Here is a 57,127-nt window from a genome sequence, read left to right on the forward strand (position 1 = left end):
CGCCAGCAGCGCGGGATCGAAATGCGTGCCGCTGTCGCGCTGCATGGTGGCGATCGCGTCCGACACCGTCCAGGCGGGCTTGTACGGGCGCTCGCTGGTGAGCGCGTCGAAGACGTCGGCGATGGCGACGATGCGGCCCTCATGCGGGATTTCCTCGCCTTTCAAGCCTTGCGGATAGCCGCTGCCATCCCATTTCTCGTGGTGCGTCAGGGCGATGGTGCGCGCCATTTTCAGCAGGCCGCCCGCGTGCTCGCCGATGATGGCCGCGCCGATTTCCGCGTGGCTGCGCATGACGTTCCATTCGTCCGCATCGAGCTTGCCCGGCTTTTGCAGGATGGCGTCGGGGATGCCGATCTTGCCCACGTCATGCATCGGTGCCGCGTTCAATAAATCTTCCGCCCTGGCCGCGCTGTAGCCGGCCGCCAGCGCCAGCTGGCGCGCGTAATAGCTCATGCGGATGACGTGCATGCCCGTCTCGTTGTCCTTGTATTCGGCCGCCTGGCCCAGGGTCTGGATCACCTGCAGGCGCGAGCGGCGCAATTCCTCGGCATCCACCAGCGACAAATGCGTGCGCACGCGGGCGCGCACGATGGGCGGGCTGACGGGTTTCGTGATGTAGTCGACGGCGCCCGCGTCAAAACCGTCCGCCTCGTCCTTCACATCGCACAGGGCGGTGACGAAAATGACGGGAATCGCGGCAGTGACCGGCATGGCTTTCAGCTGGCGGCACACTTCATAGCCCGTCATGGCCGGCATCATGATGTCGAGCAGGATCAGTTCGACGGGGTTGTTCTGCGCCAGTTCCAGCGCCTTCTCGCCATCCTTGGCGTACAGCAGGCGGTAATCGTCCTGCAGGATCTGGCGCAGCACCTGCAGATTCGTCGCTTCGTCGTCGACCAGCAGCAGGATCGGTTTGTCTTCTTGTAAGGTCATCGTCAGTCCAATATCAGGAAAGGTCGGCAGGCGTTGGCGCCTCGAGCCACGCCAGCAGCTGGCGCAGCACGCCCACGGCACGCGCAAATTCAAAGTCGTCGATGGCGCTGGCCAGCGCCTGCAGGCGCTGCTGCTGGCCGTGCGGCGCCAGCATGGCGGCGATCTGCGCCATCAGGGCGTCGTCCAGCTGCCCGCCCTCCAGGCTGGCGATGGCTTGCCGCAGCAAGGCGCCCACGGCCGATGCATCGAGGGGCGCGCTGGCGGCCGGCGCTTCCATGGCCACGGCCGGCATCCCCATTTCTTCCAGTTCGCCGGCCAGCGCCATGAAGGCGGCGGCCAGCTGCACCAGCAATTCGGTGGCCGGCAGCTGGCGCGCGATCGCCTGCTCGATGCGGCCCAGCAGGCTTTCCACCTGCACCAGGCACAGGTTGCCCGCCGCGCCCTTGATACGGTGCAGCAGGTGGCCGGCCACGCTGCTGCCGCCGCGCTCCAGCTCCGCCGCCAGCATGGCGGCGCAGTCGCCATTGGCCTGCACGAAGCGGCCGATCGCCCGCTGCAGGGCTTCGCGGCCGCCCCACAGGGCGATGCCGCGCTGCCAGTCGACCTGCCCGGCGGCCGCACGCGCCGCCGCGCCGGCCGCCGGCGGCGGCATGGCCACGGCGATATCGAGCAGGCGGGCGATTTCCGCCGTCAGCTTGTGCATTTCCAGCGGTTTCGAGGCGAAGCCGTTCATGCCGGCCGTCTGCGCGGCGCGGCGGTCCTGTTCCAGCACGCTGGCCGTCAGGGCGATGATGGGCGTCGCCTTCAAGCCCTGCTCGCGCTCGAACACGCGGATCAGGCGCGTCGCTTCCAGGCCATCCATGCGCGGCATCTGCACGTCCATCAGGACGATGTCAAAGCTGCCCTTGCTGAACTCGCGCACGGCGCTCTCGCCGTCGCTGGCGGCGATCACCTGGTGGCCGGCCGCGCCCAGGCTGATCAGCAGCAGCTCCACGTTCTGCGGCACGTCGTCGGCGGCCAGGATGCGCAGCGGCGGCAAGGCCACCACGGGCTGCTCGCTGCGGCGCGACACGGCCTTGCCCGGCGCCAGCGGCAGCAGCACGTGGAACACGCTGCCCACGCCCAGGGTGCTCTCCACCGTGATGGTGCCACCCATCAGCTCGACCAGCTGCAGCGAAATCGTCGTACCCAGGCCCGTGCCGCCAAAGCGGCGGCTCATCGAGGAATCGGCTTGCGTAAACGGCGCAAAGATCTTGTCCAGGCGGTCGGCGGGGATGCCGATGCCCGTGTCGTGCACGGCGATGTGCACCTGCTCGCCCTGCATGTCGACGGCCACGCGCACATGGCCCACTTCCGTGAACTTGACGGCGTTGCCGATCAGATTCGTCAGCACCTGCTGCACCCGGCGCGCGTCGCCGAGGAAGAACTGGCCCATGCCGGGATCGACATCGACATGCAGCACCAGGTCGCGCGCGTGCGCCGTGATGCGCAGGGACGCGGCCACGTGGTCGACCAGGTCGGGCAGCGAAAAGTCCACCAGTTCCAGCTCGGTGGCGCCTTTTTCCAGTTTGGCCGTGTCGAGGATGTCGTTGAGCAGCTCGAGCAGCGAACGGGCCGACTGGCGCACCGTGCCCAGGTGACGGCGCTGCAGGCTGTCCAGGGCGGTCCCCAGCAGCACTTCCGTAAAACCGATGATGGCGTTCATCGGCGTGCGGATTTCATGGCTCATGTTGGCCAGAAAGCTGGTCTTCGATTCGGCGGCCAGCTCGGCGCGGTCTTTCGCCGCGCGCAGGTTTTCCTGCATGGCGCGCCGTTCGCTCACGTCGGTGGCCAGCTTGACCACCTTGAACGGCTTGCCGTCCGTGTTGAAGATCGGGTTGTACGAAGCCTGTATCCACACTTCCCGGCCATCCTTGCCGATGCGCTTGTATTCGCCCGTATTGAATTCGCCGCCCGCCAGGTGCTGCCAGAACGCGATGTAGTCGGGCGAAGTCACGTGGGCAGGTTCGCAGAAGATGCTGTGGTGCAGGCCCAGCACGTCGTCGAGCCGGTAGCCGACCAGGTCGAGGAAATTCTGGTTGGCCGCCAGGATGCGCCCCTGCAGATCGAACTCCGCGACCGCCGTCGCGCGCGAGATGGCCGTCACCTTGCCTTCGTATTCGGCGTTGCGCAATTCGCTTTCCGTGATGTCGAGGATGACGCCGTCGATCCAGCGCACCACGCCGTCGTTGTCGAGCACGGGGCCGCTGCTTTCGCGCACCCAGCGCTCGCGCCCGTCGCGGTGGATCATGCGATAGACGTTCTCGAAATCGCGTTTTTCGCCGGCCGCCTGCACACAGGTGTCGTTGACGCGCTGGCGGTCGTCCGGATGCACGAGGTCGAACAGCCTGACCCGCCCTTCGGCGAAGTCCTGCGGCATCCAGCCCGTCAGGTTGAAGACGGCATCGCTGATGAAGATCATCTTCCATTCGGGCGCGAAGCTGCAGTGGAAGGACACGCCGGGGATGTTGCGGATCAGGGTGCGGTACTGGCGCTCGCTGTCCTTCAGCGCCTGCTCCATGCTGCGCGAAGAACGCATGTCCGTGACGAAGGCCACGAACAGGGGCTGCGCCGGCATGTCGATCTTGCCGATCGCCACGCGCATGGGCAGTACGGCGCCATCCTTGTGGCAGCCATCGAGTTCGCGTCCGCTGTCGAGGATGCGCGAAGCGCCCGTTTCCAGGTAGTCGCGCAGATAGCCCTCGTATTCAGCCGCGTCGGCCGGCTGCAGCAGCACGCTGGCGTCGCGCCCCACGATGTCCGCTTCGCGCCAGCCGAACAGGCTTTCCGCGGCGGGATTGAAGGAGCGCACCTTGCCCTGGCCGTCGATGGTGATCAGGCCATCGGCCGCCGTGTCGACGATGGCGCGCAGGCGCGATTCGCTGACGCTGGCGTGGCGCAGCAGCTGGCGGTAGCGCAGCAAGCCGTTCGCGGCCGCCACGAAGACGGTCAGGGTGATGGTGATCAGGGCCACGGCCAGCGCCACGAACGAGGCTTGCACGGTGATCGTGTTCTCGCCTGCCGTGGGCGTGCCGGAAAAGCGTGCCGCCAGCATGCCCGTGTAATGCATGCCGGAAATAGCCAGGCCCATCACCACACTGCTGAGCAGCAAGGACGCCAGCGGACTGAGGCGCTGGCGCATGGCGCTCAGGCCGAAGCGCACCCACAGCGCCAGCATGGCCATGGTAACGGCCACCAGCAGCGACAGCGCGAACAGCCACGGCTCGTAGTGCAGGGTCAGCGAGGTCTGCATGGCGGCCATGCCGCTGTAATGCATGGAACCGATGCCCACGCCGACGAGCACGCCGCCCACCACCAGCTGGCGCCAGTTGATGCTCGGACGCGCCAGCAAGTGCAGCGCCACCCACGACGCCGCCACGCCGGGCAGCATGGACAGCAGGGTCAGGCCGGGCTCGAAGGAGACGCGCGTGCAGATGTCGAAAGCCAGCATGCCGATGAAGTGCATCGACCAGATGCCGCCGCCCAGCGCGATGGCGCCCGTGACGATGGCCGTCTGGCGCTGGAAGCCGCGCTCGCTGCTGCGCGCCATGCCGGCGATCTGCAGGGCCATGAACGAGGCAAAGATGGCGATGCCGATGGAAAACAGCACCAGCCAGGCATTGTGCGTGCCGTAGATGTACGGCAAGGTATCGTTCGATACGGCAAAGATGGAACTCAGCATACTGTCGTGAACTAAATAGAGTGAAACGTGACGTCGCAAAACATGACGGCGCACCGCGCGCCGGCGCCCGGCTTTTTAGTAAAGCGGCAACACAGCGAAAATGACAACGGTAACAGTCGACCAGGGCAAGACTCGGTCATCACGCCCGCGCCTGCCGCGCGGGGGAAAGGTGCTTTTTACAGAGGGAAAAAGCGGAATGCGTACGAACTCTGGCGCGGATGGCTGGCCGCCAGCGTGACGATGATTTTTTAAAGAGCCATGAGTATAGTTGCTTTGCGAAAATATTCATAGGACTTCAGCAATACAGTTATCAAAAATGATAGTTATTGCGGCGGCGATGCGACACTGGCCCGTCTGCGCCTACCCCTGCGGCCAGCGCGCGCGGATGGCCGCGGATTCCTGGCTGATCGGCCCAGCCGTCTCGCGGACAGGGATACCGGCCAGTCTACAGCGGCGGCTCAGTTCTTCCTTGATCTGGCACAGCGTCCAGCGCTGCGGCACGGGCAAGTTCAGGCCCACCACGCGGATCAGCGGACAGTCCGCGAGAGTCGTGTAGAGCAGCAGCTCCACGCGCGCCAGCGGTGCCGGGGTCCGATAGACCTGCAATGCGCCCGCATACGTGACCACGTCCAGCCGCTGCAGCTGCGCCAACTCCAGCTGCACGCTTTTATCCCAGCCGGGCAGGCGCCGCGCATGGCGCCGCAGCAACAGGCCCGCATCGCCAAGTTCCACATGAAAGAGCAAAGCGCGTCCGGGAAACAGCACCAGGCCCGCGATCCAGGCGGCCAGAGCAAGCGGACCGAACAACACTGCCTCGCCCGCGTACGGCACGTCGCGCCAGACGGCTTGCCCGACAAAGGCGAGGATCAGCGCGCAGCCGGCCAGCAGCACGCTGCGCGACAGCACGGGACGCATGTCCGCCATCAGCGCCGCCTGGGCCGCGGCATCGTCGGCCGCCGCAAAGCATATCCATTCCGCGCGCGCCGGCTTCAGCCTGGGTCCCAGCTCCCCGCTCAAGCGGTCGGCGCCAGCATGCCGCGGAACCACGCCAGCTGTTCGCGCGTCAGGTAGTTGGCGCCATCGCCATGCAGGAGGACGATCTCGACCTCGGCGGGAATCGAGGCGATCAGTTGCGCCCCCGTGACGGGAATCTTGGGAAAATTGATGCCGGCCAAAAAGGCCGGATCTTCCGCCACCGTCACGCACTGGCGCTCGGGATTCGGCGACGGCACGAGGAACAGGTCGATCTGCTCGCTTTGCCCGCCGATAACGACGTGCAATTGCGCGGCCAGCAGTTCGGGCAGGATCAGCTCGATGTTGTTTTCGGCGCGCGATTGCTGGAAAGCGCTTTTCAGGGGCGTGAGGACGTGTGTGGCGGTCATGGGAACAGTAAAAAATGGGGACGGCGGCAGTGTAGCAGAGGCGCCCGGCCGGGCGCGCTCTGCTGGCGCCACGGCTACAGCTTGTAGTTCAGGGACAGCAGCACGCTGCGCGGCGCGCCGTAGCGCTCCAGCCCGCCCGACCACGCATAGCCGAGGCCCTGGTAGTAGCGGCGGTCGAGCACGTTGTCGACGCTGAGGCGCAGCTGCAGCTGCTCGCTCAGGCGGTAGCCGGCCGTCAGGCCGACGATGGCGTAAGCGCCCTGCTGCGTCAGGTAAGCCGTGTCGCGGCGGTAGATCTTGTCCTGCGCGTACACGGAGGCACCCAGGCTCCACCGCGCCAGACTGCCGCGCAGCTGCACAGTCGTGTACAGCTTGAACAATTGCTTCGGTTCATCCGTGGCGATGCGCTGGCCGATATTCGCCGCCACGCTGTCTTTCGTGTACTTGGCCAGCACATAGGTGTAGCCGCCCGCGATCTGCCAGCCCGGCAATGGCGAGCCCGACAATTGCAGATCGATGCCTTCGCTCCGCACCTGCCCGGCCGCGCGGGCGCAGTAGATGGCGCCGCCCGTCGGACAATTGACTTCATCGGCCATGGCGCGGTTGTTTTGCTTGATGCGGAACAAGGCGCCGCTGGCGTTGAGCCTGCCGCCGAAATACTCGCCCTTGACGCCCGCTTCCAGATTGGTGCCGCTCAACGGCGGCAAGGTATTGCCGCCCACGTCGAGCACGCTTTGCGGCTGGAATATCTGCGTGCCGCTCGCATACACGGAGTGATGTTGATCCACATCATAGACGAGGCCCGCGTACGGCGTAAACTTCGCGTTTTCCGTCAGGTCGCGGCGCCAGACTGGGTTGGTCGAATACCAGCCCGTCACGTCCTGCGTATACCAGCCGAAGCGACCGCCCAGCACCAGGCGCAGCGGATCGGCCAAGCTGAAGTTGCCGGCCGCATAAATCCCCTTTTCGTCCGTCCTGCGGCCCCAGTTGTACGGCTCGAACGGCGCGCCGTTCATGCGGTAGGCATGGGGATTCCACTGGCGGATGTCGATCACGCGCGCGGCCGCCCCTTCCCAGCTCTGGCCCGCGTCCGAATCGTCGTGGCGGTAGCTGGCGCCGACGATGACGTCGTGCCGGCGGCCGAACCAGGTGACGGGGCCGCTCAGGCGCCAGTCGGCCACCACCTGATCCGTGTTGTACTTCCAGCCCGTTTCCGACTGGCTGAAACGATAGAGCTCGCCATCGATGCGGCTATTGGTGGTGTTGCACGTGCTGGACGAGGCATCGATGCGCGTGATGGCAAAGCGGCTGCGCCAACCCTGCTCCAGCCTGGTTTCCAGGTCGGCGAAGACGACGTTGTTGTCGCGTTTCTGGAAGGAATCGGCATTATTCAGGAAGGTCGAGCGGGGCAAGTCCATGTGACGGCCATCGGCAAACGTCGGCAAGCCGACGAACACGCCATCGGTGCGGCTGTGCTGGCGCGAAAAACCGACGCCGGCCGTGGTCGACGGCGTCAGGTCCGCCTCGACGATCGCATACACGGTGCCGTTGCTGTTGCTGACCACGTCGACAAAGCTGTCGCTGTCGCGCCAGCCGGCCGCCACCCTGCCGCGCACGCTGCCCGTGTCATTCAGGGCATTGCTGGCGTCCACCGTCCATTGCCGGTCCTTCCAGCTGCCCAGGTGAGCGGACGCATTCAGCAAGGGCGTGGCCGTGGGGCGCTTGCGTATCATGTTGATGCTGCCCGACGGCGCGCCCGCCCCTTCCATCAAACCCGTGGCACCGCGCACCACTTCCACCCGGTCGTACATCAGCATGTCGGCGGAAACATTACGCTCGTTAAAACCCGTGACATCGAGCGGCAAGCCGTCGACATTGACGTGGCTCAAGGCAAAACCGCGCGCAAAATATGTGGTTTCCTGGTCGGACACACCCTGCGTCTTGCCATACAGGCCAGGCGTGGCGCGCGCGACATCCTGCAAGGTGGTCAAATCGAAATCTTCCATCTGCTGGCGCGAAATCACGCTGACCGTTTGCGGCGTGTGGCGCTGCGACAGGTTCAGCCCCGTGGCCGTCGACATGGCGCGCGCCGTATATAAGCCCGTGCCTTCCGTGGCGCGGTCCGCCTCGGCGCTGACGACCACGGCCGGCATGCTGGCCAGGCCGCCCTCGGCCGTGCTGTTATTGATCTTGCGCAACAGGTAATTGCCGCTGCCGCCGTCCACCACGTCCAGGCCGCTGCCTTGCAGCAACGTCTGCAAGCCGGCAGCGACGCCATAACGGCCCCGCAAGCCCGGCGTCGCCAGGCCGTCCAGCGCCACGCCCTGCGTGGACAGGTTGATGCCGGCGGCGATGGCAAACGAGGCCAGCGCATCGCGCAGGCTGCCGGCGGGAATGCCGTAGTCGCGCAGGCTGGCGGCCGGGCTGGCCTCGGCCGCCAGCGCCATGTGCGGCAAAGTGGCGCCGGCCGCGCCCACGGCCAGGAGCAGGACCAGCGCGGCGCGCACGGCGCCGGTGGTGGGATGGAGCGTCATGCGTGCTGCTGTCAAGCTACGGTGCTGCAAAGCCATGTAAACCCTTTCGATGGTTCAGATTGTTCGTCCTCTACCTTGTATGACGAAGCAATCCGCAAAAAGGGACATGCAGGAACAGGCTGGCGGCAAATTTTGCGTCAGGCCGCCTCGACACTGATCCAGTAGCGCGTGCGGCGCACCAGCCGGATCGGCAAGGCGCGCTGCAGCAAGAGCAGGATGTTGTCCGGGTCGTTCAGCTGGAAGATGCCATCGACGGGCATGGCCGCGAGCGCCGGATCGCAGCGCAGCACGCCATAGCGGTAGCGCGCCACCTGTTCCAGCACCTCGCCCAGCGGCATGCGCTCGGCGATCAGCGCGCCACGCAGCCAGGCGTCGCCATGCGGCGCCAGCGGCGTCAAGGCAGAAACGGCACGGTCATCGAAACTGCCTTGCCGGCCCGCATCGACCCTGCGCAAGGCGTCGGGCGCTTGCGATGGCCGGATCTCGACGGCACCCTCGCTGACGCTCACCCGCGTGCGCGGTGCCAGCACGCTGCCGCCCTGGCGCACGCTGAAGTGCGTACCCAGCGCGCGCACGACGCCATTGCTGCTGCGCACCAGGAACGGGCGCGCCGGCACGGCCTGGTCGTGCGCTGTGGCAACGTGGATTTCCCCGGCATGCAAGGCCACCAGGCGCGCCGCGCCGTCAAAGCGCAAGTCGATGGCCGTGTCCGTATTGAGCACCAGTTGCGTACCATCGGGCAAGTTCATATGGCCGATTTCCCCCCTGGCCGTGCAGATGGCCGCGCGCCACGCCTGCCAGGGCGCCGACTCGCTGGCCAGCCATAGCACCGGCCCGGCCGCGATCAGCCCCGCCAAGCCGTAGAGCACGGCACGCCTGTGCGGCGACTGCGGCGGCGCATCCGCCGTCTGGCGCAGCGCGGGCGGCACGCTGGCCAGGGTGCCGCATACCAGCTCGGCCCGTTTCCACGCCGCCTCATGCGCGGGATCGCTGGCGCGCCAGGCCTGGAAGGCTTGCTGTTCGTCAAGGTTCAAGGGTCCCCCGTGCAGGCGCACCAGCCATTGCGCCGCCGCCCGCGCCGCGCGGGGATTGATGGCAACCGTGCTGGCGTTCACAGGATCAAGAGGATGCAGCGCTCGAACGCCTGCACCATGTAACGCTTGATGCTGCGCTCGCTCACGGCCAGGCACCGGGCGATTTCCCCATAGCCGAGGCCATCGACATGCGCCAGCAGGAAGGCGTTGCGCACCAGCGGCGGCAAGCCGTCGAGCATGGCATCGATGCGCTGCAAGGCTTCCAGTACCAGCAAACGCTCTTCCGGCGACTGCATCAGCAATTCAGGCTGCTGCGCCAGGGTTTCCAGCCACGCCTGCTCCAGCGACAGGCGCCGGTAATGGTCGATCAGCAGGCGCTGCGCCACGGTCGTCAGGTAGGCGCGCGGTTCGCGCAGGCTCTGCCGGCCCTCGGGCGGCGCCGTCAGCAGGCGCACGAAGGTATCCTGCGCCAGGTCGGCCGCATGGTCGGCGCACTGCAGCTTGGCGCGCAGCCAGCGCATCAGCCAGCCGTGGTGGCTGCTGTAAATGACGGCGATCGATTCGCTGGACTGCGCAATGTTCACGACGGACTCCTGCGCTGCAAGCGGCAAGGTGGAGGGTTGGCGATAGAGGGGCGACAGCATCACCAAACTGAGAATAATTCTCATTATCGCAAACAGTGCCGCCCCGCGTCAACGCCGGCGCCTGCCCGCGCCTGGAAACTGTTGTTTCAGGCTGTGTAGCGCGGCTGTCGCGCACCCGTCATGCAATGCGGCACGCCGACAATCCAAGGACGGCCGGCGGCTTACGCCAGCGCGGGTTTCCCGGGCTTTGCGGCCAGCACGAAGGGAATGGCCAGCGGCCCCAGAAACACCACCAGGATGGCCCTGGCGGCGGTGGTTTTCAAGTAGCGGCGTTTGGCAATGAAGAGGCAAACGAAGGCCGACAGCGATCAGATCAGGGCCGGCAGGCAGGTAGTCATCATGCACTCCGGACACGCCTTGCAAGGCAGAAAAGCCATGCTGACACGGAAATGCGGGTGCCGCAATGGCAGATTGCGCATCTGCCCCGCGGTTGGCCGGTGTGGACGGCTCTTTCAGGCATTCTTAAGACTGCCGCGACGGTTGCCGGCTTGCGCGCGCAGCGCCAAGCCGGCTTACGCCGTTTCCAACGATGCCACGATCAATGCTGGCCGATCTTCATGATTTTCAAGGCATTCGTGCCGCCGACCTTGCCCATCGGTTCGCCCCAGGTCAGCACGACGGTGTCGCCCTTGGCCACGACTTTATGTTCCAGCAGCAAGTCTTCCGCCTGCTGCAAGACCTTGTCGCGGTCCGTGCCGGACGTCAGTTCCAGGGTGCTGACGTTGCGGTACAGGGCCAGCTTGCGGCGCGTGCCCACGCTGGGGGTCAGCGCGACGATGGGGATATCGATGTTGCAACGGCTCATCCACAGGGCCGTGGAGCCCGATTCCGTCAGTGTGGCGATCGCTTTCACGCGCAGGTGGTGGGCCGTAAACAGCGCGCCGTAGGCGATCGACTGGTCGATGCGCGAAAACGTGGCGTTGAGGAAATCGGCGTCCAGCTTGCAGGTATCCCACTTTTCCGCATCCAGGCAGATGGCGGCCATCGCTTCCACCGTTTCGATCGGGTAGCGGCCCGAGGCCGTTTCCGCCGACGTCATGACGGCGTCCGTACCGTCGAGCACGGCATTGGCCACGTCGGACACTTCCGCGCGGGTCGGCACGGCGTTGACGATCATCGATTCCATCATCTGCGTGGCAGTAATGGCCAGTTTATTCGACGCGCGCGCCATCTTGATCATGCGCTTTTGCAGTGCCGGCACGGCCGCATTGCCCACTTCCACGGCCAGGTCGCCGCGCGCCACCATGATGCCGTCGGAAGCGTCGAGGATTTCCTGCAGCGCGGGAATGGCTTCCGCCCGTTCGATCTTGGCGATCATCATCGGCTTGTGGTCCCACGCTTCGCCGGCGATATTGGCCAGCTGGCGCGCCATGACCATGTCGGTGGCGTTTTTCGGGAACGAGACGGCCACGTAATCGGCCTGGAAGCTCATCGCCGTTTTCACGTCTTCCATGTCTTTCGCCGTCAGGGCCGGGGCCGACAAGCCGCCGCCCTGGCGGTTGATGCCCTTGTTGTTCGACAATTCACCGCCGATTTTCACCGTCGTATGGATTTCGCTGCCGACAACTTTGTCGACCGTCAAGACGATCAGGCCATCGTTGAGCAACAATACGTCGGCGGCGCGCAAATCGCGCGGCAATTCCTTGTAGTCGAGGCCGCAGCGCTCGATGTTGCCCAGTTCGCCGTTTTCGCCCCATTTCGCGTCGAGGATGAAGGAAGCGCCGTTTTCCAGGAAAATCTTGCCTTCTTCAAACTTGCCGACACGAATCTTCGGACCTTGCAAGTCGGCCATGATGGCCACTTCGCGGCCGCACAGGGCAGCCGCTTCGCGCACCATGCGGGCGCGGTCGATATGGTCTTGCGCCTTGCCATGCGAGAAGTTCAGGCGCACGACGTCGACGCCGGCCTTGAACATGCGGACCAGGGTATCGATATCGTTCGAAGCGGGGCCGATGGTGGAAACGATCTTGGTGGCGCGTTGCTGTACTTGCATGGTCATGGTGTGCTGCTTTCTATAATGAGTTGCTACAAGGGCCAGCCTTGTGGGCCGGCCGTCCTGGTGCGCTGGATCAGCGGTGGTTCTTGTTACTTGGCCGCCATCAGGGCGACCGTGGTGTCGAGCATGCGGTTCGAGAAACCCCACTCGTTGTCGTACCACGACGACACTTTCACGAGGCGGCCCGAAACCTTGGTCAGGGTCGCATCGAAGTTCGACGAGGCCGGGTTGTGGTTGAAGTCGATGGAAACCAGCGGTTCCGTCTGGTAAGTGAGGATGCCTTTCAGCGCGCCTTCCGACGCCGTTTTCAGCAAGGCATTGACTTCTTCGACGCTGGTATCACGCTTGGCGATGAAGGACAGGTCGACCAGCGAGACGTTGATGGTCGGCACGCGCACGGCAAAACCATCGAGCTTGCCATTCAGTTCCGGCAAGACCAGGCCGACGGCGGCCGCCGCGCCCGTCTTGGTGGGGATCATCGAATGCGTGGCCGAACGGGCGCGGCGCAAGTCTTCATGCATCACATCGGACAGCACCTGGTCGTTCGTGTAGGCATGCACGGTGGTCATCAGGCCCGATTCGATGCCGATGGCGTCGTTGAGCGGCTTGACTAAGGGTGCGAGGCAGTTCGTCGTGCACGAGGCATTCGAGATGACCGTGTCCGTGGCTTTCAGCACGTGCTGGTTGACGCCGAACACGATGGTGGCGTCCACGTCCTTGCCGCCCGGCGCGGAAATGATGACTTTCTTTGCCCCGCCCTTCAAATGGGCCGAGGCTTTTTCCTTGGTGGTGAAGAAACCCGTGCATTCGAGCACCACGTCAACGCCCAACTCTCCCCATGGAATCAGGGCCGGGTCGCGCTGCGCGAAGACGCGGATGCGGTCGCCGTTGACGAGCATGTTCTCGCCATCGATGGTGACGACGCCGGGAAACTTGCCGTGCACCGTGTCGTAGCGCGTCAAATGCGCATTCGACTTGGCATCGCCCAGGTCGTTGATGGCGACGATCTCGATATCCTGCTGCTTGCCGCCTTCATAAAACGCGCGCAAGACATTGCGGCCGATGCGGCCATAGCCATTGATGGCAACTTTGATGGTCATGCTGTCTCCTTGATCTTGTTTGAATGAATCAATTAACCGCTATTGCGAAGTCCTGCGGCGATGCCGTTGATCGACAAATGAATGCCCGTGCGCGCCGCCGCATCCTGTTTACCCTCGCGGAAGCGTTTCAACAGCTCCACCTGCACGTGGTTGAGCGGATCGATGTACGGGAAACGGTTGCGTATCGAGCGCTGCATCAGCGGATTGGCTTGCTGCAACTCTTCCTGGCCCGTGATCAGCTTCAAGGCGGCCAAGGTGGCCGCGTATTCGGCGCGGATGCGCGTAAAGATGGCGTCGCGCAAGGCCTTGTCCTTGACGAGTTCCGCATACTTGCCGGCGATGGCGATGTCGCTCTTGGCCAGGACCATATCCATGTTCGACAGCAAGGACGTGAAGAAGGGCCAATCCGTGTACATGCCGCGCAGCACGTCGGCCCCATCGGCGGGATGGGCGGCCAGGTAGGCTTGCACGGCGGAACCGAAACCGAACCAGCCCGGCAGCATCAAGCGGCATTGGGCCCAGCTCAACACCCAGGGAATGGCGCGCAAATCCTCGATCGAGGTCGATTTCTTGCGCGAGGCGGGACGGCTGCCGATATTCAGGGCGGCAATTTCCGCGATCACCGTCGATTCCCAGAAGTACTGTTCGAAGCCGTCCGTGCCGTAGACGAGGTCGCGGTAGGCGTTCAGGGCCGTACCGGACAGTTCTTCCATGGCGGCCAAATGGCCCGCGCCGGCCGAAGCCTTCGGCTGCAGCTGCGCCTGCGGCAGCAGGGTCGACTGGATGGTGGCGGCCACCAGCACTTCCAGGTTGCGGCGCCCTACTTCCGGGTTCGCATACTTGGCCGTGATGACTTCGCCCTGCTCCGTCAGCCGGATCTGCCCCTGCACGGCGCCGGCCGGCTGGGCCAGGATGGCTTCATAGCTGGGTCCGCCGCCGCGGCCCACGGAACCTCCGCGGCCGTGGAACAATCGCAGCTTGATCTGATATTCCTTGAACACGGTCACCAGCTCGATTTCGGCCTTGTAGAGTTCCCAGCCGGAGGTCAGAAAGCCGCCGTCCTTGTTGCTGTCGGAATAACCAAGCATGACTTCCTGCTGGTCCGCGCGCGAGGCCAGCAAGTCCCGGTAGAACGGCAAGCCAAACGCGCGCGCCATGATGGCGGGGCCGGCGCGCAAGTCGTCGATGGTTTCGAACAGGGGAATGATGTTGACGTCCACTTCGCGGCTGTCCTGGCGCAGCAAGCCCACTTCTTTCAGCAGCAAGGCCACTTCCAGCAAGTCCGATACGCTGGCCGCCTTGGAAATGATGCAGTTCGGCACCGATTCCTTGCCGTATTTGACGTGGGCTGCGCGCACGGCACGGAAAATGTCGAGTTCGGACGTCGTTTCTTCCGAGTACTGCGCATACGGCGACGTCAGCAGGCGCGGCGACTCCAGCTCGGCCAGCAGCACGGCGATACGCTGCTCTTCATCAAGGTCCAGGTAGACCAGGCCCGGCTGGGCGCCGGCGAACAGTTCGCCCACGACGCGCTCGTGCACGTCGGAATTCTGGCGCAAATCGAGCGGCGCCAGCGAAAAGCCGAAGACCTTGACGGCGCGGCGCAGCTGGCGCAGCCGGCCCCGCGCCAGCGCGCGCAAGCCATTGCTGACGAGCGAATGCTGGACCACGTCCAGGTCGGCCAGCAGCTCGGCCGCTGCCGCGTAAGGCTGCACGCCATCGGCTTGCCTGCCCTTGCCAGACAGCACCACGCGCGTGGCATCGAGGCGCGCGTGGATGCCATGCAGGGCGCGGCGGTACGGTTCGTCGACCCGGTGCGGCGAGGCATCGGCCGAGCGCTCGGCCAGCGCGCGCAGCGGCTCGCTGCAGGCGTTCAGGATTTGCGCCAGCGACAGTTGCGAAGCGAGCTTGCGCAATTCGCCGAGGTAAAAGTCGAGCACCTTGTCGGCCTGCGTCTGCAGGGTGCTGCGCAGGATGTCGGCCGTGACGAAGGGGTTGCCGTCGCGGTCGCCGCCGATCCAGCTGCCGACTTTCATGAAATTGGGCAATTCCGCATCTTCCCAGCGGGCATCGCGCTGGGCCAACATCGTTTCCAGCGAGGAATACAATTTCGGCAATTCGCGCAGGATCGTGTGGTCGTAGAACGACAGGCCATTGGCCACTTCATCCATGACGGACAGCTTGCTGGTGCGCAACAGACGGGTTTGCCACAGGGTGACAATACCGCGGCCCAGCGCTTCTTCGTTCTGTTCCGCTTCTTCCGGCGTCATTTGCACGCGGTCGCGCTCGCTCAACAGGCGCGCGATAGCCATCTGGCAATTCTGGATGCTCTTGCGCTGCACTTCCGTCGGATGCGCCGTGAACACGGGGCTGACGAACGCATCTTCAAAGAAAGTTTCCAGCGCATCGGCCTTGCCCGCGTCAAACACGTTGCCGACGGCATGGCTGAGACTACCCTGGCGCGGCCGCGAACCGGCGATCAGATGGGCGCGCGTGCGGCGGATGTGGTGTTGATCTTCCGCAATGTTGGCCAGCAGTGAGAAATAGCTGAAAGCGCGCGTCAATTGCGTGGTTTCTTCCTGCGACAGCGCTTGCAGCGCATCGGACAGCTGCGCGCGCGCCGCTTCATCATTGTCGCGACGGAAACGGATGGCCAACTGGCGCACATGTTCGATGCGCTCGAAGGCGGGGTCGCCCAGATGGTTGCGGATGGCGTCGCCCAGCAGACGGCCCAGCTGGCGGATATCGCTGCTCAGCAGCTCGTCTTTCACTTCATTCATTTGCATGGTATTCATTTCCTGGGGCGGCCACGGCGGCACCGCACAGATTGCGTAGTACGCGCTCCCCGGCCGGGAAACGCCCATCATCCGATTTTTGTAGTAAATTTACCTTATTGCTTCACCATCCTCTTGATTTTCATCAATAAAATCCATGCTTAAAGGGTCGACACGGGCTTGCAAGCTGTTTGCCAGGGCAACAATATGAAAATTTACTACGCATTTAAACGAAAGGCAATCAACTTTTGTCTTTCCAGGCCGAAAAGTGACGGCGCAACACACATCGCAGGCGCTCTCCTGTATGCTGCGGATGAAACAAGGATGTAATCCACATCTTATGAACGATATCCCATGCGACTGACTGCCTATACCGACTACACCCTGCGCACCCTGATGTACCTGGGCGTGCACCGCGACCGCCTCGTCACCATCCAGGACATCGCCGACCTGCATGCGATTTCAAAGAATCACCTGATGAAGGTGGTGCACCAGCTGGGCCTGTCGGGCATCGTGGAAACCGTGCGTGGACGCAACGGCGGCCTGCGCCTGGCGCGAGACCCGGCCGAGATCAATATCGGCACCGTGGTGCGCGAGACGGAAAGCGATTTCTTCATGGCCGAGTGCTTCAACAAGGAAAACAACACCTGCCCGCTGACGCCCGATTGCCTGCTGAAGGCCAAGCTGGGCCAGGCCACGGCCGCCTTCCTGGCCGTGCTCGACACGGTGACCCTGGCGTCGATACTCGAAGCGGCACCGGGCGCGCCCGCGCTGGCGGCCGGCGTGATTCCCCTGCGCGTGGCAAAGTAAGCGCGCCAAAAACAACAATGCCCGGCGAACCGGGCATTGTTTCTTGCAGTAATTACCTACAACATCAATGTGCGCTGGCGCCTGCCGCGCCGATGCCCGTTTCCGAACGCATTTGCTGCGCTTCATAGCCGGCGCGGTCGATGCGCGCGCGCGGGCTCTTGTCGAGCACCGAGAACAGCCAGATGCCGACGAAGCCCGCCGTCATCGAGAACAGCGCCGGCGAAGCGTACGGGAACAGCGCTTCGCCATGGCCGAGCACGTCGACCCACACGGACTTCGACACCACCGTCAACGCCACGGCCGTGATCAAGCCCAGGAAGCCGCCGATGGTGGCGCCCCGCGTGGTGCAGTCTTTCCACAGCACCGACATGAACAGCACGGGGAAGTTGGCCGAGGCGGCAATCGCGAACGCCAGCGAGACCATGAAGGCGATGTTCTGTTTCTCGAAGGCAATACCCAGCACCACGGCGATGATGCCCAGCACGATCGTCGTCACGCGCGACACTTTCAATTCGTTGGCGCCCGTGGCCTTGCCCTTCTTGATGACGGTGGCATACAGGTCGTGCGACACGGCCGACGCGCCCGACAGGGTCAGGCCCGCCACGACGGCCAGGATGGTGGCGAACGCGACCGCCGACATGAAGCCGAGGAAGACGTTGCCGCCCACGGCCTTGGCCAGGTGCACGGCTGCCATGTTGTTACCGCCCAGCAATTTGCCGGCCGCATCCTTGAACTCGGGATTGGTGCTGACCAGCACGATGGCGCCAAAGCCGATGATGAAGGTCAGAATGTAGAAATAGGCGATCCAGGTGGTGGCCCAGAACACGGATTTTCGCGCTTCCTTGGCGCTCGGTACCGTGAAGAAACGCATCAGGATGTGCGGCAAGCCGGCCGTGCCGAACATCAGCGCCATGCCGAACGAGATGGCCGAGATCGGGTCCTTGATGAAGGAACCGGGGCCCATGATGGCTTCCTTGGTGGCATGCACGTCCACCGACTTGGCGAACAGCGCTTCCGGGCTGAAGTTGAACTGCGCCAGCACGGCCACGGCCATGAAGGTAGCGCCGCCCAGCAGCATCACGGCCTTGATGATCTGTACCCAGGTGGTGGCCGTCATGCCGCCGAACAGCACGTAGATCATCATCAAGGTGCCGACCAGCACGACGGCGATCCAGTATTCCAGGCCGAACAGCAGCTTGATCAGCTGGCCCGCGCCCACCATCTGCGCGATCAGGTAAAAGGCCACGACGACCAGGGTGCCGGACGCCGAGAAAATGCGGATCGGCGCCTGCTTGAAGCGGTAGGCGGCCACGTCGGCAAAGGTGTAGCGGCCCAGGTTGCGCAGGCGCTCGGCCATCAGGAAGGTGATGACGGGCCAGCCGACGAGAAAGCCGATGGCGTAGATCAGGCCGTCGTAGCCGTTCAGGAAGACGGCGGCGGAAATGCCGAGGAACGATGCGGCCGACATATAGTCGCCCGCGATGGCCAGGCCATTCTGGAAGCCCGTGATGCCGCCGCCGGCCGTGTAGAAATCGGAGGCCGACTTGGTCTTCTTGGCCGCCCACTTGGTGACGAACAGGGTAAAGATGACGAAGACGGCAAACATGATGATGGCCGTCCAGTTGGTGGGCTGCTTGACTGCCTGGCCCAGGTCGGCGCCGGCCGCCAGCACGCTGCCGCTGGCGCCCGCCAGCAAGGCCAGCGCCGCGAGGCAGGAATGCTTGCGTTGTGTCAAAGCGGCGCCGTTCATGCTTGCACCCGTGCCTGGATGGCGCTGGTCAGGTCGTCGAATTGCTTGTTGGCGCGGCGCACATAGATGCCCGTGATCACGACGGTAAACACGATGACGAACAGGCCGATCGGCATGCCCCAGGTCATCACCCCCGCGCCCGTTTTGGCGGCAAGAAATTCCTTGTCGAACGCGATCAGCAGGATGTAGCCGTAGTACACCAGCATCATCAGGCCCGTCAGGGCCCAGCCGAAGCGCGAGCGCAGCCTGACCAATTGATGATAATTGGGATCGCTCTTGAGTTTTTGTACCAGATCGTCATGCATGGTGTTGCCTCCGTTATGTAAAAGCCTGCTCTTTTCTTGTCGAGCTTGCATTCACAATACGGCGCGAGGCTTACCCGCCCCTTACGGCGGCGTTTTTTTCTCGCAGGGGCAACACAAGGAGCAATACAAGGAGCAACGCAAGGAGTAACACAAGGCAGACAAGGTCAGTTCAGCGCGGCTGCCGGTCCGAAGAATTCATGGTGCGTCTGCCGTTCCGGCACGCCCAGCTCGCGCAGGTATTGCTTGACGGCCCGCATGAACGGCTGGGGTCCCAGGAAATACGCGTCGACGTCGCGCGAGGCCGGTAGCCAGCTATTCAACTGCTCTTTATTCAGCAAGCCGACGGCATCGGGCGCATCTTGCTCACCGGCATGTTCCGCGTAGCAGTAATAGCGTTTCAATTGCGGGTGCTGCGCGGCCAGTGCATCGATCTGCGCGCGGAATGCATGCACGCCGTGGTGGCGCGCCGCATGAATGAAATGCACGGGGCGCTTGCCGCGCAGGGCCGCCGTCAGCATGGCCAGGGTCGGCGTGATGCCCACGCCGCCGCTGATCAGCACCAGCGGCTTGTCGCTCTCCGTCAGCACGAAGTCGCCCGAGGGCGGCGTCAGCTGCACGGTATCGCCCGCCTGCACGTGGTCGTGGAAGAAATTCGACACCTTGCCGCCCTCTTCCCGCTTGACGCTGATGCGGTAGGTCTGGCCATTGCTGACGGCCGACAAGGAGTACTGGCGGCGCATGGGCACGCCGTCGACATCGACCAGCACGCCGATATATTGACCTGCCGCAAAGTCGAGCACGGGCTGGCCATCGGCGGGCGCCAGCAGGAAGGACGTGATCTCGCCGCTTTCCACCGTCTTGCTGCGCACTACAAAGTCGCGTGCGCCGCTCCAGCCGCCCGGCGCGGCCGCTTGCGCCTTGTAGATGCGCCCTTCCTCGCCGGCCAGGATATCGGCCAGCTGGCCGTAGGCCGCGCCCCAGGCGTCGATGACGGCGTCGCTGGCCACCTCTTCGCCCAACACTTCGCGGATCGCCTGCAGCAGGCTGGCGCCCACCAGCGGATAGTGCTCGGCGCGGATCTGCAGGGCCACGTGCTTGTTGACGATGGTGGCCACCAGGTCGCCCAGCGCTTCAAGCTGGTCGATATGTTTGGCATACATCAACACGCCATTGGCCAGCGCGCGCTGCTGGTCGCCGCTGTGCTGGTGCGCCTGGTTAAAGTACGGCAGCACTTCGGGATGGTCGCGGAACAGGTTCTTGTAGAAATGACGGGTCAGCGCTTCGCCGCCCTGCTCGAGGATGGGGACGGTGGCCGTGATGATGGCGCGTTGTTCTTGGGTCAGCATGTAAAACTCCTGTATCTATTAGTAAGCGGTTTCAGGCCAGTGTTTCAACGGCCGGGTATAACTCGTGGTCTTCGCGGCGCATGCGCTGGAACAGCGCGTGCAGCACGGTGTTGGCTTCGCTGCGGAAGGCTTCCGGTTCGGCCGCCAGGCGCACGGGCGTATTCCAGCGGCCGGCGAAATCAAGGTAGGCGCCGGCAATGCCGTCCATCTCGTTTTCGTACTGGCGGCCCAGCTGGGCCACCCTGGCCACGCCGGACGCTTGCGCAGCCGGGTACAGGTAGCGCTGCTCGACGGCCAGGTGCAGCTTGATCAAGCCGCTCATGGCGATGATCTGTTCGGCAATGGCCTGCGCCTGCGCGGCGACACCGCCGCGCGCCAGCCGGCGCAAGTCATCGATGGCGGCCAGGATGGCCAGGTGCTGCTGCTTGAATTTGTCGATATTCATGGTGTTTTTCTCTTGTTGAGTGCTCCCAGTGTAGCGGAAGCCGCTTAAACATGCAAATTAAATGCATCTTTAAAAGCACCAATGTTTCCCACAGGAATGTATATCGACATGCGCCACTATGTGCGGCACAGAACACAGGCCATGGCCATGTCTGCCTATAATTTATTCATCACAGCGCGGGCCCGTTTGCGGCCGTGCCGCACCCTCCACTCCAGCCAAGGATCAGCATGAAAATGAAGACGGACACGGTCAAGACAGGCACGGGCCAGGCGCAGCAACTGGCCGGCATCATCAACGAGCACCACACGGAACTGCTGGACGGCTGGATGGCCGGCCTGATCGCCCGCCTAGTGCGGCGCGACAAGATCGCCGAAAACGAGCTGCGCCAGCAGGCATCGCAATTCCTGCCGCTGCTGGCGGGCGCGCTGGAAAGCGGCGACTCGTTCGACATCGAAGGCGGCGCCTGGGACGACACGCGCCAATTGCTCGCCGAAATATCGCAGTCGCGCGTGCGCCAGGGCTATTCGCCGATCGACACGGCCAGCTTCATGTTCGCCCTCAAGGAACCGCTGTTCGCCTACCTGCGCAAGGCAATCACGGCGCAGCCGGAGCAGTTGGGCGACGCCATCGTCAGCACCAGCAAATTGTTCGACGAACTGGGCCTGCTGACCATCGCCATCTACCAGAAGGCGCGCGAACAGGTGATCTTGCGCCAGCAGCAGGAATTGCTGGAACTGTCCACGCCCGTGGTGCAGCTGTGGCAAAACGTGCTGGCCCTGCCCCTGATCGGCACCCTCGACAGCGCCCGCACGCAGGTGGTGATGGAAAGCCTGCTGCAAAAGATCGTCGACACGGGCGCCCTGATCGCCATCATCGACATCACGGGCGTGCCCACCGTCGACACTCTGGTGGCGCAGCACCTGCTGAAGACGATCGCCGCCGCGCGCCTGATGGGCGCCGACTGCATCATCAGCGGCATCCGCCCGCAGATCGCGCAAACCATCGTGCACCTGGGCGTCAATCTGGAAGACGTGATGACCAAGGCCACGCTGGCCGACGCCTTCGTCGTGGCCCTGAAGCGCACGGGTTCCAGCATCACCTACCAGCAGCAACAACACTGAGGCGCCTATGGAAAGAATCCCCATTTTACGCATGGGCCGGCTGCTGCTGGTGACGATCCAGGTGGACATGCATGACCGCCTGGCGATGACCCTGCAGGACGACCTGACCACCCGCATCGTGACGGACCGCGCCACGGGCGTGCTGATCGACATTTCCGCGCTCGACATCGTCGACTCCTTCATCGGCCGCATGATCAGCAACACGGCGGCGATGGCGAAAATCCTCGACGCGCGCACCGTCGTCGTCGGCATGCAGCCGGCCGTCGCCATCACGCTGGTGGAACTGGGGCTGACCCTGGAAGGCGTGAGCACGGCGCTCAACGTGGAGCTGGGCATCAAGATGCTGGAACGGGGCGGCGCATGCGCATGACGGGGGCGCCTTGCTAGGCGCGCAGGCACAGGAGCGGGCGCAGGCCGGTGTGCAGCAGATCCTGCCCCTGCACAGCGACGAAGACGTCGTGCGCTTGCGCAAGCAGGTGCGCGACAGCATGGTCGCCATGGGTTTTGGCCTGATCGAACAGACCAAGATCATCACGGCGGCCAGCGAACTGGCGCGCAACACCCTGCGCTACGGCGGCGGCGGCGAAGCGCGCATCGCGCGCGTCTGCGATGGCGCGCGCCAGGGACTGGAACTGCGCTTTGTCGACGCGGGACCGGGCATCGACGATATTTCCCTGGCACTGACCGATGGCTATACCAGCGGCGGCGGGCTGGGACTGGGGCTGGGCGGCGCCAAGCGCCTGGCCGACGCATTTCACATCGACACGGCGCCCGGCGCGGGCACCACCGTCACCATCGCGAAATGGAAGCTGTTTTGAACCACCAGGAACCACAGCCTGACATTCTCAGGCAAAGAAGTTTTCCCATCGGCGAACCGAGCGAGATCGCCGCGGCCCGCCGCGCCGGCAACGAACTGGCGCGCCGCATCGGCTTCGACGACGTGCGCACGGGCCAGCTGGCCATCATCATCAGCGAGGCGGCCACCAATATCGTCAAGCACGCGCAGCGCGGCGAAATCCTGCTGCGCAAGGTGCTGCGCGGCGGCACCAGCGGCATCGAGGTGCTGGCCATCGACAACGGTCCCGGCATGGCCAACGTGCGCCAGCACATGCAGGATGGCCATTCCACCACGGGCACCTACGGCGTTGGACTGGGCGCGATACGCCGCCTGGGCCAGGAATTCGACCTGTACACGGCGCCCGGCAAGGGCACGGTGCTGATGGTGGTGGTATGGGGCCAGCATGCCAGCAGCGCCATTCCCGCCCGTCCGAACTGGCGCATCGGCGCCGTATGCCTGCCGCTGGCCTCGGAACAGGTGTGCGGCGACGCCTGGAACGTCGTGTGCGAAGGCCATGAACTGAGCCTGATGGTGGCCGATGGCCTGGGCCACGGCCCGCTGGCGGCGCGCGCGTCGGAACGCGCCAGCGCGCTGCTGGAACACGACACGCCCGGCCTGCCGCCCCTGCCCGCCCCCTTCATCGAACTGGCCCACGGCGCCCTGCGCACCACGCGCGGCGCGGCCCTGGCGGTGGCGCATATCGACAGCGCGCGCCGCGAATTGCGCTATGCCGGCGTGGGCAACATCGCCGCCTGCGCCTTCGACGCGCAGCAGCGCCGGCATCTGCTGTCGCATAACGGCATCGTCGGCAGCAATCTGCGCAAGGTGCAGGAATTCTGCTATCCGTGGCAGCTGGGCACGACCTTGATCATGCACTCGGACGGCTTGCACACGCGCTGGGACCTGGAACAGTATCCGGGCCTGGCGCAATGCCACCCCAGCCTCATCGCCGCCGTGCTGTACCGCGATTTTGCGCGCGGGCGCGACGACGTCACGGTGGTGGTGCTGCGCGAACATGAGGAGCACCGGCATGCCGGTGCGGAAAGGAACGACACGCCATGACGCAACGCATATTGACGGCCCATATCGGCAGCGAACTCGATGTGGTGGGGGCGCGCCAGCGCGCGCGGCAGATCGCCGCCCTGTGCGGCTTCGGCGTGCAGGACCAGGTACGCATCGCCACGGCCGTGTCGGAGCTGGCGCGCAACGTCTACAACTACGCGGGCAGCGGCAAGGTGCATTTCGCCATCGATGGCCAGACGGCGCCGCAGGTGCTCAGCATCCGCATCGAGGACCAGGGCCCCGGCATCGCGCAGCTCGACCGGATACTGGCCGGCACCTACCGCTCGCCCACGGGCATGGGCCTGGGCATCCTGGGCGCGCAGCGCCTGATGGACCGCTGCCATATCCACAGCGCGCCCGGCGACGGCACCCAGATCACGCTGCACAAGCTGTTCCCGCGCGACGCGCCCCTGCTCGACGGGCAAAGCATCGGCACCCTGTCCGCCAGCCTGCAGGCGCTGCCGTCGGATATCACGCTGGCCGAAGTGCAGCAGCAGAACCGCGAACTCATGAGCACCCTGGCCGAACTGAAAACGCGCCAGGAAGACCTGCTGCAGCTGACGCGCGAACTGGAAGACACCAACCGGGGCGTGGTGGCGCTGTTCGCGGAACTCGATGAAAAAGCCGACCACCTGCGCCGCGCCGACCAGATGAAGTCGCGCTTCCTGTCGAACATGAGCCATGAATTCCGCACGCCGCTCAGCTCCATCCGTGCCCTGTCCAAGCTGCTGCTCGACCGCATCGACGGCGAACTGTCGGAGGAACAGGAAAAGCAGGTGCTGTTCATCCTGCAAAGCGCCGTCAGCCTGAGCGACCTGGTAAACGACCTGCTGGACCTGGCCAAGATCGAGGCGGGCAAGGTCGACGTGCACGCCAACAGCTTCCAGGTGGCCGACCTGTTCAGCGCCCTGCGCGGCATGCTGCGCCCGCTGCTGGTGTCCGATTCGCTCACGCTCACCTTCATCGACCCCGATCCGGCGCTGCAGATCCATACGGATGAAGGCAAGCTGTCGCAAATCCTGCGCAACTTCATCTCCAACGCGCTCAAGTTCACCGAGGCCGGCGCCATCGTCGTCAGCGCCACGCCCTTGCCGGAGCAGGACGCCATCCGTTTTTCCGTCTCCGACACGGGCCTGGGCATCGATGCCGAGGACGTGCAGCTGATCTTCGAGGAATTCAGCCAGGTGGAAAACCACATGCAGCGCAAGGTCAAGGGCACGGGCCTGGGCCTGCCCCTGTGCCGCAACCTGGCCACCCTGCTCAATGGCACGGTGTCCGTGGAAAGCACGCCGGGCCAGGGTTCGCTGTTTTCCGTGGTCCTGCCCGCCAGCTACCATGCGCCCGAAGGCAGCCTGCCGCCGAGCGCGCCGGCCAACGACAATGGCAACGACCAGCGCATCGGCGTGCTGGTGGTGGAAGACAATCCGCCCGTGCGCCTGCTGTATGAAAAATTCTTGGCCGGCAGCGAGTTTCGCGTGGTCCCCGCGCGCAGCGTGCGCGAGGCGCAGGAACGCTGGGAACAGCAGCGCCCCGCCGCCGTCATCCTCGACATCCTGCTGCACGGCGAAACGGCCTGGCACTGGCTGGCCGAGCTGAAAAACGACCCGCTGCGGCGCCAGGTGCCCGTCATCGTCGCCACCGAGATCGACGACGTACGCAAGGGCCTGGCCCTGGGCGCCGACGCCTATTACGTCAAGCCGCTGTCGCGCCAGCAATTGCTGGCGACCCTGCGCGCACTGATCGGCAACCAACATCACCGGCAAGAGCCGGTTCCGCCGCAAGGCACAACCACCTGGGACAATGCGCATGCTACCGGATAACAACAGCGATGCTCTGATCCTGAACGTCGATGACAGCGATGGCGCACGCTACGCCAAGTCGCGCATCCTCAAACGCGCCGGCTTCAAGGTCATCGAAGCCTCGAACGGCGGCGACGCACTGCTGCGCGCCCGCCAGGACCGCCCGAACCTGATCCTGCTCGACGTCAAGCTGCCCGACATCAACGGCCTGGAAGTGTGCCGCCAACTGAAGGGCGGCGCCGAGACGAACACCATTCTGGTGCTGCAGACGTCGGCATCGTGCATCGGCACGGCCGACAAGATCCGCGCACTCGATGGCGGCGCCGACAATTACCTGGTCGAGCCGATCGAGGCCGATGAACTGATCGCCAACGTCAAGGCGCTGCTGCGCCTGGGCCGCGTCGAGCGCGCGCTGCGCGACGTGGACCGCCGCAAGGATGAATTCCTGGCCACCCTGGCCCACGAATTGCGCAATCCGCTGGGCCCCATCCGCACGGCGCTGGCCCTGCTGTGCAAGCTCGACCCCGTCGTGCCGGCCGTGCAGGACAATGCGCGCCGCACCATCGGCCGCCACACGGACCACCTGGTGCGCCTGGTGGACGACCTGCTCGACGTGTCGCGCATTTCGCAGGGCAAGATCTCGCTGCAGTGGGAAAGCGTGAGCCTGGCCAGCGTCATCCGCAGCGCGCTGGAAACGAGTTCGCACAGCATCGAGGCGCGCGGCCATGCGCTCGACGTGCATCTGCCCAAGGAAGAACTGTGGGTCTGCGGCGACGCCGTGCGCCTGTCGCAGATCGTCGCCAACCTGCTGCTCAACGCGGCCAAGTTCACGGCGCCGGGCGGGCGCATCGCCATTTCCGCCGTCCGCGAAGGCGACAATGTGCGCATCCGCCTGAGCGACAACGGCATCGGCATCGCCGCCGCCAACATCGACAGCATCTTCGGCCTGTTCGAGCAGAGCGGCCATTCGCCCGACCGGGTGCAGGATGGCCTGGGCATCGGCCTGTCGCTGGTGCGCAACCTGGTGACCTTGCACGGCGGCCAGGTCAGCGTGCACAGCCCCGGCGTGGGGCTGGGCAGCACCTTCGAAGTGATCCTGCCCCTCGACGCCAACGTGCCCGTGGCCGCCGCCGCGCCGGCGCCGGAGGCTGTCTCCGGCGGCAGTCAGCGCATCCTCGTCGTCGACGACAACTGCGATGCGGCCGACACCCTGGCCGAGCTGCTGGAAATGTACGGCCACACGGTGCGCACGGCCTACACGGGCGCGCAAGCGACCGAGCGCACCTTGGAATTCAAGCCCGACATCGTCTTTCTCGACATCGGCCTGCCCGACATGAGCGGCTACGACGTGGCCGGCAAACTGCGCCAGCTGCCGATACCGCAGCAATTCCAGCTCGTGGCGCTGACCGGCTATGGCCAGGAACACGACCGCCAGGCGGCCCTGCAGGCCGGGTTCAACGAACACTTCGCCAAGCCTGTCGATTTCGGCAAACTGGCCATGCTGGGGCTGCATATCACGCCATGAGCGCAGCATGAGCGGGGTGGCCGACGCCTGTTGCCGGGGCGTCGGCTATAATCGGCGGCCGGCGATGGCGCCGCATCGCATCCGCCGCGCCGGGCGCCCCACCACTGGAACCACGACATGAAAACCCGCACGCCGCTGCTGCGCATCACCATGATACTGGGCGCCCTGCACGCCCTCCTGGGCTGGCTGCTGCTGCCCGCGCTGCCCGTCGGCCTGGCCGGCTGGCTGCTGGGCGGCGCCGTCCTGCTGGCGTCGACCATGCTGATGCCGATGACCATCTTCGCCCGCGCCGTCACCAACGATGCGCGCCTGGCCGACCGTTTGAGCTGGGCCGGCTCGCTGTGCATGGGCTTTTTTTCCTCGCTGTTCGTGCTCACCGTGCTGCGCGAACTGCTGATGCTGGTCCCCGCCACCCGCCCGCACGCCCAGGCGTCCGCCGTGGCGGCGCTAGCCCTGGCGCTGCTGGCCACCGTCCTTGGCTTCATCAACGCCCGCCGTGTGGCGCGCGTGCGCGAAGTGACGGTACCGATTACCGGCCTGCCGGCCGCCCTGCAGGGTTACAGCATCGTGCAGCTGAGCGACATCCACGTGGGCGCCACCATCAAGCGCGCCTATGTGGAAGCCATCGTGGCGCGCGCCAACGGCCTGCAGGCGGACCTCATCGCCATCACGGGCGACGTGGTCGACGGCACGGTGGCGCAACTGGGCAGCCATACGGCGCCGCTGGGCGAGCTGCGCGCGCGCCATGGCGTCTTCCTCGTCACGGGCAACCACGAATACTATTCGGGCGCCGCGCCGTGGGTGGCGGAATTTCGCCGCCTGGGCTTGCGCGTGCTGATGAACGAGCACACGGTGCTCGAGCACGACGGCGCGCGCCTGGCGCTGGCCGGCGTCACCGATTTCAATGCCGGCGCCTTCGATCCGGATCAGCGCAGCGACCCGCAGGGCGCCATCGCCGGCGCGCCAGCCGATATCCCCCGCATCCTGCTGGCGCACCAGCCGCGCAGCGCGCCCGAGGCGGAAGCGGCCGGCTACGACCTGCAATTGTCGGGCCACACGCACGGGGGACAATTCTGGCCGTGGAACCTGTTCGTGCCGCTGCAGCAGCCCTACGTGGCGGGCCTGCACCGGCAAGGCCGCCTGTGGATTTATGTGAGCCGCGGCACGGGCTACTGGGGCCCACCGAAACGCATCGGCGCGCCGGCGGAGATTACAAGACTCAGGCTGGTGGCGGCGTAAGCTTCACTCTTCCCAGCTGGCCATCCACTCCTCGTAACGCGCCACCACCGCCGGCGGATTCAAACGCGCCAGCGCACCTTCCACCGGCTCGCTGTCGCTGACCTCGAACAGCAGCACGGCTTGATCGCGCTGCGCGCCCGTACCGAAACAGCCTTCGGCGTCGAGCTGCGCCAGCGCCGCGATGCAGGCGTCGAACACGCCGCTGCGGAAGGTGGCGAATGCGACGTCGAACGGCAGTTCGCGGTGCGCCTGCAGCAGCAAGCGGTAGGCGCTGTCGAAGTAGGCGCCGCCCTCGTCAAACGCCCACTCGGCCGGGTTCCACAGCATCTCTTCGCCGTATTCCGAGGCGGCCAGCGCTTCGCGGCTGTTCGCCATGGGGCCGATGGTCATGGCGCTGTCGTCGCTCACCAGGGCGAAAGCGTCGATGTGCTGGTCAGGATGCGCACGGCGCACGCAGTCGAAAGCCTGGCGCGCGGCGTCCGCCACCAGGGTTTGCAGCAGCGCAAAATCGAATGCGGCCGGGTCGATGACGCTCGCGCGCGCCAAGCTGTAGCCATCGGCCAGCGCCGCCAGGCAACGGGCGACGTAGGCGGCGTGCGCCTCGGCTTCGCTGGCGTAGTCCTTGCGCGTCTCCTCGCCCCACGTCATGGCCGCGCCGGCGGCCGTCCACACGGTCGTGCCGAAGACGCGCGCTTCCCGGAAACGGGCCGGCTGATCGCCGTCAAAGGTGTAAAACAGGCTGTAACTGCTATGCATGGGAATTCTCTATCGGTTAATCGGGCCGTATCTGCGCGGCGAAATCGCGCTGGCGGAACTGCTCCAGCAAGAAATCGACGAAGACGCGCGTCTTCGCGGGCAGCAGCTTCTTGCTCGCATAGTACACGGACAGGGGGCCGGAATCGGCATGCCAGCCGGGCAGCAGGCGGATCAACGCGCCGCTGCGCAAGTGGGGCAGCGCGTGCGGCATGGGCAGCAGCGCCACGCCGACGCCCAGGATGGCTGCCTGCGCCATCGCTTCCGGATCGTCGAAGATGGCGCGCGGCCGGCATTCGGCCACGCCTTCGCCGCCCGATCCATCGCGCAGTATCCAGCTGCGCAGTCTGCCGCTGCCGGCCGAGCGCCGCGCCACGCCGTCGAGTAGCGCCAGGTCCGAAGGATGCACGGGCACGCTTTTCCCCTGCATGAAGGCGGGCGACGCCGTGGCGACGATGTGGGCGTGGCCCAGTTCGCGCGCCACCACGCCGGGCGTCAGCTCGATGCCGCCGCCGATGGCCACGTCAAACCCCTCGCCGATCAAGTCCACTTGCCGGTTGTCGAAATGACAGTCGGGAATGACGCCCGGGTAGCGCGCGATGAACTCGCCCAGCAGGGGCACCACGTAACTGCGCCCGAACGACGGCGCCATGCTGATTTTCAGGATGCCGGCCGGCTGGCTGCCCTCTTCCGCCACGCCGGCGATCGCCTCGCGCAGGGTGGACAGGGCGCCTTTGACCTGCAGCAGGAAGCGTTCGCCCCCTTCCGTCAGGGTCAGGCGGCGCGTGCTGCGCTGAAACAGGCGCAGGCCCAGGCTCGCTTCCAGCCGCGCCACGTTCTTGCTGACGGCAGCCGGCGTCAGCCCCAGGCGGCGCGCAGCCGCCGAAAAGCTGCCCAGTTCGGCGGACAGCACAAACGATTGCAAATGATTGAGGGCGTCCATGCGCCTATTCTACCCGCTCATTTGATATTTATAGTTGAAAGTGATTGTAGCGATTCATGGCTACCGCGCAGGCAATGCAAGGCAGATACTGAGCTTCTCGATTCCTCACACAGAAAGCCCATCATGCAAACCCAAACCAACCATACCCAGTCACTGCTGAACAAGATCGCCTTTGTGACGGGCGGCTCGCGCGGCATCGGCGCCGCCATCGTGCGCCGCCTGGCCAGCCAGGGCGCCAATGTCGTCTTCACGTATCAAAGCTCGGCCGGCGAAGCGCAGGCGCTGGCTGCCAAGGTGGAAGCGGCCGGCGGCAAGGCGCTGGGCGTGCAGGCCGATGCGGCCGACGCCGCGGCCCTGACGGCCGCCATCGACAAGGTGGCGGCGCAGTTTGGCCGTGTCGACATCCTCGTCAACAACGCGGGAGTGTTCCTGCCCGGCGCCATCGATGATTTTTCGCTGGCGGACTTCGACAAGACGATTGCCATCAACGTGCGCGCCGTGTTCGTGGCCATCAAGGCGGCCGTGGCGCACATGCAGACGGGCGGGCGCATCATCAATATCGGCAGCACGAATGCGCACCGCATGCCGTTCGGCGGCGCGGCCGCCTACGCCATGAGCAAATCGGCCCTGAGCGGCCTGACGCAAGGCCTGTCGCGGGACCTGGGACCGCGCGGCATCACCATCAACAACGTGGAACCGGGCCCCGTCGCCACCGACATGAACCCGCCCACGGGCGACTTCGCCGACCTGATGCACGGCCTGATGGCGCTGCCCCGCCACGGCACGGCCGATGAAATCGCCGGCATGGTGGTTTACCTGGCCAGCGACGAAGCGGCCTTCGTCACGGGCGCTGGGCTGAAGATCGACGGCGGTTTTGCCGCCTGATCCAGCCCGAACATCAGCGAACGGTGCGCCGCCACGCCCGCCATGGCGCCGTCGGCCACCGCGAACGCCACGCTGCCGGCCATGCGTCCCGCATCGCCGCAGCAAAAGACGCCGGGCACGCTGCAGGCCTTTTGCTCGTCGGTGCGCACGAACGCGCCCATGGCGCCCTCTTCCAGCGCGCAGCCCAGTTCCACAGCCAGGGAACTGGCCAGGCGGGTGCGGGTGGCCACGAACAGGCCGGCCATCGCATGGCGGCTGCCGTCGGCCATGACCACGTCGGCCACGCCGTCGATCCGCGCCACGGGCGTGGGCAGCACCGTCACGCCGCGCGCGGCCAGCTGCGCCAGCTGCGCCGCATCGGGTTCGAACGCGCCATTCAGGAAAAAAGTGACCGTGCCCCAGTCGGGCAGCATCAGTGCATGGTGCATGGACAGGGGCCCCGTGGCCAGCACGCCGATGGCGCCCTGCTCCAGTTCATAGCCGTGGCAATAGGGGCAGTGAAAGACACTGCCGCCCCAGCGCTCGGACAAGCCATCGACGGGCGGCAGCTCGTCGATCACGCCGGTGGCCAGCACCAGGCGGCGGCCGTGAACGACATTGCCGTCCGCCAGGATCACGTCGAAGCCATCGCCATCGCAGCTGGCCGCCGCCTGCACGGCCGTGCCGTCCAGCCAGGACACGGTGGCATACGCCAGCAGCTGCGCCTTGCCCTCGGCGGCGATGGCGGCCGTCCCGCTGCCGTCCTGGGTCAGGAAACCGTGGGAATGGCTGGCGTAGCGGTTGCGGCGCTGGCCGCCGTCGATCACCAGCACGCGGCGGCGGGCGCGCGCCAGTTGCGTGGCGGCGGACAGGCCGGCGTAGCTGCCGCCGACGATGATGGCGTCGAACGGAATGCCAGGCGATTCAGGAATGGGCATGCAGTGCTCCTCGATGTATGGCGTATTCTTGGCTGAAACGGTCGGCCAGCTCGGCCAGGGTGACGGCGCCGAAGCGCCGGATCAGCAGCGCCTCGGCCTCGTCGAAGGCGCCGGCCACCGACTGGTTGACCACCTGCTCCACCAGGCAGCCCGGCTGATCGACGCGGTTGCCCATGGCGAAGATGGTGGGCGACCCCACGGCCACATAGATGTCTTGCAGGGTCACGCTGTGCAGGTCGCAGACGATGCGCCAGCCGCCGCCATGGCCCTTGACCGAGGCCACGTAGCCGCGTTCGCGCAAGCCGGCCATCACGCGCCGTACCAGCACGGGGTTGGTGTCCAGGCAGCCGGCGAGTTCCTCGGACGTCATCGGACGTCCCGCGTGGGCCATGTGCAGCAGCACATGGAGGATCGATGATAGTTTGCTGTCGCGTCTCATGTAACTCATCATAGTACATAAGATCCGCATATGCAAACAAGTTGCAATTATGGGGCAAAAAAAGGGCCAGACGTTCCAGTCTGGCCCCGGCCTTTGCTGCGCTTGGACGCTTACACCGCCTTGCGACGCCGTCCCCGCCACCACAGCAGCAAGGCCAGCAGCACCAGCACGCCGACGATGATGCCGGCGCGGGCCAGGCCGATCAGGTTCGAGGCAGGACCGCCGTTGCGCAGGGTCGTCACCTGCTCCGCCGTCACCTTCACGTCAGGATTGCCGTACATCTTCTGCACGTAATTGCCGAGGGTGACGATCTGCTCGTCCGACAGGGTCTGGCGGAAGGCGGGCATCAGGTGTCCCGCAGTATGATTACCCTTGCCATCCTGCCGCTCCACCCCATCGAGGATCGCCATCACCAGGTTGTTGCTGTTGCTGCGGCCCGTCACCGAGTTGTGGAACAAGGGCGGCAAGCTGCCGTCGAAACTGCCCTCGCCCTTCGCCTGGTGGCAGCTGGCGCACTGCGCATCGTACAGCTGCGCACCCGACATCTTGTTCAAGTCCTGCGGCAGCGGCACGCCGCGGATGGCATTGAGCTCATCGCCCGCCTGGCCCCATTGCGTCACCGGTTTCGTATCCGCCTTGTCGCGGATGGCGGGTACGCTCTTGATGTAGTGCGCGATGGCGCTCAGGTCTGCGTCGCTCAGGTGCTTCAGGCTATGGTCGATGGCTTCGGCCATCGGTCCGGCAGCCTGCCCCCGGTGCGCGGCGCGGCCCGTGCGCAGGTAATCGACCAGGTCTTGCTGGCTCCAGCTGCCGATGCCGCTGTTGGTGTCCGAGGTGATGTTCGGCGCAAACCAGGTGCCCAGATCGGCGCCGCCCAGCTCTTTCGACAGCTGCTCGGCCATCAGCGCGTTGCGCGGCGTGTGGCAGGTGGTGCAGTGGGCCAGCCCTTGCGCCAGGTAGGCGCCGCGGTTCCACTCCATGCTCTTGGCCGCATCGGCCACAAACGGCTTCTTGTCGAGGAAGAGCCAATTCCAGCCCGCCATCGACAGGCGGATGTTGAACGGGAACGGCAAGTCCGTCTGTGTTGCCGGCGCCGTATCCACCGCCGCCACGCCATGCATGAAGTAGGCATACAGGGCGGCCGTGTCGTCATCCGTCACCTTGGCGTAGGCCGTGTAGGGCATGGCCGGGTACAGGTGCGCGCCGTCGGCCCGCACGCCATGGCGCACGGCGTCGGAAAACTGCTTGAGCGTGTAGTTGCCGATGCCGTGCGTTGTCGACGGCGTGATGTTGGTGGCGACGATGGCCCCCAGCGGCGTGGCCAGGGACAGGCCGCCCGCCATCGGCTTGCCGCCAGGGACGCTGTGGCAGGCGATGCAGTCGCCCGCCGTCGCCAGGTAGCGGCCACGCTCGATCGCCTGCACGTCGGCGCCAGGGGCGTTCGCCGCCAGCACGGGCAAGGCCAGTGCCAGCAAGGCGGCGCCGGCCGCCATTCTGAAGGTCGCCATCATGCCGTTCCTCCCTGTTGTTCGTCGAGGATATGCTTGACGGTGCGCAGTGCCACGGCCAGGCCGTTTTCCGTCGAATTGCAGGTGCCGGACGTGGGCAGCACGCCGGTGCTGCACAGGAACAGGTTGGCATGATCAAACGTGCGGCCCCACTGGTCGCACACGGCCTTGGCCGGATCGGAACCCATCGACAGGGTGCCGCAGATGTGCTGGTTGTTGGCGAACACGCCTTCCTTGCTGTGGCGCAGATTGGTGCCGCCCATCAGTTTGGCGATCTGCTCGAAATCCTGCTTCGAGCGCTCGTGGCCCCGTTTCGTGTACTCGTCGATCGCATAATGCGCCTGCGGCTTGGGGATGCCCATGGCATCTTTTTCGCTGCTGAGCGCGATGCGGTTTTCCGGGTTCGGCAGCACTTCCAGCACGTTTTTCAGGCTCATTTCGCGCGCCGAGCGGAAACGCAGCTGCTGTTCGAATTCCGCGCCAAACACGCCCTTGCCGATCAACTCCCTGGTCGCGCCATCGACGCGCGAGATGTTCGTGAAATCCAGGCGGTACGGCGAATGCTGGCTGCGGAAGTCGCCGTCGCGCATGGTGTTGATGGAATTGGGGCTTTGCGGGCCCCGGCCCAGCCACAGGTCTTCATCGGCGTCGAAGGTGATCGAGGTGCTCGGATGGTCCATCAGGTTGCGGCCCACCATGTCGCTGCTGTTGGCCAGGCCGTTCGGGTACTTGTCCGTGGCGGAAACGAGCAGCAAACGGGGGCTTTCGATGCCGTTGGCGGCCAGAATGAAGGTCCTGGCCGTGACCCGGTGACTTTTTTTATCCACGTCGTAGTACAAGGCGGCCGTGATGCGGCCCTGCGCGTCATGTTCCAGCTTGTAGACGTTGGCATTGCAGACGATTCTGACGCCCGCGTCTTCCGCCTGCTGCGCGGCGATGCCGCCGTGGTATTGCGCGTCGATGGGGCAGATCGGCTGGCAGCTGTTGTTGCCGCAGCAGGCCGGGCGGCCATCGTAGCTGACGCTGTTGCGCGCCACCGTGTTGCCAACCACCTTGAACGAGGGGTCGAGGCGCTCGCGGATGCGGCGCATGGCGTACGGCTCCGTCACGGCATCCATCGGGAATGGCTGCTTGCGCGGCGAACCCGTGTTCTCCGCGCCCGAGACACCCATGATCTCTTCCGCTTCCTGGTAGAACGGCTCCAGGTCTTCATAGCTGATCGGCCAATCGACGCCCACGCCATACAAGGTGTGGATGCGGAAGTCGTTCGGCACGTTGCGCCAGGCTTGCGCGGCCCAGTGCCACGAGGTGCCGCCGAACTGGCGGATGTATTCGGCCGGATACGGGTACGGACCCGCCTGCACCAGGTAGCCGTTATCCTTCGGCTGGTAGATCGGGTGCGGCGCCGTGGCCACCGACGGATACGGCGACATCCAGTCGCTGCGGCGCGTCGTGTTGCGGAAACGGGCGACGATTTCGCCGCGCGACACGCGCGGGCCCGCTTCCAGGATCAACACCGAGGCGCCCGCCAGCGCCAGCTTGCGCGCGGCCAGCGAGCCGATGATGCCGGAGCCGATGACGAGGTAATCGGCGGAGAGTTCTTCAGCCATGATGGCTCCTTAAATTGGTTTTCTGGCCCAGCTGCCGTAGGCGCCGTAGGAATACGTGGGGGGCTTGAGCACGTCGGCCACGACGGCCGCGTTCAGCGCCTGCTCGTAGGCGACGCAGACGGCCGCTTCGCCCGTGCCGACGATGCCCAGGTACCAGGCGCTGGCGATCTGGCGCGGCAGGGCCGCCAGCGGCGACTGAGCGGGAGCCAGCGCATCGAGCGCTTCCTGCAGGCCGGCCGCCTGCAAGCCCTGCGCATTGATCAGGCTCAACAGCGCACGCACATTCGCCGGGAAGGCGGCATCCTGCGCCACCAGCGCGTCATACAGGCGTTTGGCCAGCACGGGATCGAGCACCTGGCGGCCGACCAGCATGGCCGACACGCCCAGGAAGGCGCCCTGCTCCGCACTGGCGACCGGTTCGGCCAGCGCCCAGGGAATCAGCGCCGCGGCCGAAGCCGACAGCAAGCCGGCCAGCACCATGCGGCGGCCGGGATTCAGGGGGCCGCGGCCCTCCTTGTTATGTGTAGCGTCCAATTGAAGCTCCCGTGAGTTCAGCAACCGTTCAGAAAGAATGCTTGAGACCGACCATCACCACCGTCTGGCCGCCGTTCGACGACGGCGTGCCGTTTTGCGAATCGCCCACCGAGGCGACGGCGTCGACGATGGCGCCGTTCTGGCCCAGGGTCTGGCCGCGCGCCAGCTGGCGCGCTTCGATCAGGTAGATCGCCGTGCGCTTGGACAGCGCATAATTCTGTTCGAACGACAGCTGGCGGTAACGCGCGTGGTCCGACACGCCGTTGGCGCGGCTGGCGAAGGTGTCGCTGTAGCCGGCGGACAGGAACCACTGCGGCGTCCACTGGTAGCTGGCGATCAGGCCTGCCGTGTTGAAGATGGCCGTGTCGCGGAACGTGGAATGGCTGCCCGCCTGGTATTGCACGTTGCTGGCGTTGACGCCCACCATCCACTTGCCCATCGTGTAGCGGGCGCTGGCGGCGATGAATTCGATGCTGTCGGCCGAGGCGTAGCCCTGGTTGATGGCGGAGATGCCGAAGCTGGCCGAGGCCTTGTCGCTCCAGCCAGTACCGTTTTGGCAATTTTTCAGTTTCAGGTAGCCGAGCGCGAATTCGGCCGGCGAGGTGCTGTACTTGACGGCGGCGCTGAAGCTGCTGCCCACGGCATTGCCGTCAGCCGCTTCGCCGAAGCCGTATTGCGCGCTCGCTTGCAGGCCGCGCCACGCTGGCATGCTGTAGGTCACGGAATTGCTGATGCGCACGGTCGTATCGAGGCCGTCGATATCGCCCGGGTGCGCGCCGGTGGCGCCCGTCAAGACGTTGCTCGATGCCAGCGAACCCACCAGCAGGTAGTACGGCGTGTACTGGCGGCCCGCCGTCACGCTGCCGTAGGCTGCCGATTGCAGGCCCACGTAAGCCTGGCGGTTGAACAGGGCGCTGGCGGAACTTTGCGCGCCCGTATCGCTTTCAAAGCCGTTTTCCAGCAGGAACAGCGCCTTCAGGTCGCCGCCCAGGTCTTCCACGCCTTGGAAACCGATCTTGCTGGCGGACAAATTGCCGCTGCGCATGTAGGTGTTCGAATTGCCGCCCTGGTTGCTCGCGTAGGCAGTGGCTGCGTCGACCACGCCATAGATGGTGACATTGCTTTGGGCGCAAACGTTTGCGCCGATGAGTGAAAAGGCGGCCAGCGCTGCAGCGCGCATGCATGTATGGTTCATTTTTTTCCTGACTTTCCTGTTTTATTGTACGCCCGGCAAGTACCGCCACCACGATGGCGGGTACAGGCTGTGACGCCGCGTTGCCGCCCCATCAGCGATGGGGTTCCGCTGTTCTTCTTGATCTGGATCAAGTGAGGCAAATTATACGCTTATTTACTCACATGTAAGTGATTGACTGTAAGGCGTAGTCTTATAGCAAAACATTGATTGGTCTTATAGCAAAACTGACAGTGGCGCGGGCACAAGCCCGGCAGGATGCGGCAATGCGTGGAACGGGCATGGCAAAAGCAGCGGCGGCGCGTGTCGAAAAACACGCGCCCGATGGATGCTCAGGCAAAGAGAAGTTTGGGGTTCAGCGCAGGATCGCGGGCGCCACCGGCAGGGTTTCGAGGGCAATAAACGCTTCCAGGGTGCGGCGCATGTCTTCGAACACCTGCTTGCCGTACGCCGCTTCCAGGTGTTCATATTGCAGGTCGATCAGTTTACCCATCTGCAGCAGCAGGCTGGCGCCCGCTTCCGACAGGTGCACCTTGCGGCGGCGCTGGTCGCCTTCGAACTTGCTGCGTCCGATCAGGCCGATTTCTTCCATGCGCGCCAGGATGCCGCTCATGCTGGGGCTGGAAATCTGGCAGATCTCGCACAGCTCGCGCGGTTCCAGGGTGGGGCTTTCGTTCAGCGCGCGCATGATGCGCCACTGCTGCTCCGTCACGCCGAAGTGATTGAGGATGGGGCGGAAATGCTGGAGCAGGCTGTCGCGCGCCTTCAGCAGCAGTTGCGGCATGTTCGGATAACGGATCGGTAGCTGCAAGCGGAACTCCCTCGGTGACCGGCAAATGAGCGTCATTATACGGCCGGCCCAGGGCAAACGGCGGACTGGCAACGATGTATTTTTCGCTACGTCCGCCCTGCCCCACGCCCTTTTCCCCGCCCTTCTCCCTCCTCGTGCGCATGCCGCTGCACGGACCACAGCACGCCCGCCGTCAGCAGCAGCATCGCCGCCCACTCCAGCGGGCGTGGCATGCGCTGCGCGTAGACGAAGCCGTACAGCAGCGCGAACAGGGTCTCCGACAGGATCAGCTGGCCCGACAGGGTCACCGGCACCAGGCGCGACGCCAGGTTCCACAGGTAGTTGCCGATCACGGAAGCGCCCAGCGCCAGCAGCAGGCAGACGAGCCAGAAGCGGGGCCAGTCGCGCGCCGGAGCGCCATCGACGCCGCCCGCCGGCTGCAGCGCCAGCATCACGGCGCCCACGACCAGCGCGATGACGCCGCTGGCCAGGCCATACAGCATGGCCCATTCCGCGGCGCTGACATGCGCATGGCGCTTGAGGAAACGGGCATTGTCGAGCGCATACCAGGTCCAGCACGCGAACGCGCCGATGGCGCACAGCACGCCGGCCAGCCTGTGCGCCAGACTGGCGCCGTCCGCGCCCGCGCCGCCTGCATGGCTGAAGATATCGACATTGATGCAGGCGATGCCCGCGGCCACCACCAGCAGCGGCAAGGCCAGGCGGCGCAAGGGCGGCGCGCCGTGGTCCTTGTGGCCGAACAGCGTCACGCTCAGGGGCAGCAAACCAATGATCAGGGAGGTGGGCGCCACGCCGGCCAGTTTGACGCCATACGCCAGCAGCAGGTAATACACGACATTGCCCGCCAGCGCCTGGCACAGCATGGCCAGCCAGTCGCCGCGCCGCAGCCGGCGCAGCAGGGGCAAGAGGCGCGGCAGCATCAAGCCGGCCGCCAGCGCGCCATAGCAGATGTAGCGGCCCACCATCAGCTCGGCCGGAGAAAAATCCGGCAGCAAGACGGGCACAATGAAAACGGCGCCCCAGAAGGCGCCGGCCAGCAAACCAGATACGATCCCACGCCACATGCAGCCACGCTCACGTCATTATTTCAAGGACGCCAGTATGGCATGCTGTGTGGGATGGCGTCAGCCCCTGGCTTTTCTCTGCCCGGGGATGAAGTGTTCGCGCACGGCCTTGGCCAGCAAGTCCGGCGGCAGCAAGCCCTGTCCCAGCAGGAAGTTGTTGAAGGCCAGTCGGTCGAATCGGTCTCCCAGCGCCAGCTCCGTTTCCGCGCGCAGCTGCAGGATGCGCGTATAGCCGTAGAAATAGCTGCCCGCCTGGCCCGGCATGTTGAAGGTGTAGCGGTCCAGCTCCTGGCGCGCCATCGGTTTCGACAGCATCACTTCATCCGTCAGGATGCGTCCCGCCTCTTCGCGCGTGACTTGCCCCAGGTTCAGCATCGGATCGAGCATGGCGCGCGCCGCGCGCAGCATGCGGAACTGCAGCGCGATGAACTGGCCCTCGGCCGGCTCGTAGGGGATCATCTCCGCTTCCGCGTACAGCGCCCAGCCTTCCACGTTGACGCTGTTGAACGCATACAGGCTGCGCGCCTGCGACACGCCCCGCTCCACCATGGCGCTGAACTGCAGCTCGTGGCCGGGGCGGCCCTCATGCGCGCTCAGGGTCCAGGCCGCGCCCGCGAAGTTGAAATCATCATACGCCTCGCCCTTGCCGCTGGCAGCCGGATTGCTGACGGGGAGGACGAACTGGCCGTGTTCTCCCGTATTGCCGATCAGCGGAGGCGGACGCATATGCGGCGCCGGCTGGGCCGCCGATTCTGCCGCGGATGCCAGGCGCATGGTCATGGCGCGCGCAGGGATATCGACCACGCGCTGCCGGGCGATGCGTTCCTCGAGCTGCGTATTGACGCCCTTGTAGTGCGCTTCGAGCTGCGCGTTCGGGATGGAATCGCTCTTCAGCGCGCGCAGCACCTGGCGGTAGTCGCTACCGTCGACGCCCTTCAAGGCCAGCCTGGCCGCCACCACGGGCGCCAGCGCCTGCATGGCGGCGCGCGTTTCCAGGTAGGCCACCTGCGCCCGTTCCACCAGCGCGCGCGGCTCGATATCGATGCCCACCTGCTTCAGGCGAAACGCATACAGCTCGGGCGCCATGCGGAAATCCGTGCGCGACAGGGGCAGCACCACCTGCTTTTCCCATGCCGCATAGTCATTCAGCTGCTGCTCCATGGCGGCCAGCGCGGGTTCGGCGCCCGCGATCTTCATGTCGGCGAACAGCTTGCGGATGCCGGCGATATACGTGGGCACGTTTTCCAGCGCCTGCTCCACCTGCAGGCGCACGGGACCGGCCAGGCCGGGCGTGCCGATTTTCTCCGTGAAGCGCGCCTTTGCCTGCTGCGTGATCGGCGTGCTGCCCGGGAACTGGCCCACATAGCGCTGCAGGCGCTCCAGCGCCTTGGCGCGGCGCGCGGCCGGACGCTGCTCCTGCAGCAGGCTTTGCATGCTGCCAAAGACCATTTGCGGCACGTCGACCCACGGTAAGGTGTATCTGGCTTCCAGCTCGGTGCCGGCGATTTCCTGGTCGACGGCGCCGATCAGAATTTCCAGGTCCTGGCGTATGCGTTCGTCGCGTTCCAGTTCCAGCTTTTGCTGCAATTGCGCGCGCGCCTTCTGCATGGCCGCCACATGGCGCTCGCTGATGTTCGGCCCCAGGTCGGCGGCCAGGCCGTCGTATTGGGCCAGGCCCGTGTCGGACGCGTCTTCGGGCGAGAACTGCGCCTGCGCCGCCAGCACGATGGCCGCGTTGCGGTTGCTGGCCTCGACCCAGGCGGACGACGCGCTGGCGGTGGCCGGGGCTGCGGGGCCGGCGGCCATGGCAGGCATGGCAAATACGCTGGAAAGCAAGGCGGCAAGCACGGTCTGGTGCAATTTCGGAGTGACGGACATCGGGGCATTCCTTCCTGAGGTGAGCGATGAGCGAAGCGGCGAGTATCGGCCAGGCCCGGGCAGCTGTCAATTCAGGCCATTCAGGGCGGGCAGATTCCACGGCGTGACGATCTGGATCGCGGACAAGGACGCGGGCTGCGCCAGTGCCGGCAGCGCACCCTGTGCCCGCAGGATTTCCTGGCAGGCGCGGCGCATGTCCTGGCCCAGGTCATGGTGCAGCACGGCCTGGATGGCGCCCGAGCGGAGCAGCGCCACGTTGCCCGCATCCAGGTCGTGGCCGATGAAGACCTGGCATGGGCGCCCCGCCTGGGCGAACGCCTGCACGATGGCGGCATTGCCACCGCCGATCGAATACACGGCGGCGATGCCCGGGTGCGCGGCCAGGGCTTCGCGCACCAGCGCGCCCGTGGCGCCGTCGATGCCGTGGCCCTCGCTCACTTCGACGATGGACAAGTGGCGGTGCCGTTCGCGCAGCGCGCGGCGAAAGCCGATCTCGCGCTCTTCCTCGCCATGAAAGCGGTTGCTGCTCAGGGTCACCAGCACCTGCTGTTTTTTCCGGCTGCCCAGCCACTGGCCGACCAGGCAGGCGGCCGTCTCGCCCGCCGCGCGGTTATCCATGCCCACGTAGCTGCGGCGCGCGGAGCCTGGCAAGTCCGTCACCAGGGTCACGACGGGGATGCCGGCCGCCGCCAGCCGGTTCACCGCTTCCGCCACTTCTGGCAAGTCCGGTGCTTTCAGCAGCACGCCGTGGCTGCCGTTCTTGCGGATGCGTTCCAGCAGGTCGACGACGCCGTCCACCTCCAGGGTTTCATGCAGGTGAAAGCGCGAACGCAACACGGCCGGATGCAAGGACGGCAGCTCCGATTCGAGTGCCAGGCGCACGGCGTCCGTGAAGCGGCGCGGTGCCACCATCAGCACGTCGAGCATGAATTTTCTTCCGGACAGGCCCACCTGCGTGCTTTGCCGCGCCAGTTCATCGAGCGCCTGCATCACGCGGCGCACCGTATTCGCATGCACGCCGCCGCGCTGCTTGATCACGCGGTCGACCGTGGCCACGCTGACGCCGGCCTGCAGCGCCACGACCTTGACGGGGAAAGGATGCGTCATGCCATCTCCAATTCAGATTTTGATGGTTTTTTGATGGATTTCTTGATGAAAAATGCGGATTTTCATCCCTATACTGATTCTACAACTTAAACAACGGAGACACCGCATGCCCACCTCAGACGCCGCCGCGCAGACCTCCCCCTACTGGCTGACGCCGGAACACTGCGACCTGCAGGACTTCATCGCCACCGTCAGCCAACGCACAGCGCTGGCCGACTATCCCCACGCCGCCGCGGTGGAAGAAAACATTCTCGTCTACGACTGCGACCAGGTGCGCGCGCTGGCCGGCAAGCCGCTGGCGTTGCGCGCGCTGCAGGCCGAATGGGGCCGGGCGCTGATGGATGGCCCGGGCGTCATCGTGCTGCAACGCGCCGTCGCCGACATGGACACGCTGGAACGGGTAAGCGGCGTCTTTCGCGCGCTGATCGCCGAGCAGCATGCCAGCGGCCAGGCGGCCGGCGACCATTTCGCCAAGGCTGGCGCGAATGACCGTATCTGGAATGCCCAGCAAAAGCTGTGCCTGCGCGCGCCGGAGGCGTTCGCGCGCTACTACGCCAATCCCGTCTTCGCCTGGATCGCCGAGGCATGGCTGGGTCCAGCCTACCAGATGACGGCGCAAGTCAATGTCGTCAACCCGGGCGGAGCGGCCCAGGCGCCGCACCGCGACTACCACCTGGGCTTCCAGAGCGCCGCCAGCTGCGCCGCCTACCCCGCGCCCGTGCACCAGATGTCGGCCTTGCTGACACTGCAGGGCGCCGTCGCCCATTGCGACATGCCGCTGGCCTCCGGCCCCACCCTGTACCTGCCCGGGTCGCAGCGCTACCGGGCCGGTTTTCTCGCCTGGCAGCAGCGGCCGTTCCGCGACTACTTTGCGCAGCATTGCGTGCAGCTGCCCCTGTCCAAAGGCGATGCCGTGTTCTTCAACCCCGCCCTGTTCCATGCGGCCGGGCATAACCGCTCGTCCGACATCCGCCGCATGGCCAACCTGCTGCAAGTGTCGTCGCCGTTCGGGCGCGCCATGGAAGCGCTGGACCGCCGCGCCATGAGCGCCGCCCTGTATCCGGCCCTGCAGGCGCTGCGTGCCCGGGGCGCCCTGGATGATGCTGGCGTGCGCCACGCGGCGGCCGCCTGCGCCGAAGGCTATGCCTTTCCCAGCAACCTCGACCGCGACCAGCCGATCGGCGACATGGCGCCGCCCACGCAGCAGCAGCTGATGCACGAAGCGCTGGCGCAGGACTGGCCCGCTGCACGCTTTATCGACGCCCTGGATAGCCACGCCTGGCGCCAGCAAGCCTGAATCCCTCACCACGATACAAACGGAGTACCCGCATATGCAAGACATCCACATCGGCCTGATCGGCGCCGGCTACATGGGCAAGGCCCACACCATCGCCTACAAGGCCGTGCGCAGCATTTTTCACACGGCCTTGAATCCCGTGTGCGAATGCATCGGCACCAGCAGCAGCGAAGGCGCCGCCCGCAGCGCGCAGGAGCTGGGGTGGCAGCGCTCCACGGGCGACTGGCGCGCGCTGGTCAATGATCCCGCCATCGACGCCGTCATCGTGGCCACGCCGCCAGCCACGCACAAGGACATCGTGCTGGCGGCGCTGGCCCTGGGCAAGCCCGTATTCTGCGAAAAGCCGCTGGGCATGACGGCCGCCGACTCCCTGCTGCTTGCGCAGGCGGCGGAAAACGCGGGCGTGGCCAACATGGTGGGCTATAACTACATCCGCACGCCCGCCAGCCAGCTGGCGCGGCAGATCATCGAATCGGGAGAGATCGGCGAAATCATCCATGTCGCCGCCGAACACGTGGAAGACTATCTGCACGACCCGCGCGCACCGGCATCCTGGCGCACGCGCGCGGCGACGGCAACGCGCGCCGGCGCACTGGCCGACGTGGGCTCGCACCTGCTCAACCTGGCCCTGCGCCTGGGCGGCCCCGTCGATGCGCTGGTGGCCGACATGAACACCGTGCACGCGCAGCGGCAAGGCCCGCACGGCATGGAAGCGGTGGAAAACGACGACCAGGGCAACCTGATGCTGCGCTTTGCCAGCGGCGCGCTCGGTGCCCTCACCTTCAGCCGCGTGGCGGCCGGGCGCAAGATGGGCTACACCTACCGTATCACGGGGACGAAAGGCGCCATTGCGTTTGATCAGGAAAACCAGAATGCACTATGGCTGTACGATGCCGGCCATCCCGCGCAGCGCCAGGGTTTCCAGCGCCTGCTGATGGGCCCCGCCCACCCCGACTACCTGGCGTTCAGCCAGGGCGCGGGGCACGGCACGGGGTACAACGAGCAGATCGTCATCGAAGCGCGCGATTTTCTGCAGGCCATCGCCAGCGGCCAGCCGGTCTGGCCCACCTTCCGCGATGGCTACGAAGTGGACCGGCTGATCGATGCCGCGCTGCGCTCCATGCAGGAGCGCAGCTGGATTTCCGTGCGCTGACGACAGGGGCGGTTTAGTAGGCCAGGCCGTAACCGAACTTGTACAGCGGATGGGCCGTGTCATACGGCACGTCCGATTTCTGCACCTGCACTTCGGCCATCGACGAGGGCAGCTCGAACGGCAGCTTGCCTTGCGGCTTGGCCTTGCCCGTCAGGACATCGAACAGCGCGCCGTCGCTCACGCCGAAGTTGGCGACGATGGCGCTGGCCTTGTCCTGCACGTTGCCGAGGATGGCCGGGCGGTCCAGGTACACGGTGACCACCGTCTTCGGCGCGTATTTCGCCGCATTCTTGATCGCCTCGTAGTCGGCATTGCCGTCGACGTAATCGAGGCGGCCCTCGTGCTGCATGCTGCCGAAGATGTAGTTCGGGTGCAGGGTTTCATACGGCGCGGCCACGCGCAGCAGGGCCACGTCCGCTTCCTGCGGCGTGGCGACCACCGTGTAGCCATACTGTTTCGCCACGGCCGCATCGATGCCGTACAGGTAGACCTTCTTGACGGTGGCCGCCAGCGGCAAGACCTTTTCCTTGTTTTCCAGCAAGACCAGCGAGCGGCGCTGGGCCTCCAGGCCCGCCTCGACGAATTCCGCCTTGCCCACCGTGCTGGCCGCCTTGGCCGCATCGACGAACGGGTGCTCGAACAGGCCCTGCTTGAATTTCTGGATCAGGATGCGCCGCGCCGAGGCGTTGATGCGCGCTTCCGTCAGCTGGCCCCGCTGCACGGCTTGCGTCAGGTACGGCGCTTCCGTCACGCCGCCAAACTGGTCCATCCCCGCCGTGACGGCCTTGACGTAACGTTCGGCCTTGGTGGCGTCTTCCATGCCCCACGGCGTGCCGAAGCCGATGAAGGAAGGCGCGACGCCCGGCGCCGTGCCGTTGCGGCAGTTGGCGTCGCAGTCGGAGGTGATGCCCCAGTCGGACAGGATCACGCCCTCGAAGCCGTATTTGCCGCGCAGCAAGTCCGTCAGCAAGGTCTTGCTGAAGCCGGCTCCCACCTGCTCCAGGGTGATGCCGTCGACGGTGATATTGCCGTCTGGCATGGCATACGTGGGCATGACGGAGGCCGCCTTGGCCGTGAACGCGCCTTCGAACGGCTTGACGTGATAGGCGAAGTTGTTGCCCGGGTAGGTCATGTAGCGGCCATAGTAATTGTGACCATCGAAGCCCTCCTTCGTGGCGCCATAGCCGACCCAGTGCTTGACGACGGCCACCACGCTGCCGTCATGCAAGCCCGTATTGCCATCCTGAAAACCCTCGATATAGTGCTGCACCATGCGCTTGGCCAGGTCCGCGTCTTCGCCGAAGGTGCCGTTGATGCGCGCCCAGCGCGGCTCGGTAGCCAGGTCCGCCTGCGGCGACAGCGCCTGCGTGATGCCGACGGCCAGGTATTCCTGGCGCGCGATGTCGCCGAAACGGCGCACCAGCGCGTCGTCGCCGATGGCGGCCAGGCCCAGGGTTTCAGGCCACTGCGAGAAACCCTTGGTGCCGGCGCTGGCGCCCACCGTGTACTGGAAATGGTGGCGCGGGTCCGTGCTGATGGACACGGGGATGCCGTGGCGCGAGGTTTCGCTCAGCGCCTGCACCTTGTTGTACTGGGCCGCCATATTGGCCGTGTCGCCCGCCATGCGGGTAATGAAGGTGTTGACGTACTGCTTGACGATCAGGTCTTGCAGGGCCGTCAAGTCATACGCGCCGCCCAGGCCGATGCCGGAAGGGTCGGACACGGTGGGTGCCGTGCCGTGCATCATCAGGCCCGCCTTTTCATCGAGGCTCATGCGCGACAGCAGGTCGTCGGCGCGCGCCTCCGCCGGCAGGCGCCAGTCTTCGTACGGGTCGATCTTGCCGTTGCGGTTCATATCCTTGAAGGTATAGCCGTCAACCTTGAGCTGGGTGTAGGTGGTGGCGCCGAACACGGGCTGCGTGTATCCCTCGCTGCCGGTATCGTTGCCGCAGGCGGCCAGGGCAAGCGTGGCGACGCAGCCGGCGACCACGCGGGCCATCGGTTTCAAAGTGCAATTCATCATTATCTCCAAGACTGTTTTTGTAGGTATCAAGGCACGGCAGCAAGGCCGGCCGAAAACAATATAGCGTGAGAATGCGTGAGTTTCTTGACCGCGCAGCACGCGTTTTATACCCGCGAGAACAATTTTTGGTTAGATGGCACAACAACCAACAATCTCCTACAAAGTGCTAATATTTGTGAAAAATTACTACAACAAGCAGCATAAGCAGGAGACAGCCTTGCACAAACCCGACACGCGCACGGTTTCGAACCGCATCGCGCAGCAATGCGCGCGCGCCATGCAGGCCGATGGCCACGATCCCGCCGACTTTTTCCGCCAGACGGGCATCACGCCGGCGCAGCTGGACGAGCCGGGCGGCCGCATCAACGCCGAGCGGCACCGCCGCATGACGGCCTACGCCCAGCAACTGCCCCAGCACCGCGGCCTGCTCGATCTCGACGTGACGCACTGGTTCGCGCATTACTCGGGCATCGCCCACGTCTGCTTCAACCGCCCCACCCTGCGCAGCGCGCTGCACGAGCTGCTGCACTTGCGGGGCCTGATCGGCGAATTCGACTTCATGCTGATGAGCGAAAATGGCACGCGCATCGAGATCGAATACCTGTCCGAGTTCTGCCAGCTGGGGGGCGCCATGCAGGCGCTGGCCAATTTCCGCATGCTGTCGCTGGTGGCGCGCGCCTACGACGATGGCACACCCACCGCCTTCCATGCCGGCTTCCAGGGCAAGGCGCCGTGGTTCGCGCCGGCCATTTCCGAGTGCTTCGGCGCCGCTGCCACCTTCGGCCAGGCACGCAATACCCTGACGTTCGACGCGCCGGCGCTGGACCGGCCCTTCGCCCAGTTCAACGCCATGCTGGCGCCGCACGCGCTGCGCCACGCGCAGGGGCAATTGCAGCAGTTGCAGGGGGCGCAGCTGTTTTCGGCCCGCGTGGAGCAAGCCATCATCGATTTGCTGGGCCGGCAAGGTGCCGGGGACGCCGACGGCGCCGCGCTGCTGCCGGCCCTGTGCGATGGCCTGGCGATGAACCGCTGGACCCTGCAGCGCCAGCTGCAGCAGGAGCAGACCTCGTTCCGCGCGCTGGAATTGCGCGCCAAGAGCCGCGAATCGCGCCGTTTGCTGCGCGAAACGACCCTGAGCGTGGTGGAAATCAGCGAGCGCCTGGGCTTTTCCTCGCAAAGCGCGTTTACCCGCTTCTTCAAGACCCAGTTCGAGCTGCCGCCGGCGCGCTACCGGCACGACATGCAAGGTAGCCCCTAGGAAGGCGTCAGAAGAAGTGGCGCATCCCCGCCATCACGCCATGTTGCGTGCGCCCCGCGCCAACGGTGCCGCCCGCGTCCAGCGCCACGGCCGCCGCGCCATCATTGGCCATGCGGCCGATGGCGCCGTAGACGGCCGTGCGCCTGGATAAATGATACGTCAGGCGAACGGTGGCCAGGGTGGCATCGTTCGGGCTGGCCTTGACGGCGAGTCTGGCGAGCTGCCCATCGAGCACCAGCGCGGGGGCCAGCGGATAGGCGGCGCCCACATACAGCAGCTGCGAGTCGATGGGTCCCGTGGCGGCGCGGATCGTGCGGTCGATCACGCCGCCGCCGATTTTCAGCTGATCAAACATGGCATAGGCGCTGGCGATCACGCGGCGGTCGAAGTTGCGGCTCGACGTGAGACCGTTGGCCGCGCCCGCATTGCCGTACAGGATGTCGTACGAGGCCGTGGCGCCGTAGCGGCCCGTGTCGTAGCCGAGCAAGGCGGTGATCTGGCGGCACGCCTTCGCATTGCCCGCCACTTCGCCCGCGCAGCCAGTGGCGGCCGGCCCGCCTGCCGCCGAACCATCGCGCCCCAGGCTGTAGGTGGCGCCCACGGTCACATCGAAAAACGTGCCCAGGTAGCCGATGGCGTTGTCGCTGCGCGCATTCGGCAGGTACAGATCGAGGCTGCTGATGGAAAACAGGGTCGGGCCCATGATGTCGGACTTTTGCGTGGCCCAGAACGACATGTTCATTTGCCGCCCCAGCATCACGCTGCCATAGCGCCCTTTCAGGCCCACCCACGACTGGCGGCCGAACAGGCGCCCGCCCTGCCCCGCGATGCCCGTGTCGACGCCGAAGCCCGATTCCAGCGCAAAGATCGCCTGCAGGCCGCCGCCCAGGTCTTCCACGCCCTTGACGCCGAAGCGCGACGGCAATGAACCCGTGAGTGTCGGCACCTTGACCATGCTGTCGCCGGCGGCATTGACATTGCTCGTGTAGGCCACGGAGCTGTCGAGCACGCCGTACAGGGTCACGCCGCCTTGCGCGTAACTGGTGCCGCAGGCGCACGCGCCCAGCAGCGCCACGGTGATGGCGTTGATTTTTCTCATGCTTGTCTCCGTTTTTTGGTTTTGTATTGTTTTATTCGGCGTCTGGCTGCACGTCGGGGCGCGCCTGCCGGAACGCGGGCAGCGCCTCGCACTGCGCCACGATGCGGCGTATCGTCGGATACAAGGCCAGGTCGCACTGGAAGCGCAGCGCGTTGTACACCTGCGGCACCAGGCAGCAGTCGGCCAGGGTCGGCATATCGCCATGGCAGAAGCGGCCCGTGTGCGGGCTCCCCGCCAGCTCCGCTTCCAGCGCGGCCAGGCCCAGATGGGTCCAGTGCCGGTACCACGCGTTTTTCTGCTCCTGCGACAGGGCCAGGGGGCCCGTCAGGTAATTGAGCACGCGCAGGTTGTTCAGCGGATGGATGTCGCAGGCGCACACCATGGACAGCTGGCGTACCCTGGCGCGGCCCAGAGCATCGGCGGGCAGCAGTTTTTGCCCCGCCTGCGTCTCGTCCAGGTACTCGATGATGGCCAGGGATTGCGTCAGCACGGCGCCGCCATCCTCCAGCACGGGCAACAGGTGCTGCGGGTTCAGGCTGGAAAACGCGGGCGTGAACTGCTCGCCGCCGTTGCGGCTCAGGTGCACATAGGCCGTGTCGGCGTGCAGCTGTTTCAGGTTCAGCGCGATGCGCACGCGGTAGGACGCGGAACTGCGGTAATAGCCATGCAATTTCATACGGTGCTCTCTTTCAGGGTAGCGGGAATGGCGCTGGCGGCGCTCCGGGCGCGCATCAGGCACCCCATGGCCAGCAGCGCCAGGGAGGCCAGCACGGCGGGAATAGCCAGCAAAAAGAAGATGGTTTCATTGTCAAGTTTCAGGGTCAGCATCAGGCCGCCGGCCATGGAACCGAGCACGGAGCCGCTGCGGCCCACGGCGGCGGCCCAGCTGACGCCTGTGGCGCGGCTCGACGTGGGGTAAAAGGCGGCGGCCAGCGCATTGGCGCCCACCTGCGAGCCGCTCACGCCAAAGCCCACGCCGAAGACGGCCAGCACCAGCAGGGCCAGGCTGCTGCCCGACAGGGCCACGACGACGATGCAGCCAGCGGCGGCCAGGTAGGCGATGCTCAGCACTTTATGGGGGCTGTAGCGGTCCATCCAGCGGCCCAGCAGGATGGCGCCGACCGTGCCGCCCACCTGGAACATCATCGTCACCAGCGAGGCGTTCGACAGGGACAGACCATTGCCGTTCAGCAAAGTCGGCATCCAGCTCGACAGCAGATAAATGATCAATAAACTCATGAAAAACGTGGACCACAACAGCAAGGTGCCGCCGATGACGCCGGGACGGAACAGTTCCGCCATGGGCGAGCCGGCCAGCTTCTTGTCGCTGACCACCAGATGCGGCAGGCTGGCCAGGGTCGGCGCGATGCGGCGCATGATGATCTGGCTGCCGTCGCGGCCTTTCAGCACCAGCCAGCGCAGGGATTCCGGCAGCGCCAACAGCAGCACGGGCACCAGCAGCAGCGGCAAGGCGCCGCCCAGCATCAGCACGCCGCGCCAGCCGATCAGGTGCAGCAGCTGCGCCGACGCCAGGCCGCCCAGCGCGGAACCGATGGTAAAGCCGCAGAACATCATGGTCACGAGGCCGGAACGGCGCTGCTGCGGGCAGTATTCGGACGTCATGGTCACCGATGTCGGCATCGCGCCGCCCAGGCCCAGGCCCGTCAAGAAGCGCAGCACCAGCAGCATCGTCAGATCCGTCGACCAGGCCGACAGCAGGCTGGCCGCGCCAAAAAACGCGACGGAGACGATCAGCACGGGGCGGCGGCCGTAACGGTCCGCCAGGGGGCCGAATAAAAACGAACCGGCCATCAGGCCAAACAGGCCGGCGCCGAACAGGGGCGCCAGCGCGGCGGGCGTCAAGCCCCACTCGGCGCGGATGGCGGGCGCGATGAAGCCGATCGAGGCCGTATCGAAGCCGTCGATGGCGACGATGAGGAAGCATAGCCAGAGGATCAGTTTCTGGTAGCGGGAAAACGGGTGGCTGTCGAGGAAGTGCTGGACGTCGGTGCCGGCGTGGGTAGTCATGGTCTTGTCTCCGTTGTTATTGTTCGTTCGGGCTGCGCGGTCTGTGCCGCGCTGGCCCGAGGGTGTTTACTGCACGGCGACCTTGATCGGCGTCAAACCGTCTATGCGCGCGTGCATGGTCTGTCCGCTGGTGACGGCGCCCACGCCTTCGGGCGTGCCCGTCATGATGATGTCGCCCGGCTGCAGCTCGAACAGCGTCGACAGGTTGGCGATGACTTCATTGACGGACCAGATCAGATGCGTCAAATCGCTCGTCTGCACGACCTTGCCGTCGACTTCCAGCACGATGGCGCCCGTGGTGATTTCACCGCATGCCGCCATCGGCGTGAGCGCGCCGATGGGTGCGGAATAGTCGAAGGCCTTGCCGATTTCCCACGGACGGCCCTGTTCGCGCATGCGCATCTGCAGGTCGCGCCGCGTCATGTCCAGGCCCACGCCATAGCCGAAGATGTGCGAGGCCGCGTCTTCCAGGGCGATGTTGCTGCCGCCCTTGCCGATGGCGACCACCAGTTCGATTTCATGGTGGTAGTTCGAGGTCTGCGCCGGATACGGCACCGTGGCCGTCACGCCGGGCGGCACGGGGACGACGGACTTGTCGTCATTCGGCTTGCAAAAGAAGAATGGCGGCTCGCGGTCGGGATCGAAACCCATTTCGCGCGCATGGGCGGCGTAGTTGCGGCCCACGCAGTAGATGCGGCGCACAGGGAACTGCGCGTCCGTGCCGACGATGGGCAGGCCGGCGATGGCCTGGGGGGTAAAAATGAATTTGGTCATGGTGAAATCCTGTGTGAAAAATCAATCGGTCAAAAACTGCTCGCGCAGCACGCCCATGGCTTGCTGCACGGGGCGGTCGGAAAAACTGAACAGCACGACGTCTTCCTCCGGGCAGTCGAAGGAGACAAGAGCCCACGACGGCACGACGAAGGTGTCGCGCGGGGCGAAATCAAACGCCTGCCCGCCTATCGTCACCTTGCCGTGGCCTTCGACGACGCTGTAGACGGTGCCGTCGGTGCTGCGCGCGCGCTTGCCGGCAAACCCTTTCGGCAGCAGCTGCATGAAGGTGGCCATGGTGGGCATGGGCGAGCCGCCCGTCAGCGGGTTCGCGTATTTGAGCTTGTAGCCGTGCCACTCGTCGATGGCATCCGTGCGCGACAGCAGCTCCAGCGCTTCGCGCGAACGGGCATACGGGTAATTGAAGATGGGCGAGGTGGCGCCCTGGTGCAGGGGTTTTACCGGCGCCATGTTGTAGCCGTAGCGGGCCATGCTCTGGCCTTCCGGGCGGCTGACCGTCTGGCTGTCCTGCGTGTCGTTTTCCGCGAAGCCGGAATCGAAATAGCGCAGCATGGGAATGTCGAGGCCATCGAGCCAGACGACAGGCTCGCAGACGCCGTCGATGCCCACATTGCCGTGGTCATGCCAGGTCCACGACGGCGTGATGATGAAGTCGCCCGGGTGCATGGTGGTGCGCTCGCCCGCCACCGTCGTGTAGGCACCCTGCCCGCTCACGACGAAACGCAGCGCGGACTGGCTGTGGCGGTGCGATGGCGCCACTTCGCCGGGCAGGATCAGCTGCAGGCCCGCGTACAGCGATTGCGTGATCGACGAGCGGCCCGGCAAGGCGGGGTTTTCCAGCACGAGGACCCTGCGCACGGCTTCGTGGGCCGTGATCACTTCGCCGGCGCGCGCCAGCTGCGGCGCGATGTCCGCATAGCGCCACAGGGCCGCCGCATACGGCGCCGTCGGATGCGGCGGCACCAGCGTGTGCAGCGATTGCCACAGGGGCGACAAATGCATGCCGCTCAGGGCGTCATACAAAGCCTGGCGTTCGGGCGTTTGATGGGAGGTCATGCTGCCTCCTTCCCGGTGGCGGCCAGGCAGGTTTGCGCCGTCCAGCCATACAGCCAGGCCAGCGCCTCATAGAATTGCGCCGGCGTGCGCCCGCGCCACAGGTCGTTGCGCACCAGGCGTTCGACGCCCCTGGCGTGGTACAAGCGCCCCATTTCGCGCGCAGACAGCACGACACGGGCCGTGCGGGCGATGCGCGAGGTCTGGTACAGCTGGAAGGCGGCGGCCATGTCGAAATCGCAGGCGCGCACGGCTTCGCCCAGGGTCACGGCATCTTCCAGCGCCATGCAGGCGCCCTGCGCCAGGTATTGCAGCATCGGGTGGGCCGAGTCGCCCAGCAAGGTCATGCGCTTGGTGCTCCAGTTGGCGACGGGGTCGCGGTCGGCCGTGCTCCAGCGGCGCCAAGTCGTCGGCTTGTGCAGCAGCTGGCGCGGCTGCGCATGGACGCCGTCGAAATACGACAGCACCTCTTCCTTGCTGCCGTCCGTGACGCTCCACGCTTCCTGCTCGCGGCTGTGGAAGGTCACCACCAGGTTGTATTGTTCGCCATTGCGCAGCGGGTAGTGCACGAGGTGGCAGTTCGGCCCAGCCCAGACGACGGGCGCGTTCCAGCGCAGGTCGGCCGGCATGTCGGCGGCCGGCACGACGGCGCGGTACACCACGTGGCCGGAAACGCGCACCTGGTCGCCCACGATGCGCTCGCGGATGACGGATTTCACGCCGTCGCAGCCGATCAGCACATCGGCGCGGAAGCTGCGCCCCGCCGCATCGACCACGGTGACGCCGTCGGCGTCTTCCGCCACGTCCGTCACCTGCGACGAGGTCACAAACGTGATCAGGGGCGAGGTGCGCACCGCGTCGAGGATGGCGCCGTGGATGTCGGCCCGGTGGATCACGGCGTAGGGATTGCTGAAGCGTGCGCGGAAGGCCGCGTCGACGACGAAGGTGCCTACCTCGGTGGCGTCGACGGCGTCCATCATCACCAGGCGTTCCGTGAACACGGCGCGGGCCCTGGTGCGCTCGCCCACGCCCAGCGCATCGAGCGCGGCAAAGGCGTTGGGCGCCAGCTGGATGCCGGCGCCGATCTCGCCCAGGGTCGATGCCTGTTCCAGCACGGTGACGGCCAGCCCCAGGCGCGACAGGGACAGCGCGGCGGCCATGCCGCCGATGCCGCCGCCGACGATCAGCACGGACGGCTTGTGGTTAGTTTCCATTTCTCTCCTCCAATTGATCTGTGTGCTTGCGCGCAGCACGTTTGCTGTGCTCTTGGTATGGCAAGCAGTGTGCCGACAGGTCAATATTTGGTAAAGCGATGGAATACAATAGCCACAATCACGTTTTTAAATAATGGCGGAATCTCCTTATGTCGCGCTTCGATATCGAATTGCTGTTCATCTTTGACGAGATCTATAAAAGCCGCAACGTGACGCGCGCGGCGGAAAACCTGGGCTTGCCCCAGTCGACGGTGAGCATCGGCCTGGGGAAATTGCGCACGCATTTCGGCGACCGCCTGTTCGCGCGCACCTCGAAAGGCATGGAGCCGACGCCGCGCGCGCAGAACGCCGTGCAGGACGTGCGCGCGGCAATTGCCGCCTGGCAGCACGCGCTGGCCGACCAGCCCGTGTTCGACCCGGCCGCCAGCACGCGCGAATTTGCCATCTGCATGACGGACATCAGCGAAATCGTGCTGCTGCCCATCCTGCTCAACCATTTGCAGCAGACGGGCCCAGGCATCACGCTGGACGTGTCGAAGATCGCCACCGACACGCCGGCGCGGCTGGAAGGCGGCGAAGTGGACCTGGCAGTGGGCTTCATGCCGCACTTGGAATCGGGGTTTTATCAGCAGAAACTGTTCGACCAGCATTTCGTCTGCCTGGTGGCCAGCAGCCACCCGCGCATCCGCGACACGATTACCGTGGAAGAATTCCTGGCGGAGGGGCATATCGAAGTGAAAAGCTCGGGCACGGGACATTCCATCGTGGAAAAGGTGCTGGCAGCGGCCGGCGTGCAGCGGCGCATCGTGCTGAAACTGCCCAGCTTTCTCGGCGTGTCGCGCATCGTCGCCGAAACCGAGTACATCGTCACGGTACCGTACCGCTACGCACTGCAGATGCATGACCACGAAGCGTTCCGCATCCTGCCCTTGCCCGTGGCACTGCCCAGCTTTTCAGTCAAGCAGCACTGGCACGAGCGCTACCACCAGGATGCGTCGAACCGCTGGCTGCGCCAGACCATGGCGCAGCTGTTCGGGGCAGGCGACGCGACAGCGTTGCCAATTGAGTAATTTTTCCGCATACTGCCAGGCCTTGCCCTTCATTGCCGTCCACTATGCTTATCAGCCTGCGCCCCGTCACCGTCGACAATTTCGACCTCATCAGCGACTTGCCCCTGTTGCCGCAGCAACGCGACTATCTGGCCAGCAACGACTATTCCATCGCGCAAGCGAGTTTCCATCCCGCCATCCTGCATACGCGCGCCGTGTATGGCGACGAGGAAGTGATCGGCTTCCTGATGTTCGTCTCGCCCGACGCCGACGACCCGCCCGGCCACTACCAGATCTGGCGCTTCATGATCGACCACCGGCGCCAGGGGCAAGGCCATGGCCGCGCCGCCCTCGCCCTGGCGCTGGCGGAAATCCGCGCCCGCCCGGATGCGCGCAGCATCGAAATCTGCTACAAGCCCAGCAATGCCAACGCGAAACAGTTCTATGCCAGCATGGGTTTCGTGGAAAAAGGCATGGACGCGGATGGCAATGACATGCTGGCCGTGATCGAACTAAGCTAGCTGCCTGACGTCGCGCCCGCATCGGCCCTGGCATCGAACGCCAGCCGCGCCGCATCGATGGCGTCGCGGTGGCCGTAGGCCCAGGCGCCCAGCGCGCTGATGGGAATCAATAGCGAACGCCCCAGGTCCGTCAGCGCATAGTCGACGCGCGGCGGCACGGTGGGAAACACGGTGCGCGTGACGAGACCGTCGCGTTCAAGACCCCGCAGGGTCAAAGTCAGCATGCGCTGCGAGATGCCGCCGATCAGGCGGCGCATCTCGTTGAAGCGCTTGGTGCCATTGCCCAGCAACATCACCACCATCACGCTCCATTTGTCGCCCACGCGGGTGAGGATGTCCGTGATCGGGCGGCACGAGTCCGCCACGCCCGCATGGCCGCCGTGGTCGCGCATGCGCTTTTCCAGCTCGGCCCCGCGCGCGGCCACCTCGCCCATAGTCACATCCGTGTGCCCCAGTGTGGAAAAAGTGCCTTCTTGTGCGTTCATTTGATAGTCACTATATTTAACCCGGTTACAAAAACATACCACCCGATCATACCATCCAAGAAGGCCTATATGAACATCCTGCATATCGATTCCAGCGTCCTTGGCGAGCATTCCGTCAGCCGCCAGCTGACCACCGCCATCGCCGCCCGCCTGCAAGCGGCCGCGCCCGGCGCCACCGTCCGCTACCGCGACCTGGCCGCCCAGCCCTTGCCGCAATTTACGGCCTTGCCCGGCGTCGCCGAGGGAGAAATCCTTGCCGCCGCGCTGGAGCAAGTGCTGGCCGCCGACATCATCGTCATCGGCGCGCCCATGTACAACTTCGCCATCCCCAGCCAGCTCAAATCGTGGCTCGACGCGCTGGCCGTGCCCGGCAAGACCTTCCAGTACGGCGCCAATGGCCCGGAAGGCTTGCTGGGAGCCAAGCGCGTGATCATCGCCTCGACGCGCGGCGGCTACTATGGCGCCGACACGCCGATGGCCGCCCTGGAACACCAGGAAAGCCATCTGCGCGCCTTTCTCGGCTTCCTCGGCATCCAGCAGATCGAGATCGTGCGCGCCGAAGGCGTCAAGGTCAGCGACGCAGCCAGGGCGCAGGCCTTGACGGCGGCCTTCGAGCAGATCGGCGCGCTGCAGGCGGCATAGGTTCAGCTTGATTCTCTGGCTGCGGCGGAAACTGTTTCGGCGCAGCCAGACTGGGCATGGCGGACAAGAAAGGGCAAACTGCGCTAAGCTGCATCCGCCCCACCACTTTACAAGGACCACCATGACCCTGACCGTCGTCGCCACCATCGATGCCCAAGCCCAACATATCGACGCCGTGCGCGCCGCCCTGGAAGCCGTCGTGCCGCCGAGCCGCGCGGAAAGCGACTGCCTGCGCTACGAGTTGCACCTCGACAATAAGATTCCCACGCGCTTCATCATGCTGGAAGAATGGACGAACAACGCGGCCCTGACTGCGCACTACGCGACGCCCCACTTCCACGCACTCGTGGCCGCCACCGAGGGCAAGGTCGTCAAGATCGACGTGGCGGAATTGAGCAAGCTGAAGTAACAAGCGGCGCGCTGCGCAAGCGCGCGGCCATCTTGGCAAGTTGCCATCTATAATATGGCAACTTTTCTCTATGGCCATCATGACGACACTTTCCTCGATACGCGG

51 protein-coding genes (2 of these 51 running past the window's edge) are annotated in these 57,127 nt (G+C 65.4%); 17 read left to right on the plus strand and 34 right to left on the minus strand.

What is annotated here, in order from left to right; translation table 11 throughout:
• From AC1RJW_RS19025 to ppc, 10 genes are all read right to left on the minus strand, one after another.
• Positions 1–933, minus strand: the 5' portion of a protein-coding gene (locus tag AC1RJW_RS19025; protein WP_493046364.1) for a response regulator. 63 nt of this gene lie to the left of the window's left edge; 933 of the gene's 996 nt are visible here — the first part of the coding sequence; it begins with the start codon at positions 931–933; the stop codon falls past the left edge of the window.
• Between the two features lie 13 nt (positions 934–946).
• Entirely contained in the window at positions 947–4,654 is a 3,708-nt protein-coding gene (locus tag AC1RJW_RS19030; RefSeq protein ID WP_493046365.1) for a PAS domain S-box protein, read from the minus strand.
• Between the two features lie 360 nt (positions 4,655–5,014).
• Entirely contained in the window at positions 5,015–5,671 is a 657-nt protein-coding gene (locus tag AC1RJW_RS19035) for a hypothetical protein (RefSeq protein WP_493046366.1), read from the minus strand.
• Positions 5,668–6,036 carry a hypothetical protein gene (locus tag AC1RJW_RS19040; RefSeq protein WP_493046367.1) on the minus strand — a complete coding sequence of 123 codons (369 nt, stop codon included), beginning with the start codon at positions 6,034–6,036 and terminating at the stop codon, positions 5,668–5,670. Before AC1RJW_RS19040 ends, AC1RJW_RS19035 begins: the two co-directional genes overlap by 4 nt.
• A 74-nt stretch (positions 6,037–6,110) precedes the next feature.
• Positions 6,111–8,570: a TonB-dependent siderophore receptor gene (locus AC1RJW_RS19045; RefSeq protein WP_493046368.1), complete on the minus strand. Its 2,460-nt coding sequence runs from the start codon at positions 8,568–8,570 to the stop codon at positions 6,111–6,113.
• 137 nt (positions 8,571–8,707) lie between these two features.
• Entirely contained in the window at positions 8,708–9,685 is a 978-nt protein-coding gene (locus AC1RJW_RS19050; protein WP_493046369.1) for a FecR domain-containing protein, read from the minus strand.
• Positions 9,682–10,188 (minus strand): sigma-70 family RNA polymerase sigma factor, encoded by a 507-nt coding sequence (locus tag AC1RJW_RS19055; RefSeq protein WP_493046370.1) that lies wholly within the window; start codon positions 10,186–10,188, stop codon positions 9,682–9,684. Before AC1RJW_RS19055 ends, AC1RJW_RS19050 begins: the two co-directional genes overlap by 4 nt.
• 598 nt (positions 10,189–10,786) lie before the next feature.
• A complete protein-coding gene (gene pyk, locus AC1RJW_RS19060; RefSeq protein WP_077405132.1) occupies positions 10,787–12,247 on the minus strand; it encodes a pyruvate kinase in 1,461 nt (486 codons plus the stop codon).
• Positions 12,248–12,333: 86 nt separating this feature from the next.
• Positions 12,334–13,344: a type I glyceraldehyde-3-phosphate dehydrogenase gene (gap, locus tag AC1RJW_RS19065; protein ID WP_475414960.1), complete on the minus strand. Its 1,011-nt coding sequence runs from the start codon at positions 13,342–13,344 to the stop codon at positions 12,334–12,336.
• A 32-nt stretch (positions 13,345–13,376) separates the two neighbouring features.
• On the minus strand, positions 13,377–16,130 hold the full coding sequence (gene ppc / locus AC1RJW_RS19070) for a phosphoenolpyruvate carboxylase (RefSeq protein WP_493046371.1): 2,754 nt from the start codon (positions 16,128–16,130) through the stop codon (positions 13,377–13,379).
• 342 nt (positions 16,131–16,472) lie between these two features.
• On the opposite strand from ppc, the gene AC1RJW_RS19075 reads away from it, so the two are divergent.
• On the plus strand, positions 16,473–16,928 hold the full coding sequence (locus AC1RJW_RS19075) for an RrF2 family transcriptional regulator (RefSeq protein WP_475414958.1): 456 nt from the start codon (positions 16,473–16,475) through the stop codon (positions 16,926–16,928).
• 64 nt (positions 16,929–16,992) lie between these two features.
• On the opposite strand, the gene AC1RJW_RS19080 is transcribed toward AC1RJW_RS19075, so the two are convergent.
• From AC1RJW_RS19080 to AC1RJW_RS19095, 4 genes are all read right to left on the minus strand, one after another.
• A complete protein-coding gene (locus AC1RJW_RS19080) occupies positions 16,993–18,678 on the minus strand; it encodes a cation acetate symporter (RefSeq protein ID WP_493046372.1) in 1,686 nt (561 codons plus the stop codon).
• Entirely contained in the window at positions 18,675–18,983 is a 309-nt protein-coding gene (locus tag AC1RJW_RS19085) for a DUF485 domain-containing protein (protein ID WP_493046373.1), read from the minus strand. The genes AC1RJW_RS19080 and AC1RJW_RS19085 overlap by 4 nt, the downstream gene beginning before the upstream one ends.
• Before the next feature lie 164 nt (positions 18,984–19,147).
• Positions 19,148–20,329, minus strand: a complete 1,182-nt coding sequence (gene hmpA / locus AC1RJW_RS19090) for an NO-inducible flavohemoprotein (protein WP_493046374.1) — start codon at positions 20,327–20,329, stop codon at positions 19,148–19,150.
• A 31-nt stretch (positions 20,330–20,360) separates the two neighbouring features.
• Positions 20,361–20,774, minus strand: coding sequence for a hemerythrin domain-containing protein (locus AC1RJW_RS19095; protein ID WP_493046375.1), 414 nt, complete (start codon positions 20,772–20,774; stop codon positions 20,361–20,363).
• A 227-nt stretch (positions 20,775–21,001) separates the two neighbouring features.
• Between AC1RJW_RS19095 and AC1RJW_RS19100 the strand changes: the two genes are divergently transcribed.
• The 7 genes from AC1RJW_RS19100 (at position 21,002) to AC1RJW_RS19130 (ending at position 28,358) form a co-directional block, all read left to right on the plus strand.
• The gene (locus AC1RJW_RS19100; RefSeq protein WP_493046376.1) at positions 21,002–21,895 is read left to right on the plus strand and encodes an STAS domain-containing protein; all 894 of its coding nucleotides are present in this window, start codon (positions 21,002–21,004) and stop codon (positions 21,893–21,895) included.
• 7 nt (positions 21,896–21,902) lie between these two features.
• A complete protein-coding gene (locus tag AC1RJW_RS19105; protein WP_034755734.1) occupies positions 21,903–22,265 on the plus strand; it encodes an STAS domain-containing protein in 363 nt (120 codons plus the stop codon).
• Between the two features lie 10 nt (positions 22,266–22,275).
• The gene (locus AC1RJW_RS19110; protein ID WP_493046377.1) at positions 22,276–22,713 is read left to right on the plus strand and encodes an ATP-binding protein; all 438 of its coding nucleotides are present in this window, start codon (positions 22,276–22,278) and stop codon (positions 22,711–22,713) included.
• Positions 22,710–23,795 (plus strand): ATP-binding SpoIIE family protein phosphatase, encoded by a 1,086-nt coding sequence (locus AC1RJW_RS19115; protein ID WP_493046378.1) that lies wholly within the window; start codon positions 22,710–22,712, stop codon positions 23,793–23,795. The genes AC1RJW_RS19110 and AC1RJW_RS19115 overlap by 4 nt, the downstream gene beginning before the upstream one ends.
• Positions 23,792–25,615: an ATP-binding protein gene (locus AC1RJW_RS19120; RefSeq protein ID WP_493046379.1), complete on the plus strand. Its 1,824-nt coding sequence runs from the start codon at positions 23,792–23,794 to the stop codon at positions 25,613–25,615. The genes AC1RJW_RS19115 and AC1RJW_RS19120 overlap by 4 nt, the downstream gene beginning before the upstream one ends.
• Positions 25,602–27,119, plus strand: a complete 1,518-nt coding sequence (locus AC1RJW_RS19125; protein WP_493046380.1) for an ATP-binding response regulator — start codon at positions 25,602–25,604, stop codon at positions 27,117–27,119. Before AC1RJW_RS19120 ends, AC1RJW_RS19125 begins: the two co-directional genes overlap by 14 nt.
• A 117-nt stretch (positions 27,120–27,236) precedes the next feature.
• Complete coding sequence (locus tag AC1RJW_RS19130; protein ID WP_493046381.1) at positions 27,237–28,358, plus strand: metallophosphoesterase; 1,122 nt, start codon at positions 27,237–27,239, stop codon at positions 28,356–28,358.
• A gap of 3 nt (positions 28,359–28,361) precedes the next feature.
• On the opposite strand, the gene AC1RJW_RS19135 is transcribed toward AC1RJW_RS19130, so the two are convergent.
• Both AC1RJW_RS19135 and AC1RJW_RS19140 read right to left on the minus strand, forming a co-directional pair.
• On the minus strand, positions 28,362–29,114 hold the full coding sequence (locus tag AC1RJW_RS19135) for a DUF4303 domain-containing protein (RefSeq protein WP_493046382.1): 753 nt from the start codon (positions 29,112–29,114) through the stop codon (positions 28,362–28,364).
• A gap of 16 nt (positions 29,115–29,130) precedes the next feature.
• On the minus strand, positions 29,131–30,054 hold the full coding sequence (locus tag AC1RJW_RS19140; RefSeq protein WP_493046383.1) for a LysR family transcriptional regulator: 924 nt from the start codon (positions 30,052–30,054) through the stop codon (positions 29,131–29,133).
• A 123-nt stretch (positions 30,055–30,177) separates the two neighbouring features.
• Here AC1RJW_RS19140 and AC1RJW_RS19145 point away from each other — a divergent pair, with 123 nt between their 5' ends.
• Entirely contained in the window at positions 30,178–30,939 is a 762-nt protein-coding gene (locus AC1RJW_RS19145) for an SDR family oxidoreductase (RefSeq protein WP_493046384.1), read from the plus strand.
• On the opposite strand, the gene AC1RJW_RS19150 is transcribed toward AC1RJW_RS19145, so the two are convergent.
• From AC1RJW_RS19150 to AC1RJW_RS19195, 10 genes are all read right to left on the minus strand, one after another.
• The gene (locus tag AC1RJW_RS19150) at positions 30,867–31,856 is read right to left on the minus strand and encodes an NAD(P)/FAD-dependent oxidoreductase (protein ID WP_493046385.1); all 990 of its coding nucleotides are present in this window, start codon (positions 31,854–31,856) and stop codon (positions 30,867–30,869) included. The genes AC1RJW_RS19145 and AC1RJW_RS19150 overlap by 73 nt on opposite strands.
• Positions 31,843–32,295, minus strand: coding sequence for an RrF2 family transcriptional regulator (locus AC1RJW_RS19155; RefSeq protein ID WP_493046386.1), 453 nt, complete (start codon positions 32,293–32,295; stop codon positions 31,843–31,845). Before AC1RJW_RS19155 ends, AC1RJW_RS19150 begins: the two co-directional genes overlap by 14 nt.
• 110 nt (positions 32,296–32,405) lie before the next feature.
• Positions 32,406–33,806, minus strand: a complete 1,401-nt coding sequence (locus AC1RJW_RS19160; protein WP_493046387.1) for a c-type cytochrome — start codon at positions 33,804–33,806, stop codon at positions 32,406–32,408.
• Positions 33,803–35,413: a GMC family oxidoreductase gene (locus AC1RJW_RS19165; RefSeq protein WP_436495897.1), complete on the minus strand. Its 1,611-nt coding sequence runs from the start codon at positions 35,411–35,413 to the stop codon at positions 33,803–33,805. The genes AC1RJW_RS19160 and AC1RJW_RS19165 overlap by 4 nt, the downstream gene beginning before the upstream one ends.
• 9 nt (positions 35,414–35,422) lie before the next feature.
• Positions 35,423–35,947, minus strand: a complete 525-nt coding sequence (locus AC1RJW_RS19170) for a sugar dehydrogenase complex small subunit (protein ID WP_493046388.1) — start codon at positions 35,945–35,947, stop codon at positions 35,423–35,425.
• 28 nt (positions 35,948–35,975) lie between these two features.
• A complete protein-coding gene (locus tag AC1RJW_RS19175) occupies positions 35,976–37,142 on the minus strand; it encodes a porin (protein ID WP_493046389.1) in 1,167 nt (388 codons plus the stop codon).
• 352 nt (positions 37,143–37,494) lie between these two features.
• Positions 37,495–37,950, minus strand: coding sequence for a homoprotocatechuate degradation operon regulator HpaR (gene hpaR / locus AC1RJW_RS19180; RefSeq protein WP_251348489.1), 456 nt, complete (start codon positions 37,948–37,950; stop codon positions 37,495–37,497).
• Positions 37,951–38,036: 86 nt separating this feature from the next.
• Complete coding sequence (locus AC1RJW_RS19185) at positions 38,037–39,014, minus strand: DMT family transporter (protein WP_493046390.1); 978 nt, start codon at positions 39,012–39,014, stop codon at positions 38,037–38,039.
• Between the two features lie 60 nt (positions 39,015–39,074).
• Positions 39,075–40,892 carry a DUF885 domain-containing protein gene (locus AC1RJW_RS19190; protein WP_493046391.1) on the minus strand — a complete coding sequence of 606 codons (1,818 nt, stop codon included), beginning with the start codon at positions 40,890–40,892 and terminating at the stop codon, positions 39,075–39,077.
• 66 nt (positions 40,893–40,958) lie between these two features.
• Positions 40,959–41,999 (minus strand): LacI family DNA-binding transcriptional regulator, encoded by a 1,041-nt coding sequence (locus AC1RJW_RS19195; RefSeq protein WP_493046392.1) that lies wholly within the window; start codon positions 41,997–41,999, stop codon positions 40,959–40,961.
• 106 nt (positions 42,000–42,105) lie between these two features.
• Between AC1RJW_RS19195 and AC1RJW_RS19200 the strand changes: the two genes are divergently transcribed.
• Complete coding sequence (locus tag AC1RJW_RS19200; protein ID WP_493046393.1) at positions 42,106–43,296, plus strand: phytanoyl-CoA dioxygenase family protein; 1,191 nt, start codon at positions 42,106–42,108, stop codon at positions 43,294–43,296.
• Positions 43,297–43,330: 34 nt separating this feature from the next.
• On the plus strand, positions 43,331–44,449 hold the full coding sequence (locus AC1RJW_RS19205) for a Gfo/Idh/MocA family protein (RefSeq protein WP_493046394.1): 1,119 nt from the start codon (positions 43,331–43,333) through the stop codon (positions 44,447–44,449).
• Positions 44,450–44,462: 13 nt separating this feature from the next.
• Here the strand turns inward: AC1RJW_RS19205 and AC1RJW_RS19210 are convergent, their stop codons facing one another.
• Positions 44,463–46,472, minus strand: coding sequence for a glycoside hydrolase family 3 protein (locus tag AC1RJW_RS19210; RefSeq protein WP_493046395.1), 2,010 nt, complete (start codon positions 46,470–46,472; stop codon positions 44,463–44,465).
• 217 nt (positions 46,473–46,689) lie between these two features.
• On the opposite strand from AC1RJW_RS19210, the gene AC1RJW_RS19215 reads away from it, so the two are divergent.
• Positions 46,690–47,730, plus strand: coding sequence for a helix-turn-helix transcriptional regulator (locus AC1RJW_RS19215; RefSeq protein ID WP_493046396.1), 1,041 nt, complete (start codon positions 46,690–46,692; stop codon positions 47,728–47,730).
• Positions 47,731–47,737: 7 nt separating this feature from the next.
• Here AC1RJW_RS19215 and AC1RJW_RS19220 read toward each other — a convergent pair whose 3' ends face one another.
• The 6 genes from AC1RJW_RS19220 to AC1RJW_RS19245 all read right to left on the minus strand — a co-directional run bounded on the left by AC1RJW_RS19220 (position 47,738) and on the right by AC1RJW_RS19245 (position 53,916).
• Positions 47,738–48,829 carry a porin gene (locus AC1RJW_RS19220; protein WP_493046397.1) on the minus strand — a complete coding sequence of 364 codons (1,092 nt, stop codon included), beginning with the start codon at positions 48,827–48,829 and terminating at the stop codon, positions 47,738–47,740.
• A 31-nt stretch (positions 48,830–48,860) separates the two neighbouring features.
• A complete protein-coding gene (gene maiA, locus AC1RJW_RS19225) occupies positions 48,861–49,505 on the minus strand; it encodes a maleylacetoacetate isomerase (RefSeq protein WP_493046398.1) in 645 nt (214 codons plus the stop codon).
• Positions 49,502–50,857 carry an MFS transporter gene (locus tag AC1RJW_RS19230; RefSeq protein WP_493046399.1) on the minus strand — a complete coding sequence of 452 codons (1,356 nt, stop codon included), beginning with the start codon at positions 50,855–50,857 and terminating at the stop codon, positions 49,502–49,504. Before AC1RJW_RS19230 ends, maiA begins: the two co-directional genes overlap by 4 nt.
• Before the next feature lie 66 nt (positions 50,858–50,923).
• Positions 50,924–51,631, minus strand: a complete 708-nt coding sequence (locus AC1RJW_RS19235) for a fumarylacetoacetate hydrolase family protein (protein WP_493046400.1) — start codon at positions 51,629–51,631, stop codon at positions 50,924–50,926.
• Between the two features lie 21 nt (positions 51,632–51,652).
• Complete coding sequence (gene gtdA / locus AC1RJW_RS19240) at positions 51,653–52,705, minus strand: gentisate 1,2-dioxygenase (RefSeq protein ID WP_493046401.1); 1,053 nt, start codon at positions 52,703–52,705, stop codon at positions 51,653–51,655.
• Positions 52,702–53,916: a 3-hydroxybenzoate 6-monooxygenase gene (locus AC1RJW_RS19245; protein ID WP_493046402.1), complete on the minus strand. Its 1,215-nt coding sequence runs from the start codon at positions 53,914–53,916 to the stop codon at positions 52,702–52,704. Before AC1RJW_RS19245 ends, gtdA begins: the two co-directional genes overlap by 4 nt.
• A gap of 149 nt (positions 53,917–54,065) precedes the next feature.
• Here AC1RJW_RS19245 and AC1RJW_RS19250 point away from each other — a divergent pair, with 149 nt between their 5' ends.
• Both AC1RJW_RS19250 and AC1RJW_RS19255 read left to right on the plus strand, forming a co-directional pair.
• Positions 54,066–54,986: a LysR family transcriptional regulator gene (locus AC1RJW_RS19250; protein ID WP_493046403.1), complete on the plus strand. Its 921-nt coding sequence runs from the start codon at positions 54,066–54,068 to the stop codon at positions 54,984–54,986.
• A 44-nt stretch (positions 54,987–55,030) separates the two neighbouring features.
• Entirely contained in the window at positions 55,031–55,486 is a 456-nt protein-coding gene (locus tag AC1RJW_RS19255) for a GNAT family N-acetyltransferase (protein WP_493046404.1), read from the plus strand.
• Here AC1RJW_RS19255 and AC1RJW_RS19260 read toward each other — a convergent pair.
• Complete coding sequence (locus tag AC1RJW_RS19260; RefSeq protein ID WP_070218572.1) at positions 55,483–55,878, minus strand: winged helix-turn-helix transcriptional regulator; 396 nt, start codon at positions 55,876–55,878, stop codon at positions 55,483–55,485. The genes AC1RJW_RS19255 and AC1RJW_RS19260 overlap by 4 nt on opposite strands.
• Positions 55,879–56,040: 162 nt before the next feature.
• Here AC1RJW_RS19260 and AC1RJW_RS19265 point away from each other — a divergent pair, with 162 nt between their 5' ends.
• The 3 genes from AC1RJW_RS19265 to AC1RJW_RS19275 form a co-directional block, all read left to right on the plus strand.
• Positions 56,041–56,613: an FMN-dependent NADH-azoreductase gene (locus AC1RJW_RS19265; protein WP_493046405.1), complete on the plus strand. Its 573-nt coding sequence runs from the start codon at positions 56,041–56,043 to the stop codon at positions 56,611–56,613.
• A 121-nt stretch (positions 56,614–56,734) separates the two neighbouring features.
• Positions 56,735–57,022: a putative quinol monooxygenase gene (locus tag AC1RJW_RS19270; RefSeq protein ID WP_493046406.1), complete on the plus strand. Its 288-nt coding sequence runs from the start codon at positions 56,735–56,737 to the stop codon at positions 57,020–57,022.
• Positions 57,023–57,101: 79 nt separating this feature from the next.
• A protein-coding gene (locus AC1RJW_RS19275) for a hypothetical protein (protein WP_493046407.1) crosses the window boundary here: on the plus strand, positions 57,102–57,127 show its 5' portion. Its footprint extends 541 nt past the window's final position; the window shows 26 of its 567 coding nt (coding positions 1–26); the start codon lies at positions 57,102–57,104; its stop codon lies beyond the right edge, outside the window.

The organism is Janthinobacterium sp. GW822-FHT07A03, from assembly GCF_058798815.1.

Bases quoted from the DNA above. Each gene is read 5' to 3' on its own strand.
- AC1RJW_RS19030 (WP_493046365.1), bottom strand. From the start codon at position 4,654: ATGCTGAGTTCCATCTTTGCCGTATCGAACGATACCTTGCCGTACATC.
- AC1RJW_RS19040 (WP_493046367.1), bottom strand. From the start codon at position 6,036: ATGACCGCCACACACGTCCTCACGCCCCTGAAAAGCGCTTTCCAGCAA.
- AC1RJW_RS19045 (WP_493046368.1), bottom strand. From the start codon at position 8,570: ATGACGCTCCATCCCACCACCGGCGCCGTGCGCGCCGCGCTGGTCCTG.
- pyk (WP_077405132.1), bottom strand. From the start codon at position 12,247: ATGACCATGCAAGTACAGCAACGCGCCACCAAGATCGTTTCCACCATC.
- gap (WP_475414960.1), bottom strand. From the start codon at position 13,344: ATGACCATCAAAGTTGCCATCAATGGCTATGGCCGCATCGGCCGCAAT.
- ppc (WP_493046371.1), bottom strand. From the start codon at position 16,130: ATGCAAATGAATGAAGTGAAAGACGAGCTGCTGAGCAGCGATATCCGC.
- AC1RJW_RS19075 (WP_475414958.1), top strand. From the start codon at position 16,473: ATGCGACTGACTGCCTATACCGACTACACCCTGCGCACCCTGATGTAC.
- AC1RJW_RS19080 (WP_493046372.1), bottom strand. From the start codon at position 18,678: ATGAACGGCGCCGCTTTGACACAACGCAAGCATTCCTGCCTCGCGGCG.
- AC1RJW_RS19085 (WP_493046373.1), bottom strand. From the start codon at position 18,983: ATGCATGACGATCTGGTACAAAAACTCAAGAGCGATCCCAATTATCAT.
- hmpA (WP_493046374.1), bottom strand. From the start codon at position 20,329: ATGCTGACCCAAGAACAACGCGCCATCATCACGGCCACCGTCCCCATC.
- AC1RJW_RS19095 (WP_493046375.1), bottom strand. From the start codon at position 20,774: ATGAATATCGACAAATTCAAGCAGCAGCACCTGGCCATCCTGGCCGCC.
- AC1RJW_RS19100 (WP_493046376.1), top strand. From the start codon at position 21,002: ATGAAAATGAAGACGGACACGGTCAAGACAGGCACGGGCCAGGCGCAG.
- AC1RJW_RS19105 (WP_034755734.1), top strand. From the start codon at position 21,903: ATGGAAAGAATCCCCATTTTACGCATGGGCCGGCTGCTGCTGGTGACG.
- AC1RJW_RS19120 (WP_493046379.1), top strand. From the start codon at position 23,792: ATGACGCAACGCATATTGACGGCCCATATCGGCAGCGAACTCGATGTG.
- AC1RJW_RS19125 (WP_493046380.1), top strand. From the start codon at position 25,602: ATGCTACCGGATAACAACAGCGATGCTCTGATCCTGAACGTCGATGAC.
- AC1RJW_RS19130 (WP_493046381.1), top strand. From the start codon at position 27,237: ATGAAAACCCGCACGCCGCTGCTGCGCATCACCATGATACTGGGCGCC.
- AC1RJW_RS19135 (WP_493046382.1), bottom strand. From the start codon at position 29,114: ATGCATAGCAGTTACAGCCTGTTTTACACCTTTGACGGCGATCAGCCG.
- AC1RJW_RS19140 (WP_493046383.1), bottom strand. From the start codon at position 30,054: ATGGACGCCCTCAATCATTTGCAATCGTTTGTGCTGTCCGCCGAACTG.
- AC1RJW_RS19145 (WP_493046384.1), top strand. From the start codon at position 30,178: ATGCAAACCCAAACCAACCATACCCAGTCACTGCTGAACAAGATCGCC.
- AC1RJW_RS19150 (WP_493046385.1), bottom strand. From the start codon at position 31,856: ATGCCCATTCCTGAATCGCCTGGCATTCCGTTCGACGCCATCATCGTC.
- AC1RJW_RS19155 (WP_493046386.1), bottom strand. From the start codon at position 32,295: ATGAGACGCGACAGCAAACTATCATCGATCCTCCATGTGCTGCTGCAC.
- AC1RJW_RS19160 (WP_493046387.1), bottom strand. From the start codon at position 33,806: ATGATGGCGACCTTCAGAATGGCGGCCGGCGCCGCCTTGCTGGCACTG.
- AC1RJW_RS19165 (WP_436495897.1), bottom strand. From the start codon at position 35,413: ATGGCTGAAGAACTCTCCGCCGATTACCTCGTCATCGGCTCCGGCATC.
- AC1RJW_RS19175 (WP_493046389.1), bottom strand. From the start codon at position 37,142: ATGAACCATACATGCATGCGCGCTGCAGCGCTGGCCGCCTTTTCACTC.
- AC1RJW_RS19185 (WP_493046390.1), bottom strand. From the start codon at position 39,014: ATGTGGCGTGGGATCGTATCTGGTTTGCTGGCCGGCGCCTTCTGGGGC.
- AC1RJW_RS19190 (WP_493046391.1), bottom strand. From the start codon at position 40,892: ATGTCCGTCACTCCGAAATTGCACCAGACCGTGCTTGCCGCCTTGCTT.
- AC1RJW_RS19195 (WP_493046392.1), bottom strand. From the start codon at position 41,999: ATGACGCATCCTTTCCCCGTCAAGGTCGTGGCGCTGCAGGCCGGCGTC.
- AC1RJW_RS19200 (WP_493046393.1), top strand. From the start codon at position 42,106: ATGCCCACCTCAGACGCCGCCGCGCAGACCTCCCCCTACTGGCTGACG.
- AC1RJW_RS19205 (WP_493046394.1), top strand. From the start codon at position 43,331: ATGCAAGACATCCACATCGGCCTGATCGGCGCCGGCTACATGGGCAAG.
- AC1RJW_RS19210 (WP_493046395.1), bottom strand. From the start codon at position 46,472: ATGATGAATTGCACTTTGAAACCGATGGCCCGCGTGGTCGCCGGCTGC.
- AC1RJW_RS19220 (WP_493046397.1), bottom strand. From the start codon at position 48,829: ATGAGAAAAATCAACGCCATCACCGTGGCGCTGCTGGGCGCGTGCGCC.
- maiA (WP_493046398.1), bottom strand. From the start codon at position 49,505: ATGAAATTGCATGGCTATTACCGCAGTTCCGCGTCCTACCGCGTGCGC.
- AC1RJW_RS19230 (WP_493046399.1), bottom strand. From the start codon at position 50,857: ATGACTACCCACGCCGGCACCGACGTCCAGCACTTCCTCGACAGCCAC.
- AC1RJW_RS19235 (WP_493046400.1), bottom strand. From the start codon at position 51,631: ATGACCAAATTCATTTTTACCCCCCAGGCCATCGCCGGCCTGCCCATC.
- gtdA (WP_493046401.1), bottom strand. From the start codon at position 52,705: ATGACCTCCCATCAAACGCCCGAACGCCAGGCTTTGTATGACGCCCTG.
- AC1RJW_RS19245 (WP_493046402.1), bottom strand. From the start codon at position 53,916: ATGGAAACTAACCACAAGCCGTCCGTGCTGATCGTCGGCGGCGGCATC.
- AC1RJW_RS19250 (WP_493046403.1), top strand. From the start codon at position 54,066: ATGTCGCGCTTCGATATCGAATTGCTGTTCATCTTTGACGAGATCTAT.
- AC1RJW_RS19255 (WP_493046404.1), top strand. From the start codon at position 55,031: ATGCTTATCAGCCTGCGCCCCGTCACCGTCGACAATTTCGACCTCATC.
- AC1RJW_RS19260 (WP_070218572.1), bottom strand. From the start codon at position 55,878: ATGCGCGACCACGGCGGCCATGCGGGCGTGGCGGACTCGTGCCGCCCG.
- AC1RJW_RS19265 (WP_493046405.1), top strand. From the start codon at position 56,041: ATGAACATCCTGCATATCGATTCCAGCGTCCTTGGCGAGCATTCCGTC.
- AC1RJW_RS19270 (WP_493046406.1), top strand. From the start codon at position 56,735: ATGACCCTGACCGTCGTCGCCACCATCGATGCCCAAGCCCAACATATC.